The organism is Streptomyces sp. RB17 (assembly GCF_009604455.1).
Classification (GTDB): Bacteria; Actinomycetota; Actinomycetes; order Streptomycetales; family Streptomycetaceae; genus Streptomyces.
On record NZ_WEGL01000019.1, the window covers coordinates 1 to 51,595 of the forward strand.

Genomic DNA, 51,595 nt, shown 5'->3' on the forward strand with positions numbered 1-51,595 from the left:
AGATCGGCGACCCGATCCGCCTCATCCTCGTCCCCTGACGCCCGTCAGCAGGACGACAAGCCACCCTGGGCAGGGGTGAGTGGGTGCCGGTGCGTGAGGGAGCACCGGCGCCCACGGCTTTCCGGCAACCGTGGAGAGAAAGAACCATGCAGACGACCGACACCCCGGGCCGTACTGTGCAGCGCAAGGATGCTCACTCCAACCGCCGACGCATCCTCGCGACCGCCCGGCAGAAACTACGGGAGGACCCGGACGCGAGTCTCGACAGCATCGCTGTGGCGGCCGGCATCGCTCGACGCACCCTCTACGGACACTTCGCCAACCGCCGAGCACTGATCGCCGAGTTGACGCAGGAAGCAGCCCAGGCGCTGCAACAGGCGTTCGCCGCAACCCGTATCCCATGTACTGATCCGCTCGAGGCGATGGCGCGGATGGCCCTGGCTGCATGGGCGATCGGCGACCAGTACCGCATGCTCATCTCCTTGGGGCGCCGCCACCTGGGAGAGGAGACGATCCACGCCACCTTGGCACCGGCCCGCGAGGAAGCCATCGCGGCCATACGGGTGGGCAGCACGAAGGCGGGTTCGCGGACCATGTCCCAGCTCCTGTCCTCGCCCAGGCGTTGAGCACTGATGCTGGCTCTCGCCGCGGAGAACACCGCCTCCACCTGGGCGGACCCCACGGGTGAGGCTGCGGCGACCGCGTTCCTCGTCGCCGCCGCGGTAGCACCACAGATCGCATCGCGCCGGGTTCGAGCCTCGGCGGGCGAGCATGCCCGGCGATCCGGTCAACATCCCGCACAGCCGTTTCCGCACGGTGCACCGTACTGGTGGCCGCCCCGATCAGGACGGCCGTACCGACTCGTTGATTAGCGTCGATCGAGACGCTGCAGGCGGGAAGTGCCGTGCCACTCGGTCCCGTCCACGTCGGAAGCGCGTGCCTGCGGCACGACACTTCGGCGTCTTCACCCTCCCTGTGTCACTGTTTCGCATCTGTCCAGAAGTTTCACCCTTGTAGGAGTTCAGTCATGCCTGCCGTTCTCATCCACGGCGTACCCGACACCCACCATGTGTGGGACGGCGTCCGCGAGCACCTGACCCGCAGCGACGTGGAGGCTTGGGACCTGCCCGGTTTCGGTTCGCCACGACCCGAGGGCTTCAACTGCACCAAGGAGGAATACGTCTCCTGGCTCATCGAGCGGTTGGAGGTAATCGGCGAGCCGGTCGACCTCGTCGGCCATGACTGGGGCTGCCTCCTCACCGCCCGCGTGGCTTCCGTACGGCCGGATCTGATCCGCACGTGGGCCGGCAGCAACGGTCCGGTCAGCGCCGAGTACGACTGGCATCCGCTGGCCAAACTGTGGCAGGACCCGGTCACGGGCGACCGCTGGGCCAAGGAGTACGACGCCGCCGCGTTCGCCAAGGACCTGACCGACAACATCCAGATCCCGGCTGAGCTGGCCGAACAGACGGCCGGCCGCGTGGACGAGACCATGCGTGACAGCATTCTCAAGCTCTACCGTTCCGCATTGACGGTCGGTGCGGAGTGGGAACCGAATCTCGCGGACCTGGCCGGACCGTCCCTGGTGTTCTGGGGGACGTTCGACCCAGTCTGCCCCGTCGAGTTCGGCGAGAAGATGGCCGCGTCCGTACGCGCCACCCGTTTTCTGAGGCTGGACAGCAGCCACTGGACGCCGATCCAGAAGCCGGTTGAGGTCGCCACCGCCCTCGAGGAACACTGGAGCAGCTCCCGGGGGTGACCGGCGCGCCCCCCCGAGAGCGCCCGTGCATGCGCGTCGGGCGGCGCTGACGCCGTGCCGCCCGACGCGCGCCAACGGGGGCTTCGTTGTGGGCGGCGCTGACGTCCGGCTCACCGGCGCCTATGAAAAGGCTCACCGACAGAGAACTCGAGGATCGTGGCGGCCGTCACGAGCCCGTGGCCGATCTCGTGACAGATCCGATCAGGGATAGGGCCGTGGACATGGGCCGATGACACCGGAGGCGATCCATCTTTGCGGAGTTGCTTCAGTTCCTCGTCCTCCGCGGTGGTCAGCCGGTCGTCGCGTCCGCCTCGGCCTGGCGGACCCAGCCGCGCAGGGCCTCCTTGTGGACGCCCAGGTCCTTGGCGACGTGCGCGGCCGACGGCGAACGCGACCCCGAGATGCTGGCCAATCTGGCCCGCGGTGCCATGCGCCGCAAACACGCCGACCTGGTAGAGGCGCTGACGGGCAACTTCACCGACCACCACGGCTTCATGGTCCGCGTCCTGATCCGCGCGATCCGGGATGCCAGCGCGCGTATCGCCACGCTGGAGGAGGAGATCAAACAGCAGATCACCCCGTTTCACCGACAGGTCGAGCTGCTGATCACCATCCCCGGGATCAGCACCACCGTGGCCCACGTGATGATCGCGGAGATGGGAGCGGACATGAGCCGCTTCCCCATCGCCGTTCACCTGGCCGCCTGGGCCGGCCTGGCTCCCGGCAACCGGGAGTCCGCCGGCAAGCGCAAGCGCGCTCCTACCCGACACGGCAACGTGTGGCTGAAGGCCGGACTCGGTGTCGCCGCCCTTGCCGTCGGCCGCACCAAGAGCACCTATCTCGCCGCCCAGCACCACCGGCTGCGGCCCCGGCGCGGCGAGAAGCGCACCATCGTCGCGGTCGCGCACAGCATGCTCGTGTCCGCCTACCACATGCTCGCCAACGACGTCCCCTACCAGGACCTCGGCCCCGACTACTTCACCCGCCGCCTCGGCGAAGAACGCCACCGCCGACGCCTCCTCGCCCAACTCGGCGCCCTCGGCTACGACGTCACCCTGCCTGAAGGGGATTTTCAAGAGAGCCACTTTGGCGCGAGCCTCGAAGATCATGGCCCCAACGTCGTGCTTTACCGGGGAGGTCCACAGACTGCCCGACGCGCCGGAAGCTTACGGGGCCATGATCACTCGCGCCAAAGCAGCTCCCGGCCAAAGTCGCTACGTCGACCGCTCGGCACCGTGCACCACGAGGGACGGCGGGTCAGTCGTCACCCAGCGGCGGAGACTCGCCCTGATCAAGCCCGGCCGGCATCCACAATGCTTGTGACCTGCCGCACATGACCTTGCATGCCCATATATGTCCGTTTTAATTGATGGAACCATCAGAACCGAGGAAATGATCCTAGAGGGAGCAGCACATGGCATTCACGTTCCGCGACCCTGCGTGTACGGCTCCAGGTTGCGTGCAGGAGCCACACCTGATGCATCACCGAGCGAGGTCGTCACTCGTTCTCTCGCGCACCTTGCCGCAACCACGATCCGTGCTGACAGTCGCCTTGCTGTTCATTCTGGCGATCACACTCATCGATCTTCAGATGCCTGGCTCAGTTCATCTCGGCGACTTGCTGATCATGGTGCCTGTACTCACTTCCTGGTACGCGAGCTCCCGGGTGACCTCACTTCTCGCCATCGTGACCGTGTCGGCTTTGGTGGCCATCTTCCTGGTCCGCCAATGTGTGAACCCGCCACAGGCGGCTGCCCTCCTTGTGACCTCGGTGGCCGTCGTGATCGCCCGGTACCTGACGGAACACGGACAGCGAAAGCTGGTCCAGCTGCGCGCAGTCGCCGAGGCCGCGCAACGCGCCATACTGCCTCCCCTCCCCCACCGACTCGGCCCCCTTCGCCTGGCCTCGACGTACCTGGCGGCAGAGGACGAAGCACGCATCGGCGGAGATCTCTACGCCGCCGTGCGCACGCCCACGGGGACACGGTTGATCATCGGCGATGTTCGAGGCAAGGGCCTGCCGGCGGTCGGCACCGCTGCCCACACCATCAGCACGTTCCGCGACGCCGCCCGCCGGCTGACCACGCTGCCGGAACTCGCCGCCTACCTGGATTCAAGTGTCCGCAGCAACGCATCCGAAGCAGTGAGCCCCGAACAGACCGAAGAGGCGTTCGTCACCGCCACTCTCCTCGAAATCCCCGACGCCGAGCCCCTCGTGCGGAGCGTCACCTGCGGACACCCCCCACCGCTACTCCTACGAGCGCACGACGTCGTGACCCTGGAAGCCGGCCAACCCGCGCCCCCGCTGGGACTGGGCGCATTGGTGCAAACCACCTTTCACCTCGACACTTTCGCCCTACGCGCCGAAGACATCCTCCTCCTCTACACCGACGGTGCCATCGAAGCCCGCAACACCGACGGCGAGTTCTACCCGCTCGCCAAACGACTCACCCACCACAACCACCGCCATCCCACGGCACTCCTCAACCACCTCCGCGGCGACCTTCTCAACCACGTCGGCGGCCGACTCGACGACGACGCCGCCTTGATCGCAATCAAACGTCAACCCGCTGACGGCACAGCGCCATCGGTTGACCAATCGATCTGTGACGAGTGTGGCGTCTCGATGTCCTTCGATTGCGGTCACGCAGCACTTCTGACCTAGGGGAACGACCCAGTGCAGTACAGCAGTGAAGTACAGCAACCACCACGACCGCCACCGACCGCCAACGGTCCTTGACGACCAGTTGACCAGCCCACCTGACCTCAATGACCATCCTGCCCATAGTTCGCATCGAGGGGCGGTCCGACATTCACAGACGCCCCTATAACGCAGGGGTGCGGGAAACCGTCCTGACCAGGTTGAAGACCTCGCGGGCTGCGTATCGCTTGAGGCATCGGATGATCTCGCGTCGGGTCTTGCCTTCCTGGGTGCGGCGTTCGTAGTACGCCTGGGTGCGCGGGTCGTGGCGCAGGCGGGTGAACACGATTCGGTGCAGGGCGGCGTTGGCCTTGCGGTCGCCGCCGTAGTTGAGCCGGCGCGTGCTCCGCCGGCCCGACGAATACTCGACTGGGCTGACTCCGCAAAGGGCAGCAAAGGATGCTTCGGTGTTCAGCCGCTCGGGGTTGTCCCCCATGGTGATCAGCAGGGTGACGGCACTGTCCGGGCCGATGCCCACCGGTTCGAGTAGTTGTGGGGCGTGGTGTTCGATGAGCCGGGTCAGTCGCTGGTTCAGCTCATTGATCTGTCCGGTGAGCTGCTCGATGCGTCCGGCAAGCATGCGTAATGTCATGTGGGTGGCCTGGGCCACCGCGTCCTCGTCTCCCCCACCGTCGGGTGGGCTGAGGGTCGCGCAGGTGCGGAACAGCTCGGCATTGCCCAGGCTGGACAGCCGTTCCCGCAGGACGGGATCGGCGATCACTAGGACGGCCTTGAGCTGGTTGATCGCCTGGGTGCGGGCCTTGACCGCGGAGTCCTTGGCGAGTTTGTAGATCCGGGCGCTGTGCACCGGACCGCCGCCGGATTTCGCCCGGGCCCGGGCGCGACCGCTGAGCACGGCTCGCGCGGCGGCCTGCGCGTCGAGCGGGCCGACTTCCCCAGCAGCCGGCGGGCCGAGCGGTCGGGCCGGTTCACTTCGAACACCTGGATCTGCTGGGCCAGCAGGTAGCGGGACAGGGCCGCGCCGAAGGTGCCGGTGCCCTCCACACCGGCCCGGCGCACTTTCCCCAGCTTGCGGGCCCAGGTGAGCAGCCGACGGTAGCCGGCCGCCGTGGCCGGAAAGGACTCGGTGCCCAGGACCTTCCCCAGCGGGGAGACCACGGCGGCAACATGAACCTCGCCGTGCGTGTCCACGCCCAGGACGACCTCGCCCGGAGCGGGAGGATCCGTGCTGGAGGAGGTGCTGCGTTGTTCGGTTCTCATGGTGGTTCGCCTCCCGCGTGGTGGCGTGCTGGATGGATGGCACCGGCCTGCTCGGGCGGTCTGAACCGTGATGGCGCCTGATCGTCGGCAAGGCCCCTATGGGGACACGCCCTGTGGCTCGGTACCAGCAGGCACCATCCCGCAACGACAGTCGACACGCCTGTGACTGGACACTTCGGTCATAGATCTCATGAGTCAGACCCCCGTCCGGGACGGCACTGTGCAACCGTCCCACCGGCCCCGGCACACCGGCACGAACCGATCACAGCCCCATGGCTTCGAACGAATCGGCGCTCAACCTGGCCTGGACGGGCCGACAATGATTTGACTCTTCGTCCGCTCGTGACCGGCGTCGACGGACAGCCGTGTGGCCCGCCTTACCGGCTGTCCGTCGTCGACCATGGCGTGAACAGACTCGGACCCTCTTGTGGTAGGCCGCTGGCCACAACTCCTGTACCTGCCGCGCGAGGTCCTCACCGGCTCCCCCAGCTCCTCCACGTCGACTTCTGCCAAAGGCCGGACAGAGATGGTCTCCGCGGTTACGCCGGCCATGGAATCGGCCGGATGGTCCGCACCTGGCGCCCCATTGCGGCGCTGGGCCCATGTGGTCCCAGGTGATGGAGCAGTTCGTGGCCGAGGTGACGTCGGCGATCGAAGCCGAGCGGCGCCGTGGCGCCGCTCCCGAGGGGATTCCCGCCCGCGATCTCGCCACCTCGCTGAACTGGATGGTCGAACGCGCCCTGTTCAGCACCTTCAGCGGACAGACAGGCCGTTGACGAGGAACGCCTGCTGGACAGGCTCGTGTCGGTCTTCATGGGGGCGATCTACCGGCGTTCCGGCGGCTGAGTCGGCTCACTGGCTATGGCACAAAGGCCGGCTCCGGGAATCCGACGGGCTCCCTCTCGCTCAGCTCGGCCCAGACCGTCTTGCCGTGCCGCGCGTGGCGTGTCCCCCAGTGCGCGGCGAGCTGGGCGACCAGCAGCAGGCCGCGTCCGCCCTCCTCGAAGGCGCGGGCCCGGCGCAGATGGGGGGTGGTGCTGCCGGCGTCCGACACCTCGCACAGCAGGGCACGGTCGCGAATGAGGCGCAGCCGGATGGGGGGCCTGCCGTAGCGGATGGCGTTGGTGACCAGTTCGCTGACCACCAGTTCGGTGGTGAATTCGAGGTCTTCGAGTCCCCAGGCGGTCAGCTGCCGGGTGACGTTCGAACGGGCGCCGGCGACGGCTGCCGGATCGGCGTCCAGCTCCCAGGCGGCGACCTGGCCGTCCCCGAGGGCGCGGGTACGGGCCAGCAGCAGGGCGACGTCGTCATGGGACCGGTCGGCGGGCAGAAGGGCCTGGAGCACGGTGTCGCAGGCGGCCTCCAGGGAGGCGTAGGGCCGGCCGAGAGCATGGCGCAGCAGTACGAGGCCCGACTCGACATCATGGTCGCGGGCTTCGATCAGACCGTCGGTGTAGAGCGCAAGCAGGCTGCCTTCGGGCAGGTCGACCTCCGCCGCCTCGAACGGCAGACCGCCCAGGCCCAGCGGCGGGCCGGGCGGCAGATCGAGGAGGTCCACCTTTCCCTCGCGGGTCACCACAGCGGGCAGCACATGCCCCGCGCGGGCCAGTGAACAGCGGCCGGCGACGGGGTCGTAGACGGCATACAGGCAGGTGGCACCGAAGTCCCCGGCCGTCTCCGGGTGTGGGTCCGAGTCCGGACCCGGGTCAGGATCGGCCGAGGCTTCCGCGGACAGACGGATGACGACGTCGTCCAGGTGCGTCAGCAATTCGTCGGGCGGCAGGTCGAAGTCGGCGAGGGTACGGACCGCGGTGCGCAGCCGCCCCATCGTGGCGGCGGCATGGATGCCGTGGCCGACCACATCGCCCACCACCAGCGCGACCCGGGCACCGGACAGGGGAATCACGTCGTACCAGTCGCCGCCCACGCCGACCTGGGCACCCGAGGGCAGGTAGCGGCAGGCGACCTCGACCGCGGACTGCTCCGCCGTGCGCTGGGGAAGCAGGCTGCGCTGCAGCGTCAGGGCCGTGGCGCGGGCGTGCGTGTAACGGCGGGCGTTGTCGACAGCCAGCGCTGCCCTGGCCGCGATCTCCTGCGCGAGGAGGAGATCCTCGTCGTCGAAGGGCTCGGGGTTGCGGTGACGGGAGAACTGCGCGACGCCGAGGGTGTTGCCGCGGGCGCTCAGCGGCACCACCAGTGTGGAGCGGATCCGGTGGGCGCCGTTGGCTCCGGTCGGGCCCGGCGGTGCCGTGTGCCGCGAGGGCTGCCCGCTGGTCAGGGCACGAGCCGTGGGCGAACCGTCGGGGCAGGTGTGGAGCTGCCGCAACCGGATCGTCGGCTCCGGGCCGTTGTCCGCCCCCGACGCCTCGGCAACCCGGAGCAGCACGGGGGGATCCGCCGACGAAGCGTCGTCCCCATGGATGGCCGTGTCCAGCAGGTCGACGGTGGCGCGGTCGGCGAAGTGGTCGATGGCGAGGTCCGCCAGTTCCTGAGTGGTGCGGGCGATGTCCAGCGTGGTCCCGATGCGCAGCCCGGCCTCGTTCACCAGGGACAGCCGCCATCGCAGTCGGCGGTCCCGTTCCTCCTGGAAGGCCAATACGCCCTGCTCCGATGTGCGGTCGACGTACCCGGTGGCCATCGCGAGCATGCGGCGCGATGCCGCGCCGGCCAGCTCCAGGTCGTTCGTCAGCCGGGGCAGCTCCGCGAGCATTCTGTCGAGGACGATGCCCTCCCCGAGCCGGTGCGCCCGCAGCATCGCGGTGACGGGTCTGCCGTGCCGGGCCAGCCGACGCGCACGCTCCACGTCGGCCGGCGGCGGCTCGATGTCACTCGGCTCGATGCCCAGCTCCAGGCCGGCCAGCACGCCGACGACGTGGTCGGCGATGTTCTCGGCAGTCATACGCGCGAGGTCCGGGTCGTCCCAGAGCTCGGGAACCTCACTGCACAGGCACCGCTTCACTTCGGCGATGAGCTCATCCGCCTTCGAGGCGAGCTCATGCGCGGCACGGGACATGAGAGCGTCGGCCGTGAGGTCCACACAGACGACGTTACGCCGAACCGGAGGCCCGCGACCGCTGACGGGCCTCCGGGAGGCGGCACACATCCCGGCCCGTCAACCGGCGGCCATCGCCACCCCGGCGTATGCCACCGCTGCCAGGGCCAGCACGCTGGCGGGCAGGGCACGCGCGGGCGGATCGCCGTGGCGCAGGTGTACCACCGCCGCTGCGGCCATCAGCAGCGCCAGCCCCGCCGCGGCAGCCACACCGATCGGGGACGAGGCCGGTCCGAGCAGCAGGCCGACGGCTCCGGCCACCTCCAGGTCCCGACGATGCGGTAGAGCCCGGTCGTCATGCCCAGGTGCACCGCCGCCCGGCGCATGAACGGCACCGCAGCGATCTTCGCCAGATCCAGCGGGACGAAGACCAGGGCCAGGGCGACGGCGAGGGTGATGTGTGCCGTGATCATGCCGACCGGTCCCGGCGTTCGGCTCCCAGTCGAGCGTAGTGGTCGATCAGCTCGGGGGTATCGACGGCGGCGGGGTTGACGACCTGCTCGACCGGAGCCCCCTGGAGGAGGCGCTTGAGGGGGACTTCGAGTTTCTTGCCCGTGCGGGTGTGTGGGATGCCCGGGACTTCGAGGATCTCGTCGGGGACATGGCGGGGGGAGGCCCCGGTGCGGATCGCGTCCTTGATCTTCTCGCGGAGGGCGTCGTCCAGAGCCACCCCGGGGGCCGGGACCACGAACAGCGGCATCCAGTAGCCGCCGTCGGGTTCTTCCGCGCCGATGACCAGGGCCTCGGTGATCTCGGGGAGGCGTTCAACGACGTCGTGGATGTCGGCGCTGCCCAGCCGTATGCCGTTGCGGTTCAGGGTGCTGTCCGAGCGGCCGTGGACGATCACCGAGCCGTGACCGGTGACCGTGATCCAGTCGCCGTGCCGCCAGACGCCGGGGTAGGAGGAGAAGTAGGCGTCGCGGTAGCGGGTGCCGTCGGGGTCGTTCCAGAAGTACAGCGGCATCGACGGCATGGGCCGGGTGACCACCAGCTCGCCGACCTGGTCGGTGACTGGGGCGCCCTCGGTGTCGTACGCGGACAGCGCCACGCCGAGGTGGGGTGCGGACAACTCGCCGGCCCAGACGGGCGTGTTGGGTGCGCTCCCGGCGAAGCCGGACACCACGTCGGTGCCGCCGCTGATGGAGGCGAGCAGGGCGTGGTCGCCGACGTGATCGCGGACCCACGGGTAGGCGGAGGCCGGCAGGGTCGAGCCGGTGCAGCCGACCACGCGGATCGACGACAGGTCGTGCGCGGACGGGTCGATGCCGTACTTGGCCATGCCCAGCAGGTACTGGGGACTGGTGCCGAAGACGGCCACCCGGTGGCGTGCGGCCAGCTCCCACAGGACGTCGAGCCTGGCGAAGGGCGCCGGGCTGCCGTCGTAGGTACAGGTCGTGGCACCGGTCAGCAGGGTGGAGGCGAGCAGGTTCCACATCATCCAGTGGGTGGTGGTGTACCACAGGAGGCGGTCGCCGGGGCCGAGGTCGGAGTGCAGGGCGAGGGTCTTGAGGTGCTCCAGCAGGACGCCGCCGTGGCCGTGGACGATGCCCTTGGGCAGGCCGGTGGTGCCGGAGGAGAACACGACCCACAGGGGGTGGTCGAACGGCACCGGCGCGAAGGTGAGTTCCTCGGTTCGAGTGGAGGCGTCCTCCCAGGGGATCACGAGTGAAGGGTGGTTCTGCGACGGCCACGGCAGGCCCACATGGTCCACCAGCAGCGTCGCCTTCAACGTCGGCAGGGCGCGAGCGAGTTCGAGGGCGGCCTCGCGGCGGTTGTGGGTGGTGCCGTTGAAGAGGTAGCCGTCGGCGGTGATCAGAACAGTGGGTTCGAGCTGGGCGAACCGGTCGGCGGCGGCCTTGGGCGCATAGTCCTGCCCGCACACCGACCACACAGCCCCGAGACTCGCGGTGGCCAGGAACGCGACGATCGCGTGCGGGGTGTTGGGCAGGTAGCCGACCACCCGGTCGCCCTGGCCCACCCCCAGGTCGCGCAGGGTCGCGGCCACCGAGGCGACCTGGGCGCGCAGCCGCTGTCCGGTGACCTCGTACGCGGCGCCGGTCTCGTCCAGGGCCAGGATCGCCACGCCGTCGTCCGGCACATGGCGCAGGGCGTGGTGGGCGTAGTTGAGAGTGGCGCCGGGGAACCATCGGGCGCCCGGCATGGTCTCCTCGGCCAGGACCCGCTCGTACGGCGTGTCCGCGTCGATGTCGAAGTACTCCCACACCGCTCCCCAGAAGCCCTCCAGGTCGGTGACCGACCAGCGGTGCAGGGCGGCGTAGTCGGAGCCGTCGACCCCGGCGTGACGGGCGAAGTCCGCGATGCGGCTGGCGGCCGTGTCCTTCGGGTCGGGGGTGAAGAACGGTTCCGGGTACGGCGTGTTCATCGCGTCGTGCTCCTCAACAGGCTTTTCTCGACGGTCCGTGGGGAAGGGTGGGGGCTGCGTGTGGTGTGCAGCAGGGACGCCCAGGCGGCGGCGTCCGTGAAGTCGCGGCCGCCGGCCGGGACGACGTCCATGACGACGCGGTCGGGGCGCAGCAGTACGGCGTCCGCCCGGCCGGCGTGCAGCCAGGCAGCGAGCGTGCCGTCGTCGCGCAAGTCGGCCGCGGGAATCGCTCTCACGCCGAGCCCGTGGGCGAGCGCGGTCAGCGAGGGCCACGGGTCGGTGGCGGTCAGGACGGTGAAGGAGTCACCGAGCACCTCGTCGAGACGGGCGCGCCGACCGTCGGCGTTCACCCAGGGCTGCGGGCAGTGGGTGCCCGCAAGACCCCGGCGGGCACGACGCCGTACCAGAGGTCCTGCGGTCAGGGGCGGGCTGAGGTCGCGGCCGGCCAGTTCGGCCAGGCCGGGGATGCGGCAGGCGGCGGCCAGGAGGTTGCGGCGCAGTGCGGCGGTGCCGTCCTGGCCGCCGGTCATGGCCCAGCCCATGGCGACCGCGAGCCGGATCACATGCCGTGCGTGCGGCTTGCGCTCGCTCTCGTACGTGTCCAGCAGCCTTTCGTCCGCCCCCTGTCGGAGGACACGGGCGAGCTTCCACGTGAGGTTGTAGGCGTCCCGCAGGCCCGAGCACAGCCCCTGCCCGATGAACGGCGGGGTGAGGTGGGCGGCGTCGCCGAGGAGGAAGACGCGTCCCTTGTGCCACCGGTCGGCGACGCGTGCCCGGAAGGTGTACTGCGTCTTGCGGACGACCTCGAAGTCCCCGTCGTACGACGGCGGCACCCAGGGGGCGACCAGCTCGCGGACCGGCGCGTCCCCGTCCCGCAGGCGGAACTCCCAGCGGTAGCGGTCCTCGCCGACGCGCATGAACGTCGCCGGCCGCTCCGGGTCGCAGACCTGGTCGACCCCCTCCCAGCAGCGGACGTCGGCGTTCGTCCGGACGTCAATGACCGTCCAGTGTTCCTCGAAGCGCAGGTCCTCCCAGACGGCGCCGATGGCGTCGCGGGTGATGCTGTTGGCGCCGTCGCAGCCGAGGACCGCCTGCGCCCACACGAGATGCTCGCCGTCGTCGTCGCGGTAGGTCACGCGCACGGGACCCCCGGTGTCGGGGCCGACGGCGGTGACCTCCGCGCCGCCCCGCAGTTCGCACTCCGGGCGCCGGGCCAGGGCGTCGCGCAGCAGGCGCTCCAGCTCGGGCTGGTCGAACATGCTGGTCTGCGGGTAGCCGTGATGGCCGTGTCGGGAGCGCCGGAACTCGGCCATCACCCGGTGCCGGGCGTCCAGCAGCCGCAGGCCCTTGGCGGGACGGGAGATGGCGGCGAACTCCTGTTCCACGCCGGCGGCCTGGAGGATCCTGCACACCTCGTCGTCGGTAGCGACGGCGCGTGGCAGCGGGTAGATGTCCCGGTGGCGTTCCAGGACGACGCTGCGGACTCCCCGCCGGGCGAGGAGGAGGGCGGCGGTCACGCCCACCGGCCCCGCGCCGATGATCACGACGGGTGCGTGCTGTTCGGAGTGCGGGGGTGGGGGCTGGTCGGCGGTCATGTGCGGCTCACCTCGGGTCCTACTTCGCGTCCGTGACGGGCGTGCGCTGCTCGCCGAGGTCAATGCGGCCGTCCGGGGTCGAGATCGTCGCCGTGATCACGTCACCCGTGCGCAGGTAGTGCGGGTTGCGGGCCTGGCTCTTGAAGAACGCCTTCCATTTCGCGGCGGGCGGCAGCAGGGAACCGATCTTCTCCACCGCCTTGGGCGGAGCCTTGAGGGCCGTGCCGCCGGGGGTACCGGTGAGCAGCAGGTCGCCGGGTTCCAGGGTCTGGAAGCGGGCCAACAGGGTCAGGGCCTGCGCCGGGCGGACGATCATGTCGGCGAGGGTGCGGTCCTGGCGCAGCTCGCCGTTGACGGACAACTTCAGCCGCAGGTCGAGGAGATGGGCGAAGTCCTCCGGCTCCAGCAGGGTCAGGTACGGGCCGGTCGGGGTGAAGGTCGGGTAGGACTTGCTCTCGTAGAACTGTGTCTTGGTGAGCTGTACGTCACGGGCGCTGACGTCATTGGTGATCACCAGGCCGGCGACGTACGACGGCAGGTCCCGCTCCTCGACCACGGTACCGACGGGCAGCGGCGCCCCCATGACCAGGCCCAGCTCGACCTCGTAGTCGAGGAACTTCACATGCGGCGGCCGGACGATGCTCTCCTGTGGTCCGCTGACCGAGCCGGACGCCTTGCGGAAGAAGGCGGGCGGGATGTCACCCGTGAAGCCCGAATCACGCGCGTGACTGCGGTAGTTGACCATCTGGGCGACCACCCGGCAGGGGGTGGTGACCGGCGAGAGGGCGGCCAGCTCGGCGACGGGCGTGCCCGCGTCGTCCGAGAGAGCCGCCTCGCTTACGGCTGCTCGGTCGGCGATCAGTTCGGCGGTGGTCGCGGCTTTGGTGTCGACGGGTACGGCGCGGTGGCCGCGGACGGCCCACCAGCCGTCGACGGTGCGCAGGACGTTGGTGCTCATGGCATTGCCTTCTTGTGAGGGGGATCAGGAGTTCGCGGCCTTCAGCAGGCCGAACAGGCGCGCGCGGTCCATCTCGTTGTCGCCGCGCAGGGCCTCGATCACGTCGCGGACCCGCTGCGGGGAGGGGCTCGCGCCGAGGAAGTCGCGGGTGGCCGGTGGGCCCCACTGGGCGAGCCCGCTCGTGGACATCGGCGCCCAGCCGGGTTCGACGTCGCAGGAGAACAGGTCGCCGTCGGCGAAGTGCTCCAGCATGAAGTGGTCGGGGTCGCGCCAGTAGTCGAAGAGCTGGCTGCCCTGGATGTGCCGACCGATACCCCAACTCCGCTTGTAGCCACGCTCGCCCAGGTACTCGCCGCCGGCCGCGATCGAGTCCAGGTCGGTCACCTGGTAGGCGGAGTGGACATAGCCGATGCCCGGCCCCAGATGCATGGCGAGGGTGTGGTGGTCGGCCGGCACGCTGCCCAGATCACAGCGGATGAACGCCATCGTCGGACCCCGGTCGCGCTGGCCGTCCAGGAAGAGGAAGTCGGACACGATCATGCCCAGGGTGTCCAGGTACCAGTCCAGGGCCCGGGCGAACACCCGGGTCTCCAGGACGACGTGGCCGAGGCGCTGGATGCGGGACGGCTCGCGCGGCGGCCGCTGGGTGGCGTTCGTACGGCGGTGTTCCGTTCCGAAGTTGAGCAGCAGCGGCCGCTGCTCGGGCAGCGCCGGCAACTCCTCGCCGCAGTGCACCACCCGCACCGGGAAGCCTGAGGGGTCGAGCAGGTCGACCGCCTTGCCGCCGCCGGGCACGTCGGCGTCCTGCACGGACGTGCCGGTGGCGCGGGCCAGCCGGTCGAGGTCGGCTCGCTCGGCGGCACGGAACGCCGGGCCGATGAAACGGGACGTACGGCCGCGGCGGATCACCATGCAGGGCGAGCCCGCGAAGGTGCCGCGCAGCCACAGCTCCCGCTCGGTGCGTGCGGCGATCTGGAAGCCGAAGTCGCGGGCGAAGATCTCGGCCCGGTCGAGGTCGGGCTTCTCGAACTCCAGCCAGGCCAGGTCGGCGACCTTGATCAGCGGGTTCCGGGACCTGCCCGGATGCTCGCCGCGCAGGGCGCCCTGTTCGCTGTGGAGGTCCTGGTGGGCCGTCTTGACGTCAGCCCCATGGACCCGGGTTTCAGACATGGTGCCCTCCGAGCAACATTGCCGTAATGAGAAAATCATCAACTGTGATAGTCCTGACGTCAAGGCGTACCAGGCAGGAAATGATGAATTCATCAGGACTGCGATCGCGATCGCCCTGCCGATAGAATCTGCGCATGCCTACGTCAGCCCCGCCCAGCAACCGATTCGAGCGACGCCGCGCCGAGACCCGTCGCGCGCTCGTCCGCGCGGCCCGGCAGATCCTCGCCGAGACCGGGGACACGAGCGCCAGCATCCAGGCGATCGCCGAACGCGCCGACGTCGGATTCGGCTCCTTCTACAACCACTTCGAGTCGAAGACCGAGCTGTTCGAGGCGGCCGTGGTGGACGTTCTGGAGGAGTTCGGCCAGACCTTCGACGAGCACTTGGCGGGGATCGACGACCCGGCCGAGCTGCTGGCGGCGGGTTTCCGGCTCAGTGCGCGGATGGCCGAATCCCACCCGGAACTGATGCAGGTCCTGCGCCGCCACGGCCTCGGTCACATCCACTCGGACAACGGCCTGTCGCCCCGGGCCCTGCGCGACCTCCAGGTCGGCATGGCCTCCGGCCGCTTCACCGCCGTCGAGCCGACGGTCGCCCTGTCGGCACTGGGCGGAACGCTGCTGTCCCTGGTGGAGCTGCGGTTCGCCCGCCCCGACCTGGACGGCGACGAGGCCGCGGTCAACCTCGCCGAGTTGGTCCTGCGCATGCTGGGTCTCCCGGCGGACGACGCGCACGAGGTCGCCCGGCGACCCCTCCCCGACCTCGCCTGACACTTCACGCGACTGACGACGAACTCGGGCGGAAAGTAACGGACCTGCCGGTGAAGCGGGCATCCATCCCGCTCTTCGTGGGGGTCACCGAACGCAGGCGCAGGCCCTCGGGGACGTTCTGGAGCGGGATGGGCTTCGACAGGGCCTTGTCGAGCAGCGCATTGGCCGGAGGGATCAGTTCGCCTTGCGTGACACGGATGTCCGAGAAGGCGATGCGGTTGCCGCTGGCCGCCGAGACGGCCGCGCTCACGGTCACGTCCCCGGCGAGCGGCAGACCGGCCGTCGCGTCGACCCGTCCTGGCTTGTCGCCCTGTGAGATCTGCACGCCGAGGGCGCTCGACAGGTCGTCGTACGACAGGAAGGCGGTCGCCTCGACGCTGCGCGCATGAGCCTTCTTGGCGTTTCCTGAGGTCTTGAGCCCGTCCAGGCCGACGGTCAGCTTCGTCACCGGCAGCGGCCGGGTCGCCCCCCGGGCCGGTATGTCGTTCGCTGTGATGTCGACGTGCCGCAGGCTGCCCTGGGCCAGCTGAGTCAGCACGGGAAAGCCGCCGACGTGCACCGAAGGCCGGTCGGGCGCGCCCATACCCTCCTGGAACGCCTCGGCCGTACGGCCCTCCGCATGGGCTGCGGCGACGCGGTCGGCCACGACGGCGCCGACCAGCAGCGCCGCCAGGGACGCGGCGATGATGATCCTGCGCCGCCTTCTGGGAGGGGGCGGGCTGGCGTATACGGCGGCGTCGCCGTAGTACGACTCGCCGACGAACTCGCCATCTGGCTGCGACTGGTACATGTTGCCCTCTCCATCTCTGTGATGTGCTCGGGAACCTCTTGGGACAGGTGTCCCGGGACCTAGGTGCCGACCGGCTCCGGCCGGCCGAGGCTTCGGACGCGGGTGACGGCGAGGTCGCCGTCCACACCCATGGCGATCAGTGCGGCAGCCGCCGTGTGCGTGCCGTCGTCGCTCCAGGTGCCGGCGTTGACGCACTCCAGGAGCCCGAGCAGATGGCCCTCCAGTGCCCGGCTCAGCGGCCCGGCGGGAACGCTGGTCTGGAAGACCCCCTGCCGCTGCCCTCGGGCGATGATCGCCGCCGCCGTCTCGCGCGCGGGGGCCAGGACCTCGGTGACCCGCTCGGCCCCGAGGTCGTGTGGGGCCAGGCGGAGGAGCATGCGGTACCGGTCGCCGACGGGCCATACGGCGAGGACGAAGCGTGCCAGCGCCGTGACCGCGTCCGCGTCCGGAACTCCCGGATCCGCGAGCGCCTGCCGCAGTGCCTGCGCGGCGTCCTCCACCAGACCGTCCACGAGCGCGGCCCGGCCGTTGAAGTGGCCGTAGACCGTACGGCGCACCACCCCCGCGGCTTCGGCGATGTCACCGAGGCTGCTGTCGGGGTCCCGGCCGAGTTGCTGCCTGGCCGCTTCGAGGATGCGGGCCCGGGTGAGGCGGGTGCGGCTGCGTCCCGGGGCGTCTGTCACAGGTGCGCTGGTCATGCCGGAACCTCCGGTCGACGGTGGGAGGGCTCCTCGATAGTTGCACATCGACGGGCAATAAACTAGCCTGCACATCGATGGGCAATTAACTGCTCGGTGCTTCGCAGGCTCATGGCCGCGTCCGCACCACTCACACCGATCCGCGAATCCCGAAGCCTCCGCTTCCCCTCCTGCCGAGGAGCTTTCGATGCCGCTCTTTGCCAACACACCCGCCGAGAAGATGGCCGGGCCCTATCCCCGGCGCTGGTGGGCCCTGCTGGTGCTCTGCCTGAGCCTGCTGATCGTCGTCATGGCGAACACCTCGCTGATCGTGGCGGCGCCGGACATGACGAAGGACCTGGGCCTGTCCAGCAGTGACCTGCAGTGGGTCATCGACGGCTACACCGTCCCGTACGCCGCGCTGATGCTGGTGCTGGGTGCGATCGGCGACAAGTACAGCCGCCGCGGCGCCCTGGTCCTGGGTCTGCTGATCTTCGCGGGCGGCTCGGTGATGGGCAGCCAGGTCCACCACACGGACCTGGTCATCACAGCACGGGCGATCATGGGCGTGGGCGCCGCCGTCGTCATGCCGGCCACGCTGTCCCTGCTCGTCGCGATCTTCCCGAGGGCCGAGCGGGCCAAGGCCATTACCGCCTGGTCCGCCACCTCCGGGCTCGCGATCGCCGCGGGCCCGCTCGCCGCGGGCTGGCTGCTGCAGCACCACGCCTGGGGCTCCACTTTCCTGATGAACGTCCCCATCGCCGTCCTCGGCATCGTCGGCGCGCTGCTGCTCGTGCCGCCGTCCAGGGCCGAGGGCATGGGCCGCATCGACTACGTCGGTGGTCTGCTGTCGATCGTCTCCATCGGCTCCTTGGTGTACGCGACCATCGAGGGCCCGCACTTCGGCTGGGGCACCGGCCCGATCACCGCGGCCGTGGTCGCCGGCGTGGGCCTGCTGGCCTTCGTCGCCTGGGAGCTGCGCCACCCGAACCCGATGCTGAACGTGCGCAAGTTCACCGAGCGCCCGTTCTCCGGCTCGATGATGGCGGTGCTGTTCTTCTTCTTCGGCACCTTCGGGTCGATCTACTACTCCACCCAGTTCCTGCAGTTCGTCCTCGGCTACGACGCACTGGAGACCGGCGTACGACTGCTGCCGCTGGCCGGAGCGGTGTTCGTCGGCGCCGCGGTGACCGCGAGGCTGACGCCGAAGCTGGGTGTGAAGGCTGTCGTGGGCGTCGGCATGGTGCTCGGGACTGCGGGCGTCATCCTGCTCACTCGCATCGAGGCGGGGTCGACGTACACCGACTTCCTGCCGTCCCTGCTCGTGCTGGGCTTCGCGATCGGCCTGAGCCTGTCCCCGGCCACCGACACCATCATGGCTTCCTTCCCCGAGTCGGAACTGGGCGTCGGCGGCGGCGCCAACGACACCGCACTGGAACTCGGCTGCTCCCTCGGCATCGCGATCCTCGGCTCGCTCCTCGCCACGACCTACAAGCACAAGCTGACCGACCTGGTCGGCGGCCACCTCCCGGCCGCCGCGATGGACACCGCCAAGGACTCGGTCGGCGGCGGCCTCGCGGTCGCCGAACAGGTCGCCAAGAATCCCCAGGGCGGACCCCAGCAGGCCCAGACCCTGGTCGCGGCGGTACACGAGTCCTTCGCCCACGCCATCGCCCACACCAGCCTCATCGGCGGCATCATCATGGCCGTCGGAGCCGTGATCGTCATCGCGGTCCTGCCCGGCCGGGGGCACACCGGCAAGCACCGTCAGCAGGACACGCCGGTGCCGGCGCAGGAAACCGAGTCCGTGGGCGCCGCCTGAGCCCCACGAGGTAGCGGGCCGGACACCTGTTCCGGCCCTCACCACCCCAGGACGGACCGTGCCTGAGCGGCGCACGGTCCCGGACGGTGCCGGGAGGGGACGCCCGGCACCGTCCCCTTTTGCTGTCCGCGCCAGGGAGCCGACCACCGGACGCGCCCATGCTGCGCAGCAGCCCGGAGGACGACAGCCAAGAGCCCTCGACCGCACTCGTCGGTCGAGGACTCGGTGTTGACCGGCGCGAACGAGGTCCTACTGACCACCGGTCGTCGAGGCCGGCGTGGTGGGCAGCGCCTTCACGCCGGGGTCTGTCCTGACCACTGCCTCAACGGGGCGCACCGGGGCTCAGCCGTCGGCAACATGCTCCGCCGCTGCCGTGGCAGCCGCGTCGTCGACCACGGTGAGCGCCTGCTCCTCCGGGACGCCGGCCGCGATGAGCGTGGCGACGGCCACTCGGGTGCCGTCGTCCTCGAACGTGCCGGTGTTGACCTCTTCCAGCAGGGCGACCGTCATCGCCTCCAGACCGGCGCTGAGCACGGCGGGCGGCAGATGGGAGTGGAAGACGCCGTCGCGCTGGCCCTGCTCCAGGATGCCGGTGACCCTGACACGGGCGGGCTTGAGGATCTCGTCGACACGTTCCACGCCAAGATCCCGACGGGCCAGCGCCAGGAGCATCCGGTAGCGGTCACCCACGGGCCACATCGACAGGGTGAAGTGCGCGAGCGCCCGGTCCGCCGGCTCCGCCACCGGCGCTTCGACCGCCACGGCTGTCTGCAGAGCCTCGGCGGCCTCCTCGGCCAGCGCCTCGAGGAGCGCCGCCCGCCCGGGAAAGTGCCCGAACAGAGTGCGCCGGACGACACCAGAGGCGCGAGCCAGCTCCTCCAGGGTGATGTCGGGGTTGCGTCCGAGTTCCTGACGTGCGGTGGCCAGGATGCGCGCCCGGTTGGACCGCGCGTTGCGTCGCTGTGGCACGCGGCCGACGGACTGGGACACGGAAGAACCTCGCTGCAGGCGGGCGGAAGAACAGGCGCCTTCATTCTGACACGCGAGCTTCGGCCCGATCCGTGGCCGCATCCACGGATCGGGCGGTCCTGATCAGGCGGGGAGTTCCTTGATGTCGGACGGCTCCTGCGGCTCGATCCCGTTGAAGCGGTGGCGGAAGTCGCTGGAGGCGGGGTAGGCGGCCCGGCGCGAGCGCATGATGGAACCCAGCGGGCGGTGGGCCTCCAGGGCGTGCCAGGGGCTGAACGAGAGGACGTCGTCGGCGTACCGGCGGCGGGCGTCGCTGTAGGCGTCCTGGGCGGGGAGGTGCAGCACCGCCACGACCTCGTGCGGTGACAGTTCCTCGGGCCACAAGACGGAGGCGTCCTCCACAGGCATGCGCTCGATGTCCGTGCAGAGCTGGGCGCGGATGTCGTACTCGGCGCTGTTGTGGGCGAAGAAGTCGACGACGAGGTCGCGCAGCGCCGATCCGCCTGCCTTCTTCTCGACGGGGCGGCCCGTGAGGGCCTTCACGTTCGCCGAGCGCGGGGCGGCTGACACCTTGGCGACGTGGTCGCCGTAGCGCAGGGCGGCCATGGAGTAGAAGGTCTCGCCGAGGATGTGGTGGTTGGCGGCGGCCAGAGTCTCGACGGCCGGTGGGAGTGGGCGTCCGACGCGGGTGAGGGCCTTGGCGGCGGCTCGGGCGGCCAGGCCGGTGAGCTGAAGCTGCTGATCGCTCTGGCGGGGCTGTTTTTCCAGCAGGTCCTGGAGTTTGGCGTACTCGGCGATATGGCCGAAGGGCAGGGTGGGGTGGTTGACCAGCAGGAAGTCCTGGGTGGTGAAGCCGTCGTCGAGGGCGCGGGGCCCGGGTACGCCGATCACCTTGATCGCGATGCCACGTTGGACGGCTACCTGGTCGGAGCGCAGGTCGCCGGGGGCGGAGGAGAAGCGGACGATCACCGGGTAGGTGGCCGGTTCCGCGAAGAGGCCCTGGGCGAGGTGGGCGGGAAGGTTCGGCTGGATGCGCAGTTCGCCGGCGAGGACGCCGTGGCTCTTGGCGTGGGCGTCGCGCATGCCGTGCCGGTGTTTGTCGGCGACCTGCTGGTTGGCCTTGCCCATGGCCTCGACAACCTGGCGGACGAGTTCCTGCTCGTTCGGGAAGGGCTGTTCGAGGTCGGGCCGGTAGCGGACGTACGAGGTCATTGATGCCTCCGCGCGGGGTGGGGGTCAGATGGTGCTCAGCCAGCGGATGGCGGACAGGCTGGGCATGAAGAAGTACTCGCCGCCGAGCAGGGTGTTGAAGGACTGGATGTTCTGCACCCGGCGGGGCGGGGTGCCGGGCACGGTGAAGTAGGCACCCTTGTCCTGGAGCGAGATCATCGGGTCCTTCTCCTTGCCCAGGCCCATGAAGTTGCCGGAGCCGACCCACTCGCTCTGCAGGAACTCGACGTTGTCGATCGCACGAGCGCCGAGGGCGATGAAGTCCAGGCCGCGCGGCTTGCCGTCGTCCTTGAGGCGGTCCGGGGGCAGCGGGGTGCCGTAGGAGGTGCCGCGCCGGATGATCCGGCGGATGTTGACGTCGGTGAGGACCGTCAGCTTCGTGTCGCGCGGGTTCATGCGGCGGATGTGGGAGCCAAGGGGGGTGCACAGCCCACGCGGGTCGGCGGCGTAGTCGAAGTCGTTGATCCGGTTCGGGTCCTCACCGATCGCGGGGTTGTCGCGCTCCGGGGCCAGGGCGAGTGGTGCGCCGCTGCGCCAGCGGCCGACGAGTTTGGCGGCCAGCAGTTCGCGTTCTGCCTCGGTGCGGGCGTTGTCGTGCAGCCACTTGTTGAAGGCGGCTACATGGGAGTGGTACTTGCGGAAGACGACGTACGTGCCGTTGCGGCCGAGGACGTCCGGAGCCGGTACGGGCAGCGCGTGGCCGGTCTCGCTCGGGTAGCCGAGCACGAACTCGCCTGCCTTGATCGGTCGGCCGTCGCCCGGCAGGGGTTCGGCGCCGCTGCCCTCGACCACCGGCTGGCTGAAGCCGTCCCGGTAGCCGAACACATTGAAGCCGTCGGCCGCGAAGTCCTGGTGCGACAGCAGCCGCACGCCGGGGACATCCCGCAACTCCTTCTCATAGGCGGCGACTTCGGCACGCCAGTCGCCCTCACTCGCGGCGTAGACCGTGACGGCGACGTGCACGCGCGGCGTGCCGAAGGGAAACTCCCAGTTCGCCGGCGCGTTCACGCCGGTGTCACGCAGCCGTTCGGCACGGGCGGCCATGCCGGCACGGAAGTTGGCAGGAAAGGAGGCCAGCGACTCCTGCGGCACGCCCAGGGCGACCAGTCCCTGGTAGCTGAGGGAGACGGCCAGCCAGGACGGCCGCGGTTCGTCCCAGCGCGCCGCCGAGGTCACCCTCGGGGCCAGCCGACGCAGCAGTTCCTTGCCCGCCGATGGTTCGGTGATCTCCAGGATCGCGTGGGTGCCGAAGTAGGGTTCGGGCCGGGCACGCAGCAGGGTTGCCTGGATATCGTCGAGATCCAGCGTGGGCGGGCGACGCAGGCGTCGGAAGACGGACATGGTGGGCCTGCCCTCAGTTGAGGTCGGACAGGAACCGCTGTACGGCGGACTCCTGCCGCTTGAGGCGGGCGCCTTCCGCGACAGTGAGGCCCGGGTGGGCGACGAACCACGCCTCCGCCGGGATCTGGTACTTCACGATGAAGTCCTTCACATCGGGCGAGGTGATGCCGGGCCAGCCCTCGACGTTGCTGAACAGGTAGTCCATGAAGTCGGGGATCTTGGTGGCGAAGTCGTCGATGTAGGGGTCCCACTCGCCGTCGAATGCGGTTGCGAACAGCAGCTTGGTGTCGTTGTCCAGGAACACGAACCGCATGTTGTGCAGCGTGCCGACCTGACCGGCGCCCGCCAGGTTCCCGCCGACCAGCTTGAAGAACTTCCGCAGCCGCTCGGCACCGTTCGGCTTCAGCGGCAGGATCGTCGTGAGCTCCGACACCTCACCGCTCTTGGCGCCGATCCGGCCGGCGGTGGTGACGGCATGCTCGGCCACTTCCTCCTTGTCAGCCAGTATCTCGGCGACCTTCAGCTTGAGCGCGATCTTCGCGTCCGCCAACGTCGCGTCGACCTTCTCACGTACGGCGTCGGGCAGCGTCTGGAACTTCGCGTGCAGGTCCTTCTCGCTCATGGCACCTCTCCTCGGGGTGGGGGCGCCCGCCCTGTCGGCGACGCCGTTGATCAAAGCTGCATAACTGATTACATCATCACTTCATCCCGTCGGCCCTGTCAACGCGACACACGCAATCGATCGCATGACCCACGTCGCTGTGAGACAAGGAGCGAGCCAACCCGCGCCAGGTGCGCAGTCGTGAGGCCATGCTGGCCGCGGCCACCGAACTGCTCACCGAGGGCGGGCTGGAGGCCGTCACGCACCAGGCGGTGGCCGTCCGTGCCGGGGTCGGCCGGGCAACGGTCTACCGCCCCTGGCCCGACCTGCTCGGACTCCGCCTGGCCGCGCTGGAGGCCGGAATGCCGCCGATTCCGCCGGCACCGGCGGAGATGCGTGCCGAGCCGCGCGCCGAGCTGATGCACTACCTGCTCCGGCTCGGCGAATGGCTCGACGACACCCAGGCCGGAGCGGTCCTCGCCGCCGTCCTGGGCGGGGCGCAGCACGACGACGGTATGCAGCATCTGCGGCAGACGCTCTTGAACCAGATCGTCGACGCGTTGCGCCCCGCCGTCGCCGCGGCCGTCGAGCACGGCCGGCTCCGCGCCGACGTTACGGCTGAGATGTTCGCGATGACCACCGTCGGGCCCCTGGTCTACCAGCGTTTCCTTGTGGGCTCAACGCTCGGCTCAGAGACCGTGGACATAGTGGTGGACGCCGCGCTGCGGGCGTGGGCGCCATAGAAGCGTCGTCCCCTCGATCCCGCCCCGCCGTCCCGGAGACGCGCAGGTCGCGCAGGGTGAGGCTGCCGCTTCCCGAGAGGGCCGCGGCGATGCGGTTGTTGCCCGCCGACAGCTACGGCCTCATGGGCTTGCCGGTGACCCCGCCCCTGCTGGACGCGACGGTGTCGGCGCGGAGTGCGTCGGGAAGGGCTGCCCGCTTCGTCAGGAGTCTTGCGGGAGGAGGCTCTTTGGGCGGGCGGTCAGCCGGACCCGTGGCTGTGGTCGAAACGGCGAGTCGATGCCGGAAAGGACCGCCCGTGCATGCCACTTCGGCCACCGGACGGACCATGGACGAGATACCGACGGCTCAGCGCACGGCGACCTCGTGCTGCTTCTGCTCTGCCTCGTCCTCCCCACGCCCGGGAAGCCTCGCCCCCTCGATGTCGACGTCGGGCGTGATCCGTTCGAGCCAACGGGGCGGGCCCCAGGCGCGGCGGCCGAGCAGGGCCATGACCGCCGGGACGAGGGTCATGCGGACGACGAAGGCGTCGACGAGGACACCGAACGCCAGGGCGAAGCCGATGGACTTGATGATCGGGTCGTGGTTGAGGACGAAACCGCCGAAGACCGCTGCCATGATCAGCGCGGCGGCGCTGACGACCCGGCCGCTGCGGGCGACGCCGTGGGTGATGGCCTCGGCGGCGTCACCGGTGTGCTCGTAGTGCTCGCGCATCCGGCTGACGAGGAAGACCTCGTAGTCCATGGCGAGGCCGAAGAGGACACCGATCAGCAGGACCGGCAGGAAGCTCGTGACCGGGCCGGGGCTGAAGCGGGCCCACCACTGACCGGGCGCAGCTGCGGAGGCGGCTCGCGCAACGAGGCATGCCGGCCGACGCGGAGTCGCGTGAGGTCCCGGCCGACGACGATCCTGTCTGCGGAATCCGCGCTGGGCGCGCCGCCCTGGGACTCCGCAACGCGGTTCCGCGTTCCCATTCACCTCGCCGGAAGATGTGGCCACTGACGATGGACTGGAGTGGTCACTCAAGGAGCGCTGGTTGCGCGGCCCATCCTGACGGTACGAGGAGGCACTGACAGCGCACTCCAGGAATACATGGACTCCTCCGGGCGAGTGCAATCGCAAAGTCAGCGCGCCGGGAAGCGTGACAGGAACACGGAGCGTATGAGGCGCCGACTTCATCGTGGCGCCAGCGCAGCCGATCTCACGGCGAAGCCGCACCGGAGCGCTCCAGTGCGGCTTCGCCGTCTCACGCCTCCGCGCAGATACCCCGTCAGGACGGACCTCGAAGGGGCCTCCCCGTATCACCCGCCTATCACACTGCCCCTATGACGAGGGTTGCGGCTGCACAGGTCTGACCAGGTAGCAGAACGAACGCCAGCCGCTGGGCCTGACCCGGTCCGTCCAAGGACGCGCCCTCCGACTCATCCAGGCACTGATCACCGCCGCCGAGGCCGAAGGACACACCTGTTCGGCCGGCCGAACCGGCTTCGCACCCCCGTCTCATCGCCGCCGCAGGGCAAATCCTCACTTCACCATCACCGCGCAGGGCCAGCCAGTGGGGTTTCTCGTCCTCCAGGAACAGGACCGGACCGAGCACGTCGCCACCGAGAAGGCACTCGCCGAGGCCGAGAAGCACTCCTGGGTCAGAATCCCCCGCTACGACTGCACCCCGTCCGAACGCCTCCGCATCATCCTCAGCGGCGGCCAGCCACACCGGGCGAGCGAATGGGCCGACGCTCCCGGCCGCGCCCTCGAAGAGCGGCTCGCCGAGATCGCACAGGAGGTCACGCTTCGCGGCCAAGCCGCCGAACGCAGACGCCAGGACGAGGCCGAAGCGGCACGCCAGAAGCGCATCCGCTGGGAAGCCGCCATGGAACAAGCCCTCATCCGGTACGCGGAGGCGTACCGGATGAGGCACCTGGAAGCTCAGGAAGCGGCATGGCGCCAGGCCACCCGACTGACCCAATACGTGAGCGCCGTACGCACGCGAGTCGAGGCCATGCCTCCGGGCCAGGCCAGAACCGAAGCCGAGGAATGGATCAGCTGTGCAGCGACCACCGTTGAGCGCCTCGACCCATTGAACACACCAGCCCGGCTGCCCGACATTCCCAACCCACGGGCCGACGACCTGAAACCCCTCCTCGGGCACTGGAGCCCTTACGGCCCCACCTGAACGCCCGCACCGCACGTGGTGCGCACACACAACCGCAGTCCAGGAGCTCTTCGCGGCCGGTTCAAGGATCGCGGCACACCGACGTGGTGGGTCATAGGAAACATGTCGGCCTGCGCCCGCCACGAGAAAGAGCAGGTCAGACGTGATTTTTCGACTCGCTGCGCGGTGCGCGGGCATCCGGAGCGTCACGGCCGACAGCCCTTTCCTCATACGGGGGGCTGAACCAGCAACACCGATTCGCCTGGCAGGCGGCAGCCCGCTCACTCGAGACGCCGAGCTCGGGGCGTGATCAATGAGCGCGCGATATGGACTGTTCGGACCAGATGGTCTTGTGGTTCTGGCCATGGCGGCAGCCCCAGCGCTCGGCGAGTCGGGCGACGAGGAACAGGCCGCGTCCGCCCTCGTCGGTGATGCGGGCGCGGCGCAGGCGGGGCTGGGTGCTGCTGGAGTCGGTGACCTCGCAGATCAGGACGTTGTGGCGGATCAGCCGCAGCTCCGCCGGCGGACGGCCGTAGCGGATCGCGTTGGTGACCAGCTCGCTGACGATGAGTTCGGTGGTGAAGAGCAGGTCGTCCAGTCCCCACAGGGTGAGTTGCCGGGTCGTCCATTCCCGGGCCCGGGAGACGGCTGCCGGATCGGCCGGGATCTGCCAATGAGCGGTGTGCTCCGCGGGTACGGCGCGGGTGTGAGCCAGTAGCAGGGTCGCGTCGTCACGCGCTTCTTCGTCCACCAGGTCGGCGACGATTGCCCGGCCGGTCTCGTCCAGAGTGCGGTTCGAGCGGTGGGAAGTGGTGAGCGCATGGGTCAGCCGTCGGAGCCCGCCATCGGTGTCGTCGTCCGCCCCTCGATCGACCAGGCCGTCGGTGTAGAGGGCGAGAACGCTGCCTGGCTCGAGGTCGATCGTGGTGGTCTCGTACGGCATGCCGCTGACGGCGAGTGGTGGTCCGGGGACGATGTCGACTGTTTCGGCGGTCCCGTCGGGCCGGACCAGGACGGGCGGCGGGTGTCCGGCACTGGCCATGGCGCAGCGTCGGGTGACCGGGTCGTAGACCGCGTACAGGCAGGTGGCGCCGACGGTGTCGTGTTCGTCGGACGGTGCTTCGGCCGCAAGGCGCTGGACCAGGTCCGCGATACGGGTGAGCACCTCGTCCGGTTCCAGTTCGAGGTCTGCGAGTGTCTGGATGGCGGCGCGCAGGCGGCCCATGGTGGCGCTTGCGCGTATGCCGTGGCCGACCACGTCTCCGGCGACGAGGGCCAGCCGGAGGGAGGGCAGGGCGATGGCGTCGTACCAGTCGCCGCTGGTGCCCGCTCCCCCGCTTGCGGGCCGGTAGACGCCGGCGGTCTCGGCTGCAGGAGTGTCGGTCGTGGCCGGAGGAAGCAGGCTCTGTTGCAGGGCCATGGCCGCCCGGTGCTCGCGCGTGTAGCGGCGGGCGTTGTCGATGGCGAGTGCTCCCCGGGAAGCGATCTGACGCATGAGATCCGTCTCGTCCTCGGTGAAGGGTTCGGACAGGCCGGTGCGCCAGATCACGATCGCGCCGAGGGCGAGGCCGCGGGCGTAAAGGGGGGCCGCCATCACCGCATGGGCGTCGTGCGGGATGAGGTGTTCGGCCAGGTGCGGGCCGCCGAGCAGGGCGGCGAAGTCGTCCCGACTGCAGACGACTGTCTCGCCATGCTGGAAGCTGCGCAGGAGGGGGTGGTCGGACAGCGGGGGGGCTAGGGTGCCGTGCTCGATGCCGGCGGGCCATGCTGCGGTGGCGGGCGCCAGGCCCGCGTTGCGCAGATGCAGATCTCCGCCGCCCAGCAGCTCGGCGGGCTCGTCACCGTAGAAGACGGACTGCGCGAGGTCGACTGCGGCGAGTTCACCGAAAGCGGGTACGAGTACGTCCGCAAGGTCCTGCGCGGTGCGCACGACGTCCAGGGAGCCCCCCACCCGCTCGGCGACCTCGCGGGCGAGATCCAGCTGCCGGCGGGCGCGCAGCTCAGTGTCGTCGATGTAGAGCGCTGCGACCCCGGTGGGACGTCCGCGCGCGTCCTCCAGGCGGAAGGCGGACAGTGACAGCGCGTGCCGCCGCGCCGGACGGTGCCGCAGGCTCACTTGCCAGCTCGTGCGGACCACTGGGACGCCCGTCTCGAGCACCTGACGCAGTACCGCCTCGAGGTTCGCTGCGTCTTCGGCGCACAGCACGTCGCACAGTCGGGTGCCGGGCTGCACTGGACGGCCGTCGAGAGCGTCCTGCGTGACATTCGTCTGCACGGTGGTGAGGTCCGTGTCGTGCAGAGCGATGGTGATCCGGTGCTGTGCGGACAGGGCCCGCAGAAGCGCCGCGCCGTGCTGATGGTCGGCGACGTGATGAGTGGCCGCCGCCAGCACGAGGAACTCCGCCGAGGTGCCCAGCCTTGTGGTCCGGAAAGTGACGTCGACGGTGTGGCCGCACCGGTGCCACAGCCGTACCTGGCCGAACGCCGGCACGTGTGGGGCCCTGCTCAGGTCGTCCGGGAGGTCGGCCACCAGTTCCCGCACGGGGCGGCCGTGGACATCGTCGGCGGGGAACCCCGTCAGATCCTCTGCTGTCCCGGTCCACCCCACCACCACGCCTCGATCGTCGAGCACCGCGGCTGCCAGGCCGTCCAAGGCGGCCACCCTGCCGCCGGGATCGGCACCGGAGTCGCTCATCGCTTCTTGGGGGGCGCCTGCCGAGTCGGCGTTTTCACCGTTCACTGCGTGGTCCATGTCTCTGGCTTCCTTGTGAGAGCCTGCTGCTACGGGATACCGGCATGCGCGGACGTTCGCTGTCGGCCGCCCGGCTCGCCGACGGGTCACCGGGCGCCGGCCGTGGTGGGCAGGTCCTGTTCGGCCCAGACGACCTTTCCGTCCGTTGCGGAGCGGGAGCCCCACCGGCGCGAGAGCTGTGCGACCAGGTGGAGGCCGCGGCCGTGCTCGTCGAGCGTGTGGGGATGGCGGGGGCGTGGCTGGCCGGTGTTGCTGTCGGAGACCTCGCACGTCAGCACCCGGTGCTGGATGAGCCGTAGGCGGCTCGGGCCGTCGCCGTGGCGGATGGCATTGGTGACCAGTTCGCTGACGATCGACTCCACGGGCGTCACGAGTGGCTCCAGGCCCCATTCCCTGAGCTGACGGGCGGCCAGGTGCCGGGCTGCCGGGACGGTGACCGGTTCGTTCGGCAGGTCCCAGGAGGCGACTTGGGTGGGCTCGAGCGCGCGGGTCCGGGCAAGGAGCAAGGTGACGTCGTCGGCCGGTGTGCGGCCCCGCAGGGTCTGCATCACTCGCGAGCACATGTCCTCCAGGGACGCGCCCGGCTGCGCCAGGGCGGTGCACAGGCGGCGCAGGCCGACGTCGATGTCCTCGTCGCGGGACTCCACCAGCCCGTCGGAGTAGAGGGCGAGCACACTTCCCTCGGGCAGTTCCAGTTCCACGGACTGGAAGGGAACCAGGCCGAGACCAAGGCCGAGCGGGGCTCCGGCGGGCAGGTCGGGGACGGTGACCCCGCCCTGTTCGCCGACGATCAGGGCCGGCGGATGCCCGGCCCGCGCCATCGTGCACCGCCGGGTGACAGGGTCGTAGACGGCGTACAGACAGGTGGCGCCCACCACCGCGGGGGCCTGGCCGGAGTCATCGCTGTCCTCGTCGTTCAGCCGCCGGACCGTGTCGTCGAGGCGCGCGAGTAGTTCGTCCGGCGGCAGGTCGAGGTCCGCGAGCGTGCGCACGGCGGTGCGTAGTCTGCCCATGGTCGCCGCGGCGTTGATGCCGTGGCCGACCACGTCGCCGACGACGAGGGCCACCCGGGCGCCGGACAGCTCGATCACGTCGAACCAGTCACCCCCCACGCCGTGGTCCATGTCGGCCGGCACATAGCGCGAGGCGACCTCGACGGCAGCACCGCCCTGCACCCGATGGGGCAGCAGGTCTCGTTGCAGGGTGAGGGCGGCGGTGCGTTCACGGGCGTACTGGAGCGCGTTGTCCAGACAGAGCGCCGCCCGGGTGACCAGCTCTTCGGCGAGGAGCAGGTCGTCCTCCTGGAACGGATTCTGCTCCTCGGAGCGGCCGAACAGCGCCAGTCCCAGCACGCAGCGCCGCGCGCGGATGGGTACCACCATCAAGGAGTGGACGCCGCTGTCGCGTACCTTCTGCGCCCGCACCGGGTCGTGGTCGACCCAGGGACCGGCATGGGTGTTCAGCACGGGTTCCAGGTAGGACCGGCCCGTGCGCATGGCGGCGGCGAACGGAGAGTCCGGGTGGGCGTGGACCACCTCTTCGCGCACCCACGGCAACTCGAGGGCACCGAGGTCGACGGAGGCCAGACCGGCACGGCGCAGCAGCGGTGGGCGGCCGCTGGTCGTGGCGATCCGTGTCGAGGGCTCGACGCCGAACGGAACCGATTCCACCAGGTCGACGAGGGCGTGGTCGGCCAGCAACGGTACGGCCAGCTCGGCCAGTTCCTGCCCGGTCCGCATCACGTCGAGGGTGCTGCCGATGTGCGTGCTGGCCTCGCTGAGGATGGCGAGGCGCTCGCGTGCCCGCCGGTTTCCGGTGACGTCCACGGTCATGGAGCACACGCCCAGGGGCGTGCCGTCCGCGCCCTGGAGGCAGAAGAACGAGGCCGAGAACGCATGCTCACGGCGCCGGTCGGTCGGCGGCCACGCCCGGTACTCGTGCACCATCGTGGTGCCGCTCTTCAGCACCTGCCGCATCACCACTTCGAGGGCTTCGGCCTCGATGGCGGGCAGCGAGTCCTTCAGGCCGCGCCCGAAGCGTCGGTGACGAGCCACGCCGTCGTGCCGCTCCATGGCGTCGTTCACCCAGACACAGCGCAGGCGCGGGTCATAGACGACGATGCCGATCGGTGCTCGGGCAAGGAGTGACTCCCGCACCGGCCCTCCGGTCGCCCCCGAGGACAGGGAACCTATGTCGGTGACGGACACCAGCCACCGGGTGCCGGCGTCCTGGCCCCACAGCAACGAGACCCGCAGCGTCATCCTGAGCGTGTGGCCGTCGCGGTGGCGGATCGCTGCGGTCCCCGACCAGCCGCCCCGCGCACGGCACTGCTCGGCGAACGCCGACGCCCTATGGGCCTCCTCTGGTGGTGGCAGCACGTGTGCGGCGCACCGGCCCACCACCTCCCCGGCCGAATGACCGACAAGCTGCTGCGCGGCCTGCGTCCACCCCACCACGGTGCCCTCTGCATCGAGGACTGCTATGGCGGCGTCGGGTATCTCACGGTGGCTCACCGGCTCGGGGAGGGGGGTGTGGTCGGTGTACGTCATCGCGGTTCATCCCAATCGGTGCGGAGGTGCGGAGAGCGTCGGCATGTGGCGCGGCGGCTCTGTGTGCAGCGGTGGTGAACGGCGTTGTCCGGTTGAGCGGCACACGTGGGGCATGTGTCCGTATGCGACATTCTGCCCACTTATGATGAAATAGTCAGATGTAATCCTTTCATCGTCAAGCCCCTCGTCGGTATTGATTGAACGATCAGGAGTGTGGGACGAACATCTGCAAGCCCTGGATGATCGGGCTCAGCGCCTAGCTGCAGCGCAGGCAAGCCTGGGACGGCACGGACGGGAAGCTCCCGCACATGCCTGGCTTCTCCGCGGGCGAAGCCCGCGGCAGCGTACGGCGCCCCTTTCCCGGCGTAGCCTGACGAGGACGCCGTGCCCCCTCGGGTTCACAGGTGGATGGGCAGGTGGCGGGGGCCGCGGAGCATGGCGTTCTGCCGGTACGGGGGCGGGTCTTCCACCAGGCGGGCGCTGCCGAGATGGGGAAGCAGGGCGCCGAGCGCGGCATACGCCTCGACGCGGGCCAGGGGTCCGCCGTAGCAGGCGTGGATGCCGCTGCCGAAGCCGAGGTGCTGGTTGTCCGGGCGGGCGGGGTCGAACCGGTCGGGATCGCGGAACCGCATCGGGTCGCGGTTGCCCGAGGCCAGCACCAGAACGACGGACGCGCCTGCGGGGACGAGGGTGGTGAGGGCGCCGTTGGTGATGAGGTTGACCGTGGTCTCGTGTCCGGCGATGAGGAGCAGTACGGCGGTTTCCGCGAGTTCCTCGTCGGTGAGCCGCAGGGCCGGGTCCGGCTCGTTGACGAAGGCGGAGAGCATGTCGTCGCCCGGCTTGCCACGGCGCTGCTCGGCCAGGTTCAACAGGTACCCGCCCATCTCCATCCGTGCCTGGTCGCCGGCCTTGTCCGGCTCGGTGGAGTCGTCGTCGGGCCTGACGTCGGCGGCTGCGACGATCGCGTCTGACCAGGCCCGGAACAGCGGCTCGTCCTCGCGCGGCACGCCGAGCAGCCGGCAGATCACGGTGACGGGCAGCGGGTAGGCGAAGTCGTCGACGATGTCGACCTGGCGGCCCGCCTCGAAAGGCTCCAGCAGTTCCTTGGTGATCCGGTCGATCTCGCCGCGCATGCCGTCGACCCGGCCAGGGCTGTGCGGAGGCCCGAACGGTCGCATGGCCAGGGTGCGCAGCCTGTGGTGCTCGGGGTCGTCGAGCCGCAGGAACGGCGGCTTGCGGGTCACCTCGCCACGGGTGCGGGGATCGGCACTCATCCGTGGGTCGTGGAGCAGAGCGGCGATCTGGTGGTAGCCGCCGATCAGGTAGCTGCCGTCTGCCTGCGGCACCACAGGACCGGCCGCGCGGAGTTCCGCGTACAGCGGATAGGGGTTGGGACGGCTGGCGTAGTCGGTGATCGTGCCAGCAAGGTCGCGGAGTCCATGACGGCTCCTCGTAGGGGCGGGATGGGGGCTACACCACCGTCAGCCGGCGGTCGGGCAGATGACCGGTGAGCGCGACGGTCGGACCGTGGGACAGCACCGACGGATCGGGCACTTCGGAGGGGATCGTGATGTCGGCCGCGATCGCACGGTCCTGCGCGCCGGGCGGGGGCGGGAAGGGAGCAGCCGTCTCGATCAGGTGCCGGTAGTAGTCGAGCACCTTGGCCATGTCGACGGTGACGGCGGCGGTGACCCGGCCCTGGTAGCCGTAGACCATCGCCAGACGGCGCGCCTCCAGGGAACCCTGGGCGATGACCACGTGGTCGGAGTAGGTGGGCACGCCCACCGACTTGATGTTGAGCCCGAACTGAGTCGACCAGAACACCGGGATGGCCAAGTGCGGGCGCTGCAGCGGCCCGGGGTTGACCATGTTGTGGGCCGCCACCTGGGCCTGCTCGACCGCGTTGCCCCAGTGCTCCAGCGACAGCATCTGGTAGCCGAACAGCGGGTGCGGGAAGCGGGAGACGTCACCGGCCACGAAGACGTCGTCGGTGACGATCCCGTACATGTTGAAGGCCCGGCAGCCTGCGTCACAGGCGATGCCGCGCGGGCCCGCCGCCAGCCCCGACTCCGCCAGCCACTCCACATTGCGGATCGCCCCCAGGGCCACGACGCACACGTCCGCCTCGACGCGGCTGCCGTCGGACAGCTGCGCGCCGGTAAAGCTGCCGTTGCCGTTCAGGGCGGTGACCGTCACCCCGGTGCGCAGGTCCACGCCGTGATTGCGCTGCATGACGGCGGCGAGCTTGGACAGGGTGCCGCCGAGCGCGCCCACCAGGGGGGCGGGGCCGCGTTCGGCGACGGTCACCTCAAGGCCCAGTTCCCGGCAGGCCGAGGCGATCTCCGAGCCGGTGAAGCCGCCGCCGATCACCAGCACCCGCTCCGGCCGCGCGGCCAGCCGCTCGGCCAGCCCCGCGCCGTCCTCGCGCGTGCGCAGGGTGAACACCCCGTCCAAGGTGCCTTCGTCCGGGTTGGGCCAGGGCCGCGCGCGGGTACCGGTGGCGATCAGCAGCCTGTCGTACGGCAGCGACTCCCGTCGGCCAGCAGCACCCGCTTCGCCAGCAGGTCCACACCGGTGGCGCGCACACCCAGCCGCCACTCAGCGTCCGGCCCGCCGCATCGGCAGCTCGAGAGTGTCTGCCGTCGCCTGTCGGCCGGTCGTAGGGCGCATGGGGTTCGTCCCCCACCACCGTCAGCGAGCCCGTGAACCCTTCCTCGCGCAGCGCCTCGGCTGCTCTCAGCCCGGCCAGCGACGCGCCGACGATGACGATGCGGCCGTCCTTCAGATCACCGGGCACCGGTGCTCACCTCTTCCCCGAGGAGGATCGCCTGCACCGGGCACTCAGCCGCGGCCTGGCGCACGCGCTCGCCCTGGTTCTCGGGCACGGCTGTGGCGTACAGCAGTCCCTCCTCGCCGTGCAGCTCGAACACCTCCGGCGCGAGGAACACGCACTGCGCGTAGCCCTGGCAGCGTGTGAGGTCGACAACGGTCCGCATCTCCACCACTTCTTCCTCCGTTGTCACACCCCCCTCCTCTCCAGCGTGGGGCCTGGTATTCGGGCCAGCAGAGTGAGGGGGAAGGAGACGAACTCCCGGGAACAGCCTTCCAGTTGCCGAGAATCGTTCAGGTACGCGCCCTTCGGCCAGGTGGTCCGGGTGACCCGAGTCACTGTCACCGCCTCCCCATTTCCATACGTCGTATGGTTATCCTGGCAGGGCGATTCCATACAACGTATGGAACTGCTTGGCGGACAACGCCGCACGACGCCAGGCGCCTCACATCGCCTGCAAAAGCAGCCGTTGGTGCAGATCGCACCAGCCGGAAGGAAAGATCATGAAGAAGCTCACGAAGCGGATTGCTGTCGCCGTTTCCTCCGTGGCGGTCGCGGGTGTCGCCGTTGTCGGTGCCGGGGGCACCGCTTCGGCCGCGACTCCCACAGCTGTGCATGTCCAGCGGTCGGCCGAGGTCAACCCCGCCGACTACCGCTGGGACCACAGCGTGGGTTACCTGACCGAGCAGGGCTACTGCTGGGACGGAAAGCGTGGCTGGCACCACGACGACCATGTCGCCGGCTCCCTCTGGCACAGCCGCGACGGTCGCTGCTACCGCTGGGACGATGAGGGGCGCGGGTGGAAGTCCGACAGGTCCTACCGGCACGACTGGAACCGCTACGAGAGCGACGGCTGGGCCTGGGACCACCACGACTGGAACCGCGGTGACCGGGACTACTTCGGCTGGGACCACCACGACCGGAACCACCGTGGCTGGGACTACTTCGGCTGGGACCACTACGGCCGGAACAACGGTGACCGGTAGGACAGGTCCCGTCTGTACCCCTGAGCGGAGGCCGTACCCCTCGCCTTGATGCCTGTCGGCGGCAGGGATGCGACCGCTGGTCACGGATCAGCGGTCCCCTGACCGCCGCCCGGGCGGGCTGTCGAGCGAGGGCCTGCTCCCCCTCTGAATCTGCCTGCGGCACCACCTCGTGCCTCAGGCGCGCGTCGCCCAACTGCCGCGACGCCACGACCCGCGTGGTCCGCCGATGCTGTCCGGCGGTGAATGCAACCAGAACTGCAACCACGGCACAGCGCATTCGGCCTGGGTAGATGCTTGCCCCTTTGGGCTCGGCCTCTGTTGGGCCATGGTCCACGACAACGGCCTCGTGCGCATTAATGCGATTGAGTGTGCTCCGTGTGCCCCTCCGCCGGCACGCCCACGTTCGAGAAGATGTCCGACGCCTGCTGCCTCATGAGTTCTGCGGCAGCGCTGTCGGTCTTGTGCAGTGCGTGGGCGAGTGCAAGGAGGGCGCGGGCCTCCCCCAGTCGGTGGCCGGTCTCGCGGTGGATGGACAGGGCATCGTGGCCGAGGGCGACGGCTGTGGAGTGCGCAGCCTCGGACGCCGTGGCCCGGCACAGCGCCGTGAGCGCTTGACCCTCCACCACCCGGAAGCCGTACTCACGGGCCAGGCGCAACGCCTCCTCGGCTCGGCGGCGGGCGTCTTTGTGGCGGCCGAAGTGCTGGTGAGTGAGGGCGAGCCCCAGGAGACTGTCCGCCGCGGCGCGCCGGAAGCGTGCCTCGTGGGCCAGGGCGAGAGCCTGGCGGTCGGTCTGAAGTGCCTGGTCTTCGTGGGCCAGTTGGCGGTGGGCGGCGGCGATCGTGTTGAGGATGGCCGCCTGGATCCAGCGCCGTCCCGGGGCCTGAACCATGGCCAGGGCGCGCTCGGCCCGTTTCAGGGCCTCGTCCGGGTGGCCGCACTCGATGTCGATCTTCGCGAGGGCGTCGAGCATCATCGCGTGGCCGTCGCGGTAACCGGCCCTCTTCTCATCGGCCAGCTCGGGACCGAGGAGGTCACGCGCGTCGGTGAAGCGGCCGAGTTCCCAGTACACCCAGCCCAGAATCTGCAGCGCCAGGCCGTCGTCCCACCCGCTGCTCCCCTCTACGCGGCCGAGGGTCCCCTCGATATGACCGGCGGCTTCGTGCAGTCGGCCCAGATCCCGGCAGGCCATACCGAGACCGATCGCCCCATACCCTACGAAGTAACGGTTCCCGGTCTCGCGGAAGCGGCGCAGGCCGGCGGTGAAATGCTCGTACGCGCTGTCGAGGCGCGCCATGCTCCAGTCCACGAAAGCCCGGACCCCGTATGCCGCCGCCTCGCCGGTCGCCCAGCCGAGTTTCCGGCTGATGTCCAGCACGCGCACGTGGTGATCCATCGCCTGCCTGGCATCCGCTCGTTCCCACAGGATGATGCCGAGGACGAAATGCATGGCGGCCTGACCGTACCGGTCGCCCTCGGCCGTGGCCGCTTCCAGTGCCGTCTGCGTGGTGGACTGCCAGGTTGCCCGGGGCAGATAGAGCCAGAAGTGGCCGAACAGAGAGTTGGCGAGGTGCCAGGCGACGGGGCGCGGGCCGTGCTGGCCGGCGTAGGTGATGACGGCGAGAAGGTTCGTCCGCTCGGCCTCCAGCCACTCGGCGCCGTCGGACGGAAGCTTCGGAAGGTCGTAGGCGGCGAGGGCGGCGGGCAGGTCCGGGAAGATCCAGGTTCCCGCGGCGGCACGGGCGGCGTTGACGTACCAGATCAGGATCCGTTTCAGCGCGGCGTCACGATCCGCGGCCGCCTCTTCCACCTGCACCCGCTCCCGCGCGTACTCATGAAGGAGATCATGGAAGCGGTAACGGCCCACCGCCACGGGCTCGATCAGGTGCGCGGCGGCCAAGGCGCTGAGCAGACGGCGCGCCTGTGGCAGCGGTGCGTCCAGGAGGGCGGCGGCGATTTCGGCGGTGAACTCCGGTCCGGGGAACAGACCGAGTAGGCAGAACAGCCGGCGCGCGGGTGGAACCAGCACTCGGTACGACGCCGAAAAAGCTGTCTTCAAAGGAGAGTTGGGCTCACCGTCCGGCACCAGGGCCGCCAGTCGACCGCCCTCGGACATCTCGCCCACCAGATCGGCCAGCCGTAGACCGGGATCGCCCGCCAGCCGGGCCGCGGCCACGCGCAGCGCCAGCGGAAGGCTGCCGCACAGTCGGATCAGTTCGTCGACGGCGTGGGGTTCGGCGGACAGGCGGTCCGGGCCGAGTGCCTCGCCGAGCAGCGCGCGGGCGTCGGCCGGCTGGAGGAGGTCCAGCGGCAGAGCGTGTGCTCCGTCGCGGGCCACGAGGTCGCCGAGCCGGTTGCGGCTGGTGACGACGACACAGCAGGACGGGGTGCCGGGGAGCAGTGGACGGACCTGCTCCGCCGAGGCCGCGTTGTCCAGCAGGACCAGCAGGCGTCGGCCGGCCAGCAGGGTCCGGTACGTGCGTGCCTGCGTTTCTTCGTCTGCGGGGATCTCCGACGCCGCCAGCCCCAGGCTCCGCAGCAAGAGCTCAAGTGCTTCGCCGGCCTTGAGCGGTGGCCGGTCGTGGTCGAACCCGTGCAGGTTGACGTACAACTGGCCGTCCGGGAAACGATTCCGCACCTGATGTGCCCAGTGCACCGCCAGCGCGGTCTTGCCGATGCCGGCGGCGCCGCCGATGGCCGAGATGACCACCGTGTTCGCCGACCCCTGACCCTGCTCCGTCGGAAGCAACGCATGCAGTCTGGCGAGTTCGCCGGTACGGCCGGCGAATCCCGCCGCATCGTGCGGCAACTCGGCCGGCGCCAGCGGAGCGTTGTCGCGCGGTGGGTGAGTGCTCCGACCTGGTGACCCCGATGGCGCCGGCGCGTCTGCTGCCGGACCATCACGGAGCAGGAGTTCTGAGCGTGTCTGCCGGGGCGGGGCCGTTCGGCCGAGGAGACTTGCGTCATCCTGGCGCAGCACCGCCTCGTGTACCCGGCGGAGTTCCTCACCGGGATCGACGCCGAGCTCGTCGCGGAGGCGTACGCGCATGTCCTCGTAGGCGTTCAGCGCGTCCGCCTGACGTTCGCAGCCGTACAGAGCCCGCATGCGCAACGCCACCAGTGACTCGTCGTACCGCTCCGGCGCGGACTGTGCGGCGAGGTCGTCCATGGCATCGCCGAACCGGCCGAGCAGAACAAGGCATTCGAGCCGGGCCAGCCGGAGCGTCCGCCGGCGTTCCCGCAGCCGCTCCCGCTCGGCCTGTGCAAACGGCCCCGGCAGGTTGGCCAAGGGCTCGCCCTGGAACAGCAGGAGTGCCGCGGACAACTGGTCCGTTGCGGTGGCCAGGTCGCCGGACGCTTTGGTGCGAAGTGCCTCATCGCCCCGCTCGGTCAGGTCCGCCACATCAAGCCGGGCGTCGTCAGCGACGAAGCGGTACCAGCCCTTGCCGCTGCGGATCACCGACTCCGTGTGGCGGGTGCCTTCGGCATCCAGTGCCCTGCGCAGCGGGTTGACGTGACTGGCCAGCACCTTGTGGCCGGAGGCAGGTGGCTCCGAAGCCCACACCGAATCGAGCAGTTGCTCATGGCTCACCACAGCTCCCTGACGGAGCAGCAACGCGGCCAGAACAGCCTGTCGCTTTACGGGCCCCAGATCCAGAAGCGTTCCGCCCCGCCAGGCACGCAACCGTCCGAGCACCTCGATCCGAAGCAGATGAGGAGTTCCCCCGTTCACCGCGAAGCCTCCGCTCCCGTACATCACCGGAATTTCATCAGCATTGCAGCACCCCAGGCCATGGTGGCGGACACGACATCGCACAACTCGCACAACTGAAGGGGAACCAGTGACCGAAGTGGAGTCGGTGGCCACAGCGTTGGCTATAGGGGTGGCAGACGGACTCACGGACTTCGCGCGCGGAGCCGTCCACGATCTGCACGCCGTGCTCAAGGAGTCGGTCCGCCGACGGTTGGCCGAGGGCGGTGGCAACAGGAGGGAGGGCGACTACGGCGTACGGGTACTTGCCGCATACGAGACGGACCCCGACGTGTGGTGGACCCGGCTGCTGCAGGTCCTGACGGGCTCCGGGGTGGACACGGACGAGGAGATCCTTGCGGCGGCCCGCGCCGTGCTGCGCGCGGAGCGCCGGACGAGCCACATCACCGTGGACGTTCCCGGCGCCCCAGGGGCCCTGGTCAGGGAAAGCACCTGCCAGGGGCCGATGTCCTGATCACGGCGGTGGTGATCCCTTGGTGCGCCCACGCCGCCCTGACCACGCTCGGTACCACTGGACGTGCGTCGATCCGGACATGCAGTTCCGACCGGCGGGGACGTCGGGTGCGTCCGCGACCGGCGTGCCCGCCGACCGAACGGTCGGGGCTGAGGTCGGCGGCCGAAGCGTTCGGGGTGCGCCGCATACGCCTGGGCGAGGGTGAGCGCACTGCAACCGCCGCCTCAGCTGCCTACAGTGACGTCCGGCCGCGCCCCGAACGCCCGCCTGCAGCGCGGGTGGGAGATCGGCCACGCTGCGGCGTCCTCCACACTGCGCAACGTGCCATTCGGCTTGTCGGTGTCCTGGTGACTCGCCCAGCCACAGTCGGCGCCATCGCACACCTCCATCCACTGCACACCCGCCTCGCGAGCCCGGTTGAGGGTGCCCGCGTTGCAGGCGACCGCGCTTTTGGCGAGGGTTGCCGACTCCGCCCACGCCTGCACCGGCATCCGCGCCCCGTTGCGGTAGATGACGTACGTGAGCTGGTGTTCGGCGGCCAGCCGGTCAGCGAGGGCCTTCGCCACCTGCAGGGCGGTGGTGTGGTCGGCGGCCAGCAACGGCACCGCACGGCGTGCGGCCTCCCGCACGGCGCGGCCGAACGCGGCGGCCATGCGCTGCTCCTCCTCGGAGCGGCGCAGGAAGTCGGCGTAGGAGTCGGAGGCCAACGCCTGCAGGGCCTCGCGGTGGATCAGCGTCCACGAGAAGTGCCCGCCCAGCGCCTCGGCCGCCGCCCTGGCGCCCTCCTCGTACAGGTGGGGCAGCTGCCGGGCCACGAACGCCCGCGCCTCGGTGTCGACGCGCTGCCGGAAGTCGACGATGGCGGCCTGGAACTGGGCGAGACGGTCGGCGACCTTCCGGGAGCGCCCGTTGTCGCCGATCGCGGCGATCACGGCCGCCTACTGGTCGGCGAGGCGCTGCCACGCGTCCTCCAGCACCGCGGCGACCCTGGCCGCCACAACGGCCGGGTCGCCGGGCGTCAGCGGCCCGAACTCGTGGGCCACTACCGCCACCAGTGGTGGCGTCGGCGGCGGGCGGACTCCCGCGGGGCGATGCCCAGGGTGTCTCCGCCGGCCGCATCGTCGGGGGCGGTCGAGAGAAGAACCGGGTCGAGCTGTGCTTCACCCCGACCTACGCGTCCTGAGCCAACCCGATCGAGGCCCACTTCGGACCACTGCGGCAGTTCACCATCGCCAACTCCAACCACCGCAACCACACCGCGCAGACCCGAGCCCTCCACGCCTGCCTCCGCTGGCGCAACGCGAACACCCGCCACCCCGACGTGCCGGCCGCCCAACGTCGCGAACGCGCCCGTATCCGCAGGGAGAAGGGCATTCGCTGGGGCGGCCGAAGTCAGGCAGCCGCTGCCTGAAACTGCCCGCACTCCCCGGCGGCCACGCACTACGGTGGGATACATGTCCGAGCCCTCCGTGCGGGATTTCTACGACGAGTTGGCCCACGACTACCACCTGATGTTCCGGGACTGGGACGCGAGCATGGCCTACCAGGCCGAGGTATTGGGCGGGCTCGTCCGCCAATCTCTCGGCGCGGGACCGCACACCGTCCTGGACTGCTCGTGCGGGATCGGCACCCAGGCCATCGGGCTGGCCCTGGCCGGGCACCAGGTCGTCGGCAGCGACCTGAGCCCGGTCGCCGCCGCGCGCGCCGCCGCCGAGGCGGCGGCCCGGGGCAGCCGGCTTCCGGCCGCTGCGGCTGACATGCGCCAACTGCCGTTCAAAGAGGCGTCATTCGACGTCGTCCTCTGCGCGGACAATTCGCTCCCGCACCTACTCTCCGGGCGAGATCTCCAGGCGGCACTCCTCGGCATGAGACGGGTGCTCCGAGACGACGGACTGTTGATGATCACTGTCCGGGCCTATGCCGAGACGCGTCAGACCAGACCCACGGCGACACCTCCCCAGGTCTCGGAAACACGCGACGGCCAAGTGATCACCTTCCAGCTGTGGCACTGGCATGAAGACGGCGAGCGCTACGACCTGGAGCACTTCCAGCTCATCCCCGCGGAGAACACCTGGCAGGTCCGAGTGCGCCGGAGCACCTACTGGGCGCTGACGCCCTCGCAGCTGACAGAGTTCGTGACTGAAGCCGGCTTCACCAACATCGCCTGGCACAGTCCGGCCTCCAGCGGGTACTACCAGCCCGTGCTCACCGCACAGCCCGCTCTCTCAGCGCAGTAGCCCAGACATCGGTTCCGCCCTGCCCAACTTTCCGTTCATCCATGGCAAACCGGTGGAGGTTGCCGGTCACAGCACTAGCCAGTCGATGCCGTCCGCCTTGCCCCGACGGGCGCGTCAGTGGCGGCGCGGCCGGAACTCGACCGTCCGCTCGCGCGAGGCGTGTCCGGTCAGGACGACGTCGGGGATCGCCGGCGGGACCCTTGGGTCCGGGAACTCGCCCGGCATCGGTTTCGTGTCGGCGGGCTGGTCCAGGCCCGCCGGTGGAGGCGAGAATGGCCCTGATTACTCGATCAGCTTCCCGTAGTACTCCAGCCATTTGCCGTGATCGAAGGTGACGGAGGCGGCGATGCGGCCCCGGTGACCGTAGGCCGCAGCGAAACGGCGCTCCTCGACCGATCGATAGTGGGGCTGCAGGTTCACCATGTTGTGCGCCGCTGCCTCCGCACCGAAAACAGCGTTGCCCCAGTGCTCCATCGCCAGGAACTGGTACTCGTAGAGCACATGCGGCGCACGCGCCACGTCCCCTGCCACGTAGATGCTGTCGGTGACCACACCGTTGATGTCGAAGGCGCGGCCACCGGCATCGCACCCGACACCCCAGAAACCGGCGCCAGCCCCGAGCCCCCCAGCCACTCCACGTTCCGGATCGACCCCAGCAAGGCCACCACCACATCGGCGTCGACAGTGGTTCCGTCGGACAGGTGCGCCCGCCGCACATTGATCCGCATGGGCAGACTCCTTCCGCTCTGCCTCCGCCCCACGGCGACCCGGTCATGCAGCCTCGATCATGAAGCCCTGGGCCGGTTTCTCAAGCCTCCCGTCAGGCGACGGGGCCGGATGCCCCTCCCCTCGCCCCGGCCAGGCCATCGAATGAGCAGGTTCGATCCTGTTCGCTGCGCCGCTTCCTTCACGGTGACGCTTGTCAGCTGTGAGCGTGGGCGTAACCAGAAGGGGGTGCTGCATCGACGGTGTCGGCATCAGGGTGTGCCCTGGTCGTCACGCCTCAAAAAATACTCGTCCCGCCTTCCGGCGATCGCAAACCCGCCTCTGCGGCGAACTGGATGCATCCGTGGCTTCGAGCCCTCACTCCCGAGGCTGGGGCGATCTCCGGGCCGGTGAAGCCACCGATCACCAGGTCCCGCTCCGGCCGGCGTGCAGAGGGAGCCGGCGGCGGGCAGCTCGCCCTGAGGAGCGACATCTGTTGGCGCTTGTGCCAGCCGGTCAACGGTTACCTTCGTCACTTCGACATTTCCATACGACGTATGGTAACAATGAAAGCGCGCTTCCATACGACGTATGGAACTGCTCGCTCGGACCACACCGGGCGTCTTACATCGCCTGGCAGAACCGCCGTTGGCACAGATCACCCCCTCGGGAAGGAAAGATCATGAACAAGCTCGCGAAGCGCATCGCCCTCACTGCCTCCTCCGTCGCGGTCGCCGGTGCCGCGGTCCTCGGTGCCGGTAGCACCGCTTCGGCTGCGCCCCTTGCGTCCGCGCACGCCCAGCACCCCACCGACGGGGCCGTGGCCGCTGACTACAGCTGGGACCACGGTGTCGGCTACCTGCTCGAGCGGGGCTACTCCTGCGACGAGACCCGCGGCTGGCACCAGGACCGCCACGGCAGCGATTCGACCCGGCACGACTGCGACGGGCTGTACTACCGCGGTGGTCACTTCTACCGCTGGGAGGGCGAGGGACACGGCTGGGCGTCCGACAGGTCCTACCGCCACGACGGGAACCGCTGCGAGCACGACGGCGGGGGCAGGCACCACCATGACCTGAGCCGCGACGACCGGTGAGACGGGTATCGGCCATGTGCGCAAGCGGTTCCCCTCGGCCCCGTCCTTGCCGGCGGCGGGGATCCGTCTGCCGGCCGGGTGAGTGCAGCGTCACTCCTCAAGCGGTGCGCCCGTGCCGTCCGGCGCCCGCGCCCTGTTGTACCGCCTCCGCCCGCGCTGCCTCTTCGCCACAGGTCGGTGTGAGGCACCGCCGAGCCCTACCCAGGAGCGGAAGCCGATGAAGAAGTCCTTGAAGGGCGTAGAACGGCGGGTTGCCGTGCAGCTGGTCGTCTCGCACGTCTCCTCGTTGCCCCTCTGCGTACGTCTGCGCTACGAGCCCGCTGATCCTTATGTCGTCCGTGCCGCCTTCTTCGTCGACTGCGACGAGCCGGTCGAATGGGTCCTGGGGCGGGATCTTCTGGCTGACGGTCTGGACGGTTCCGCAGGTTACGCGGACGTCCGGATCTGGCCGGCCGCGGGGCGGGGTGACGAGTCGATCTACATCGCCCTCGGTTCTTCCGGAGGCACCGCCTTGCTCGAGGTCCCCGTGCAGGACATCTCGTCCTTCCTTCAGGACACCCAGGCTCTGGTGCCACGGGGTACCGAGTCCGGACTCATCGACTGGGATGCCGAACTGGCACACCTCCTCCCCCGAGACTGACCGCCGACCATCCATGCTCAGAAGTAAAGGAACCACTGGCATGTCCCAGTACCAGCTTCGCGTCTACACCCTGCGCAGCTCCGACGCGCTCTCCACCTACGAGAAAATCTGGGCCCAGCACATTCCCGGTATGGCCAAGCACCGGATCACCACCCACGGCGTCTGGACGGTGCCCGCAGCGCCCGGAAACGAAACCCCCCAGCTCTACGCCCTCGTTTCCTACAGGGACACCGACGACGTGCGGGAACGACTGGAGGCATACCTGTCGAGTCCTGAGTTCCGCGCGGACATGGAAGGCTTCGACATCAGCCAGATCGTCGGCCTCGACGAGACCCTCCTGACGCCCACCGTGGACTCTCCCTTGCGCTGACGGTCGGCCTGCGACGAGTGACGCGGCCAGAAGGGCCGGTATCCGACGGCCCTGCGATTCTCCTCGGACTCGGACAGCGTGCCGTTCCGGTCCAAGGACGGCTCTGCCCTGCGTGACCGGGCCCCGGCAACCGCGGCCGGCGTCGAGGTGGGGACCGTGACGAGTCGGTTCACTACAACCACGACCGGTACGGCGTCGATCGCTGAGACCAGGGGCGCCCTTTGTCCGGCAGCCACCGTTGGTCACGTCTCCGTCTGTGCAGCCTCTTGAATCCGACGACAGCTCTTCCGATGGCCCTCCCCGGATGACTCGAAGCACCAGGAGTAAGACCAATGAAGTCATTGAGAACTTTGATCCAGGGGCTACCTGTGAAGCTTGTCGGCGTGCATGCGACGTCCTTGCCCGTGATCATGAATCTGCGGTATGCGCCGAGTGATCCCTATGTGGTCCATGCCGCATTCACCACCGATGTCGACAGCGACGAGCCGGTGGAATGGATCATCGGGCGCGATTTGCTGATCGACGGCCTGGAGGGCCCCGCCGGCGAGGGAGACGTTCGCATATGGCCCGCCGGCGAGGAGGGCTGCCGCGACTTGTACATCCTTCTCAACCCGCCGTCCGGTACGGCCCTGCTCAAGGCCCCAGCGCAGGAATTCAAGGCGTTCCTGCAGGAAACGGAGGCAGTGGTGCCTCGAGGGGCCGAGCTCGGCCACAGCGACTTCGACCGCTTGCTGGCGCACTTCCTCGCCGAAGGGTGAGTCCTGGCAGGGTGCGACTGAGGCAGGCACACGGATGTCTGCGCCTCAGTGTTCACCGCCATGGTGAGTGATTGTCTGCAGTCGTGGCGTCGAGGGCGGCCAGGCCGAAGCCAGCCTCGGTCAGGATGTTCGCCGCGACTCCGCGGCCGACCCGCCCCGAGACCAGCCGCCACGCGGCAACCCGCTACCTGCGTCGCATCGCCCACCTTCCCGCGCTCCGTAGCTCGCCGCTCATCGGCACGCCCCGCAAGCCCGCTGGTGGACGACGGCCGAGTTGCGGTCAGCCGGAGTGCTGGCCGAGCCTGCTGGACTGCTCGACTCCTGGACTCCTACTGGGACGGGCGGCCGCCCGATGAACAGTTCTCGCTTGGGTGAGCGGCATCAACGCCGACCGTGCGCTCGTTGGGCCCCGCTCCCCGAACCCTGACGGGCTGTACACGGGGGGGAGGCGCTGCTGGTCGAGCGGCTGTCAGCGCGTGATGCGAGTCCCGTGCGCTACCGCGTGGGGGGCCGTCTTCCTCTGCCGTCCACCGGCGTAGGGCTGGTGCTTCTCGCCTTCGCGCCGCCGGCCGTCCAGGAGCAGGCCATCGCCGCCTACGCGCCGGAGCACGGCGACGACGACATCCGCACCCCCGCCGACCTGCGCCGTGTGCTGGCGGAGGTACGGCGCGGCGATCACGCTGTCGGCCACCAGAGCCGTCCTTGGCAGGTGAGCACCGTGGCCGCGCCGGTGCGTGACGGCGGCGAGGTGGTCGCGGCGTTGTCGGTCGTGGCGTCCGGCACCGGTTCGCCGAACCCGGGGTACGGCCCGGCCGTGCGCGCGACGGCCCGTGCGATTTCCCGCTGTCTCATCGAGGACAGTGGTCGGACCGTGTCCGTGGAAACCGAGGACGGGCACCGGTAGCGTGCCGACCCCGGCCGCGCCGGCTGTCGTTGTGCCGAGTCCTCTCCGCCACATCTCCCCTGGGGAAAGTCAGTTGCTGCAGGTGTCGAGCCACCGGCGGCGTTGGGATCGCGCAGCGGCCGCAGGGGGGCGTCGGCGCGGACAGCACGTCGAGGTTGCAGTGATGAGCGGGAACAGCCGCGCAACGTCCTCGTCGCGGATCTCCTGACCTTCGGCGTGTACCGGCCGACGGCTGCGTCGATGTACTTGGTGGTCCCCAGCACCACGGCTTTGGGAGCCTGACGGCAGCCCGCACCTGCGGGGCGGAGACCCTGTCGGACGGATGGCCCGGCTTGCTTCGTGGCCGCAAGCCGATACACCTAGGACCAACCTCGCAAAGCGGCGTCCACGACGGCGTTCACGGTGTCGCGCCCCAGGTGGTTCCCGACGAAGAAGCGCTCGAAGAACAGCGGCCCAGCGGTGGCCATGGCGAATGTCTCGGGGGTGACGTCGGGCCGGAGCTGGCCGCGCTCGACGGCTGTGGTAACCGCAGGGCGCAGGGCGTCGGCGATCCGGTTCAGCAGTGACTCCCGGAGGCGGCGCATACCTTCGTCGTGCCGTGAGCCCCCGAGGACCGCGGCAAGGACGGCCCCCGATGACTCGTCGTCCCAACGCTCGGCGAGCACGTTCAGACGGTAAATGAGCTCCGCTCGCGGATCGTTGCCGGAAGCGGCCCGAAGCTCCTCGGGTACCGGAGGGAGAGGAGGCATGCCGGCCTCCAGGGCGGCCAGGCGGAGGTCGAGAAGGCTCGGCCAGTGCCGGTAGACGGTTGCCCTGCCGACGCCGGCACGAGTCGCAACCGTTTGATGTGTCACGGCCTCCAGCCCACCTTCCGTGAGCAACGCGGTGGCCGCCGCGACCATGGCCTCACGACTGCGCAAGAGACGCGGATCTGTTCGATCCTCCACCTGGTACACCTTCCGTTGATAAAACCCGAGCCGCAGCCCACTATTGGGACATCCATGAGCAGGAGAGGGGAGCCGCAAAGAGCCCGTACGACGCCCCTCGAAGGTGGGTCCTCAGGGGCACTGCCTGTCCCGCTACATGTGCACGACAGGTGCAGCGTTCTCATCCTGCTGGGGCACACCCCGGCGGTAGAGCAGGGCGGTGATGACCAGGCCGGTGACGAAGACGGCCGCCGACCACCAGTAGGCCGTGGAGTAGCCTTCGAGGCCGGCCTGGGCCAGGACGCCAGGGTCCTTGGGATCGCGGCCGGAGAGGTAGCCGGTGGCGGCGTCGGAGGCCATCGTGCTGAGCAAGGCGATGCCAATGGAGCCGCCCACCTGCTGAAGCGTGTTGACAGCGGCCGCCGCGACGCCGGCATCGGTGGCCTCCACTCCGGAGGTCGCCAAGCTCATGGCGGGTGCGATGACCGTGCCCAGCCCGATGCCGACGAGTATCAGCTGGGGCAGTACCTGCGTCACGTATCCGCTGTTCAGGTCCAGCGTGGTCATCCAGATCAGCCCGGCGGCCGCAATGGCCATGCCCAGCGGGACCACCGGCTTCGGCCCTATGCGCGCCACCAGGACGTTGTTCGCCACCGCGGAGGCGGACGACGAGGCCACGATCAGGGGCAGGAAGGCGAAGCCGGTGTTCAGAGCGCTGTAGCCGAGGCTCTGCTGCAGGTAGTAGGTCAGGAACAGGAACACGCCGAACATGCCCGCGCCGGTGACGAAGAGGGCGGCGAAGGAGGCGCCGCGGTTACGGTCCAGCAGGACCCGCAGGGGCAGCAACGGATACGCCGCCCTGCCCTGCCACCAGGCGAAAAGGGTCACCAGCACGGCGCCGGCCGCCAGCATGCCCCAAGTCGCGGGCGAACCCCAGCCATGCGTCTCGGCGTTCGAGAACCCGTAGACCAGGCAGAACAGTCCGATGGAGGCCAGCAGGGTGCCGGGGACGTCGAGCTTGGAGGTCGTGTCACGCGGGGTGCGGTGCAGCAGGGCTGCCCCACCGACGAACGCCACCCCCGCGAAGACCACGTTGACGTACATGGTCCAGCGCCAGTCCAGGTACTGGGTCAGCACGCCGCCGAGGATCAGGCCGATGGCTCCGCCGGCACCGGCGACCGACCCTGCGACGGTGAAAGCTTTCGCTCGTTCGCGCGGATCGGTGAAGGTGGTCATCAGGACCGACAGGGCGGACGGGGCCAGCAGGGCGGCGAACAATCCCTGGACGGCCCGCGCGATGACGAGCATGGCGAAACCGTTCGCCACGCCTCCCACCATGGAGGCGGCCGCGAAGCCGGCCAGCCCCACCAGGAAGGTCACCTTCTGACCGACCAGGTCCGCGACCCGGCCGCCGAGCAGCAGCAGGCTGCCGAAGGCCAGTGCGTAGGCGGTGACCACCCACTGCCGGTCGGCGTCCGAGAAGCCCAGGTCGTGCTGGGCGGACGGCAGGGCGATGTTCACGATGGTGCCGTCGAGGACGCCCATCAGCATCGACAGGGAAATGACCAGCAGGATCCACCAGCGGCGCTGGTGCGACAGGGCGGGCACATTCTCAGGTGCGGTCTCGGCGCCGCGAGCAGCGGCGGTGGCGTTCTGGTACATGGGGGAAGCCCTCCGGACAGCGGATGGGGGATGGCGAGAGACAAGAACGTAAGAGAGATCAGGTGCTGCTCATCCGGTACGGGGCGCCCCTTCGCGCTCAGGGGCGGGAGCACTCGGCGGCATGGCCGCCTCGGTGAACGGATGGCGCGGTTGATTCAGCTCGACGAGGCCGACGGTCTCCCACTTCAGGAGGGAGACCAGGAAGAAGCCAACGACCGTGGTCATTTCACGGTTCAGCGTCGGCATACGGCTGCCGTGCAGAGGCTGTGGAACCACCCCGCCGGGCGGTGTTCCCCGATGTGACGGGGGTGGCTCGCACATGGCGCTGATATCGCCCGACTGTGGGGCGGCTCAGGGGCCAGTTTCTGGGGCTCAGCGCCTCAGGAGGATTGACTCAAAGGCTGGCGTCCCGGCCGTCACGATCGCCGGTGAGCCGGCTTTCCAGGCCCGTGATCAGTGTGTCCAGCACGAGGCGGAACATGTGGTCCTGGTCAGGGCCTTCAGGGTCTGCATCCCCGGCCCCGTTTTCGTCGGCGTCAGGGCCGGGGGGTTTGAGGTTCGACCACTGGTGGAGCGAGCCGTTGAGTTCGGCGGTGAGCACACCGATGACGACGGCGACGATCAGCGCGGCGATCTCCGAGACCTCTGAGTGCGGCACCCCGGCAGCCGCCACGATCGCGGTAAGCGCAGTCCAGAACGGGTCGTCGGGCTGGATGAAGTCCGGCTGGTGGCTGAACGAGTAGGCCAACAGCCTCGGGTGACGGTGTGCCAGCGTCCGGAAATCCGTGGCGAGCAGACGGATGCGCTCCTGCCAGGGGGCTTCCTCCAGCGTCACGGTGCGGAACTGCGCGCCGACCATTCTCGTCACGCCGCGCAGCACGGCTTCCTTGTTCGGCACGTGGTGGTACAGCGACATCGGGTTCGCATCGAGCACGGTGGCGAGTTTGCGCATGGTGAGCGCCTCGGCCCCGTCCTCGTCGATGAGCCGCAGGGCTGCGGCATAGATCCCGGCCTCGGTCAGAGGCACGTCTCTCTTCCTTGTGCCCCGCGGGGGACGCCTCGCTTTTTCCATACCACGTACGATATCAGTTCCGTACGGCGTATGGAAATGAGCCTCCTCACAGCGGTCACCTGGTCGCTCGGGGTTGCGCTCCGCTTTCCGTACCGTGTATGGTTTCAATTCCATACGACGTATGGTTCTGTCGTGCAGCGCGGCATCGACCGGCGCCCTTGCCCTTCCCCCTCTTCTCCACACAAAGGAGCAAGCCATGACCACGCACGCGAACGACCTTCGCCCCATCCGGTCCCCGCGCGGGATCCCCCTCCTCGGCAACACGCCGCAGATCCCCGACACCAATCCGGTGGAGTACTTCGGTGAGCTGTCCAAGCAGTTCCCCGAGGGCATCTACGGCATGGACATCGCCGGCATCGAGCAGGTCTTCGTCTACGACCCGGACCTGGTGGCCGAGGTCTGCGACGAGACCCGGTTCTTCAAGCAGATCGACAAGACGCCGCTGCACCACGTCCGGGATTTCGCGGGGGCGGGCCTGTTCACGGCCCACCAGTACGAAGAGGAATGGGGCATGGCACACCGTGTCCTACTGCCGGCGTTCAGCCAGCGGGCCATGAAGGCGTACTTCGGGCAGATGCTGGAGATCGCCCAGAACCTGGCGGGCAAGTGGGAGGGCCGGGAGGGTCAGTCGGTCAACATCACCGACGACTACACCCGCCTGACGCTGGACACCATCGCCCTGTCGGGGTTCGGCTACCGGTTCAAGTCCTTCGACAAGGAGGAGCTGCACCCCTTCCTCAACGCTCTGCTGGAGGCGCTGATCGAGTCGCTGCGGCGCTCGCAGGAGCTGCCGATGATGACCAAGCTGCGCAAGACGGACGACCGGAAGTACCGCGACAACATCCGGCTGATGCAGGACCTGGTCGAGAGCGTGATCAAGGAGCGCCGCGAGGGGAAGGGCACCGGTGAGGAGGACCTGTTGGGTCTGATGCTTCAGGCCACCGACCCGGAGACCGGCAAGCTGCTGGCCGACGACAACGTCCGCGACCAGGTGCTGACGTTCCTGATCGCCGGTCACGAGACCACCAGTGGTCTGCTGTCGTTCGCCACGTACTCGCTGATGCGCAACCCGCACGTCCTGGCCCAGGCGTATGCAGAGGTGGACCGCTTGATGCCCGGCGACACCGTCCCGGACTACGACACGATCATGCAGCTGGACGTCATCCCGCGGATCCTGGACGAGACCCTGCGCCTGTGGGCTCCGATTCCGGCGTTCGGCAAGGCCCCGCTGGAGGACACCGTCATCGGTGGCCGCTACCTTCTCAAGAAGGGCACGCGGGTCAACATCCTCGAGGGTCCCCTGCACACCCACCCCAAGGCGTGGGACCGTCCCGATGAGTTCGACATCGACCGGTGGCTGCCGGAGAACCGGGCCCAGCAGCACCCGCACGCCTACAAGCCGTTCGGCAACGGTGTGCGTGCCTGCATCGGCCGGCAGTTCGCGCTGACCGAGGCCCGCCTGGCCCTGGCGCTGGTGCTGCAGAAGTTCAAGCTCTCGGACACCAGCGACTACAAGATGGACGTGCGGGAGGCGTTGACGCGCAAGCCCGGCAACTTCGAGCTCATCGTCCGTCGCCGTCAGGAGCACGAGCGGACCGTTTTCGGCGCCGCGGACCTGCAGACCGGCGACACACAGGCGCAGGCAGCGGTCAGCGGTGTCGGTGTGAACCTGACCGTCGCCTACGGCTCCAGCCTGGGTTCGTGCGAGGACCTGGCCCGCACCATCGCCGACCGCGGCGAGCGTTCCGGCTTCGGCACCACGCTGGTGAGCCTGGACGAGCTGGGTGACAACCTGCCCTCCGAGGGCCTGCTCGCCGTCGTGGCCGCCAGCTACAACGGCAAGGCTCCCGACAACGCCCAGCGCTTCGACGACCTGCTCGCCGCCGGGCTGCCCGAGGGCTCGCTGTCGAATGTGCGGTACGCGCTGCTGGGCGCCGGCAACACCCAGTGGG

45 protein-coding genes and 3 pseudogenes are annotated in these 51,595 nt (G+C 69.5%); 19 read left to right on the forward strand and 29 right to left on the reverse strand.

Features of this window, described 5'->3' with window-relative positions; all coding sequences use genetic code 11:
* The first annotated feature begins 146 nt into the window (after nucleotides 1-146).
* Together SRB17_RS42665 and SRB17_RS42670 are read left to right on the forward strand one after the other, a co-directional pair.
* Complete coding sequence (locus tag SRB17_RS42665) at nucleotides 147-626, forward strand: TetR/AcrR family transcriptional regulator (protein ID WP_228396633.1); 480 nt, start codon at nucleotides 147-149, stop codon at nucleotides 624-626.
* A gap of 401 nt (nucleotides 627-1,027) precedes the next feature.
* On the forward strand, nucleotides 1,028-1,759 hold the full coding sequence (locus SRB17_RS42670) for an alpha/beta fold hydrolase (protein ID WP_153547242.1): 732 nt from the start codon (nucleotides 1,028-1,030) through the stop codon (nucleotides 1,757-1,759).
* A 289-nt stretch (nucleotides 1,760-2,048) separates the two neighbouring features.
* Here the strand turns inward: SRB17_RS42670 and SRB17_RS47835 are convergent, their stop codons facing one another.
* Entirely contained in the window at nucleotides 2,049-2,171 is a 123-nt protein-coding gene (locus tag SRB17_RS47835) for a transposase (RefSeq protein ID WP_194294335.1), read from the reverse strand.
* Here SRB17_RS47835 and SRB17_RS42680 point away from each other — a divergent pair.
* Together SRB17_RS42680 and SRB17_RS42685 are read left to right on the forward strand one after the other, a co-directional pair.
* The gene (locus tag SRB17_RS42680) at nucleotides 2,161-3,096 is read left to right on the forward strand and encodes a transposase (RefSeq protein ID WP_153547246.1); all 936 of its coding nucleotides are present in this window, start codon (nucleotides 2,161-2,163) and stop codon (nucleotides 3,094-3,096) included. The two genes, SRB17_RS47835 and SRB17_RS42680, sit on opposite strands and share 11 nt — an antisense overlap.
* A 200-nt stretch (nucleotides 3,097-3,296) precedes the next feature.
* On the forward strand, nucleotides 3,297-4,424 hold the full coding sequence (locus tag SRB17_RS42685; protein WP_194294336.1) for a PP2C family protein-serine/threonine phosphatase: 1,128 nt from the start codon (nucleotides 3,297-3,299) through the stop codon (nucleotides 4,422-4,424).
* Between the two features lie 160 nt (nucleotides 4,425-4,584).
* Here the strand turns inward: SRB17_RS42685 and SRB17_RS48340 are convergent, their stop codons facing one another.
* Complete coding sequence (locus SRB17_RS48340; RefSeq protein WP_323377530.1) at nucleotides 4,585-5,268, reverse strand: transposase; 684 nt, start codon at nucleotides 5,266-5,268, stop codon at nucleotides 4,585-4,587.
* Complete coding sequence (locus tag SRB17_RS48345) at nucleotides 5,181-5,681, reverse strand: IS110 family transposase (protein WP_323377531.1); 501 nt, start codon at nucleotides 5,679-5,681, stop codon at nucleotides 5,181-5,183. The genes SRB17_RS48340 and SRB17_RS48345 overlap by 88 nt, the downstream gene beginning before the upstream one ends.
* Nucleotides 5,682-6,283: 602 nt before the next feature.
* Between SRB17_RS48345 and SRB17_RS42695 the strand changes: the two genes are divergently transcribed.
* A complete protein-coding gene (locus SRB17_RS42695; protein WP_323377532.1) occupies nucleotides 6,284-6,457 on the forward strand; it encodes a hypothetical protein in 174 nt (57 codons plus the stop codon).
* Nucleotides 6,458-6,540: 83 nt separating this feature from the next.
* Here SRB17_RS42695 and SRB17_RS42700 read toward each other — a convergent pair whose 3' ends face one another.
* The 7 genes from SRB17_RS42700 to SRB17_RS42725 form a co-directional block, all read right to left on the reverse strand.
* Nucleotides 6,541-8,694, reverse strand: coding sequence for an ATP-binding SpoIIE family protein phosphatase (locus SRB17_RS42700; RefSeq protein ID WP_153547306.1), 2,154 nt, complete (start codon nucleotides 8,692-8,694; stop codon nucleotides 6,541-6,543).
* 99 nt (nucleotides 8,695-8,793) lie between these two features.
* Nucleotides 8,794-8,994 carry a DoxX family protein gene (locus tag SRB17_RS47200; protein ID WP_323377533.1) on the reverse strand — a complete coding sequence of 67 codons (201 nt, stop codon included), beginning with the start codon at nucleotides 8,992-8,994 and terminating at the stop codon, nucleotides 8,794-8,796.
* Nucleotides 8,913-9,146, reverse strand: coding sequence for a hypothetical protein (locus tag SRB17_RS42705; RefSeq protein ID WP_228396634.1), 234 nt, complete (start codon nucleotides 9,144-9,146; stop codon nucleotides 8,913-8,915). Before SRB17_RS42705 ends, SRB17_RS47200 begins: the two co-directional genes overlap by 82 nt.
* Nucleotides 9,143-11,116 (reverse strand): acetoacetate--CoA ligase, encoded by a 1,974-nt coding sequence (locus SRB17_RS42710; protein WP_153547252.1) that lies wholly within the window; start codon nucleotides 11,114-11,116, stop codon nucleotides 9,143-9,145. The genes SRB17_RS42705 and SRB17_RS42710 overlap by 4 nt, the downstream gene beginning before the upstream one ends.
* Nucleotides 11,113-12,711 carry a bifunctional 3-(3-hydroxy-phenyl)propionate/3-hydroxycinnamic acid hydroxylase gene (locus SRB17_RS42715; RefSeq protein ID WP_153547254.1) on the reverse strand — a complete coding sequence of 533 codons (1,599 nt, stop codon included), beginning with the start codon at nucleotides 12,709-12,711 and terminating at the stop codon, nucleotides 11,113-11,115. The genes SRB17_RS42710 and SRB17_RS42715 overlap by 4 nt, the downstream gene beginning before the upstream one ends.
* 19 nt (nucleotides 12,712-12,730) lie before the next feature.
* Nucleotides 12,731-13,669: a fumarylacetoacetate hydrolase family protein gene (locus tag SRB17_RS42720; RefSeq protein WP_153547256.1), complete on the reverse strand. Its 939-nt coding sequence runs from the start codon at nucleotides 13,667-13,669 to the stop codon at nucleotides 12,731-12,733.
* A 24-nt stretch (nucleotides 13,670-13,693) separates the two neighbouring features.
* Nucleotides 13,694-14,839, reverse strand: coding sequence for a VOC family protein (locus tag SRB17_RS42725; RefSeq protein ID WP_153547258.1), 1,146 nt, complete (start codon nucleotides 14,837-14,839; stop codon nucleotides 13,694-13,696).
* A 134-nt stretch (nucleotides 14,840-14,973) separates the two neighbouring features.
* Between SRB17_RS42725 and SRB17_RS42730 the strand changes: the two genes are divergently transcribed.
* Nucleotides 14,974-15,609 carry a TetR/AcrR family transcriptional regulator gene (locus SRB17_RS42730; protein WP_153547260.1) on the forward strand — a complete coding sequence of 212 codons (636 nt, stop codon included), beginning with the start codon at nucleotides 14,974-14,976 and terminating at the stop codon, nucleotides 15,607-15,609.
* Nucleotides 15,610-15,613: 4 nt separating this feature from the next.
* Here SRB17_RS42730 and SRB17_RS42735 read toward each other — a convergent pair whose 3' ends face one another.
* Nucleotides 15,614-16,399: a DUF2993 domain-containing protein gene (locus SRB17_RS42735; protein ID WP_153547262.1), complete on the reverse strand. Its 786-nt coding sequence runs from the start codon at nucleotides 16,397-16,399 to the stop codon at nucleotides 15,614-15,616.
* 59 nt (nucleotides 16,400-16,458) lie between these two features.
* Entirely contained in the window at nucleotides 16,459-17,097 is a 639-nt protein-coding gene (locus SRB17_RS42740) for a TetR/AcrR family transcriptional regulator (RefSeq protein WP_153547264.1), read from the reverse strand.
* A gap of 187 nt (nucleotides 17,098-17,284) precedes the next feature.
* Between SRB17_RS42740 and SRB17_RS42745 the strand changes: the two genes are divergently transcribed.
* Nucleotides 17,285-18,898 carry an MFS transporter gene (locus SRB17_RS42745; RefSeq protein ID WP_153547266.1) on the forward strand — a complete coding sequence of 538 codons (1,614 nt, stop codon included), beginning with the start codon at nucleotides 17,285-17,287 and terminating at the stop codon, nucleotides 18,896-18,898.
* A gap of 342 nt (nucleotides 18,899-19,240) precedes the next feature.
* Here SRB17_RS42745 and SRB17_RS42750 read toward each other — a convergent pair whose 3' ends face one another.
* The 4 genes from SRB17_RS42750 to SRB17_RS42765 all read right to left on the reverse strand — a co-directional run bounded on the left by SRB17_RS42750 (nucleotide 19,241) and on the right by SRB17_RS42765 (nucleotide 23,060).
* Entirely contained in the window at nucleotides 19,241-19,888 is a 648-nt protein-coding gene (locus SRB17_RS42750; RefSeq protein WP_323377534.1) for a TetR/AcrR family transcriptional regulator, read from the reverse strand.
* A 102-nt stretch (nucleotides 19,889-19,990) separates the two neighbouring features.
* Nucleotides 19,991-21,079 carry a catalase family protein gene (locus SRB17_RS42755; RefSeq protein WP_153547270.1) on the reverse strand — a complete coding sequence of 363 codons (1,089 nt, stop codon included), beginning with the start codon at nucleotides 21,077-21,079 and terminating at the stop codon, nucleotides 19,991-19,993.
* Between the two features lie 24 nt (nucleotides 21,080-21,103).
* Nucleotides 21,104-22,438: a Dyp-type peroxidase gene (locus SRB17_RS42760; protein WP_153547272.1), complete on the reverse strand. Its 1,335-nt coding sequence runs from the start codon at nucleotides 22,436-22,438 to the stop codon at nucleotides 21,104-21,106.
* Nucleotides 22,439-22,451: 13 nt separating this feature from the next.
* A complete protein-coding gene (locus tag SRB17_RS42765; RefSeq protein ID WP_153547274.1) occupies nucleotides 22,452-23,060 on the reverse strand; it encodes a hypothetical protein in 609 nt (202 codons plus the stop codon).
* A gap of 170 nt (nucleotides 23,061-23,230) precedes the next feature.
* Here SRB17_RS42765 and SRB17_RS42770 point away from each other — a divergent pair, with 170 nt between their 5' ends.
* A complete protein-coding gene (locus tag SRB17_RS42770) occupies nucleotides 23,231-23,782 on the forward strand; it encodes a TetR/AcrR family transcriptional regulator (RefSeq protein WP_323377535.1) in 552 nt (183 codons plus the stop codon).
* Nucleotides 23,783-24,128: 346 nt separating this feature from the next.
* On the opposite strand, the pseudogene SRB17_RS48755 reads toward SRB17_RS42770, so the two are convergent.
* Nucleotides 24,129-24,602: pseudogene (locus SRB17_RS48755) on the reverse strand (MMPL family transporter); the annotation flags it as partial.
* A gap of 733 nt (nucleotides 24,603-25,335) precedes the next feature.
* Between SRB17_RS48755 and SRB17_RS45760 the strand changes: the two are divergent.
* Nucleotides 25,336-25,953 (forward strand): hypothetical protein, encoded by a 618-nt coding sequence (locus SRB17_RS45760; RefSeq protein ID WP_323377536.1) that lies wholly within the window; start codon nucleotides 25,336-25,338, stop codon nucleotides 25,951-25,953.
* A 289-nt stretch (nucleotides 25,954-26,242) separates the two neighbouring features.
* Here SRB17_RS45760 and SRB17_RS42785 read toward each other — a convergent pair whose 3' ends face one another.
* The 5 genes and pseudogenes from SRB17_RS42785 to SRB17_RS42805 form a co-directional block, all read right to left on the reverse strand.
* A complete protein-coding gene (locus SRB17_RS42785) occupies nucleotides 26,243-28,684 on the reverse strand; it encodes a SpoIIE family protein phosphatase (protein ID WP_153547276.1) in 2,442 nt (813 codons plus the stop codon).
* Between the two features lie 86 nt (nucleotides 28,685-28,770).
* On the reverse strand, nucleotides 28,771-31,233 hold the full coding sequence (locus SRB17_RS42790) for a SpoIIE family protein phosphatase (protein ID WP_153547278.1): 2,463 nt from the start codon (nucleotides 31,231-31,233) through the stop codon (nucleotides 28,771-28,773).
* A gap of 398 nt (nucleotides 31,234-31,631) precedes the next feature.
* Nucleotides 31,632-32,648 carry a cytochrome P450 gene (locus SRB17_RS42795; RefSeq protein ID WP_323377541.1) on the reverse strand — a complete coding sequence of 339 codons (1,017 nt, stop codon included), beginning with the start codon at nucleotides 32,646-32,648 and terminating at the stop codon, nucleotides 31,632-31,634.
* Nucleotides 32,649-32,703: 55 nt separating this feature from the next.
* Nucleotides 32,704-34,030, reverse strand: a pseudogene (locus tag SRB17_RS42800) (NAD(P)/FAD-dependent oxidoreductase).
* Nucleotides 34,020-34,229 carry a ferredoxin gene (locus tag SRB17_RS42805; protein ID WP_153547314.1) on the reverse strand — a complete coding sequence of 70 codons (210 nt, stop codon included), beginning with the start codon at nucleotides 34,227-34,229 and terminating at the stop codon, nucleotides 34,020-34,022. Before SRB17_RS42805 ends, SRB17_RS42800 begins: the two are co-directional and overlap by 11 nt.
* 337 nt (nucleotides 34,230-34,566) lie before the next feature.
* On the opposite strand from SRB17_RS42805, the gene SRB17_RS42810 reads away from it, so the two are divergent.
* Nucleotides 34,567-35,049, forward strand: coding sequence for a hypothetical protein (locus tag SRB17_RS42810; RefSeq protein WP_153547282.1), 483 nt, complete (start codon nucleotides 34,567-34,569; stop codon nucleotides 35,047-35,049).
* 353 nt (nucleotides 35,050-35,402) lie between these two features.
* On the opposite strand, the gene SRB17_RS42815 is transcribed toward SRB17_RS42810, so the two are convergent.
* The gene (locus SRB17_RS42815) at nucleotides 35,403-38,804 is read right to left on the reverse strand and encodes an AfsR/SARP family transcriptional regulator (RefSeq protein WP_228396635.1); all 3,402 of its coding nucleotides are present in this window, start codon (nucleotides 38,802-38,804) and stop codon (nucleotides 35,403-35,405) included.
* A gap of 127 nt (nucleotides 38,805-38,931) precedes the next feature.
* On the opposite strand from SRB17_RS42815, the gene SRB17_RS42820 reads away from it, so the two are divergent.
* Nucleotides 38,932-39,273, forward strand: a complete 342-nt coding sequence (locus SRB17_RS42820) for a hypothetical protein (RefSeq protein WP_153547284.1) — start codon at nucleotides 38,932-38,934, stop codon at nucleotides 39,271-39,273.
* A gap of 224 nt (nucleotides 39,274-39,497) precedes the next feature.
* Here the strand turns inward: SRB17_RS42820 and SRB17_RS42825 are convergent, their stop codons facing one another.
* Entirely contained in the window at nucleotides 39,498-40,205 is a 708-nt protein-coding gene (locus SRB17_RS42825) for a hypothetical protein (protein WP_228396636.1), read from the reverse strand.
* 206 nt (nucleotides 40,206-40,411) lie between these two features.
* On the opposite strand from SRB17_RS42825, the pseudogene SRB17_RS47205 reads away from it, so the two are divergent.
* Nucleotides 40,412-40,684 (forward strand): annotated as a pseudogene (locus tag SRB17_RS47205) (IS630 family transposase); the annotation flags it as partial.
* A 43-nt stretch (nucleotides 40,685-40,727) separates the two neighbouring features.
* Nucleotides 40,728-41,510, forward strand: a complete 783-nt coding sequence (locus SRB17_RS42830) for a class I SAM-dependent methyltransferase (RefSeq protein ID WP_153547286.1) — start codon at nucleotides 40,728-40,730, stop codon at nucleotides 41,508-41,510.
* Between the two features lie 282 nt (nucleotides 41,511-41,792).
* Here SRB17_RS42830 and SRB17_RS47210 read toward each other — a convergent pair whose 3' ends face one another.
* Nucleotides 41,793-42,143 carry a hypothetical protein gene (locus SRB17_RS47210; protein WP_228396637.1) on the reverse strand — a complete coding sequence of 117 codons (351 nt, stop codon included), beginning with the start codon at nucleotides 42,141-42,143 and terminating at the stop codon, nucleotides 41,793-41,795.
* A 754-nt stretch (nucleotides 42,144-42,897) separates the two neighbouring features.
* Here SRB17_RS47210 and SRB17_RS42840 point away from each other — a divergent pair.
* From SRB17_RS42840 to SRB17_RS42860, 5 genes are all read left to right on the forward strand, one after another.
* Nucleotides 42,898-43,311 (forward strand): hypothetical protein, encoded by a 414-nt coding sequence (locus tag SRB17_RS42840; protein ID WP_153547288.1) that lies wholly within the window; start codon nucleotides 42,898-42,900, stop codon nucleotides 43,309-43,311.
* Between the two features lie 217 nt (nucleotides 43,312-43,528).
* A complete protein-coding gene (locus SRB17_RS42845; RefSeq protein WP_153547290.1) occupies nucleotides 43,529-43,951 on the forward strand; it encodes an SsgA family sporulation/cell division regulator in 423 nt (140 codons plus the stop codon).
* Nucleotides 43,952-43,991: 40 nt separating this feature from the next.
* Nucleotides 43,992-44,321 carry an NIPSNAP family protein gene (locus tag SRB17_RS42850; RefSeq protein WP_194294337.1) on the forward strand — a complete coding sequence of 110 codons (330 nt, stop codon included), beginning with the start codon at nucleotides 43,992-43,994 and terminating at the stop codon, nucleotides 44,319-44,321.
* 368 nt (nucleotides 44,322-44,689) lie between these two features.
* Entirely contained in the window at nucleotides 44,690-45,079 is a 390-nt protein-coding gene (locus SRB17_RS42855; RefSeq protein ID WP_323377537.1) for an SsgA family sporulation/cell division regulator, read from the forward strand.
* Nucleotides 45,080-45,569: 490 nt separating this feature from the next.
* A complete protein-coding gene (locus SRB17_RS42860; protein ID WP_323377538.1) occupies nucleotides 45,570-45,983 on the forward strand; it encodes an IclR family transcriptional regulator domain-containing protein in 414 nt (137 codons plus the stop codon).
* Nucleotides 45,984-46,342: 359 nt separating this feature from the next.
* Here the strand turns inward: SRB17_RS42860 and SRB17_RS42865 are convergent, their stop codons facing one another.
* From SRB17_RS42865 to SRB17_RS42880, 4 genes are all read right to left on the reverse strand, one after another.
* Nucleotides 46,343-46,939 (reverse strand): TetR/AcrR family transcriptional regulator, encoded by a 597-nt coding sequence (locus tag SRB17_RS42865; protein ID WP_323377539.1) that lies wholly within the window; start codon nucleotides 46,937-46,939, stop codon nucleotides 46,343-46,345.
* Between the two features lie 123 nt (nucleotides 46,940-47,062).
* Nucleotides 47,063-48,571 carry an MFS transporter gene (locus SRB17_RS42870; RefSeq protein WP_153547298.1) on the reverse strand — a complete coding sequence of 503 codons (1,509 nt, stop codon included), beginning with the start codon at nucleotides 48,569-48,571 and terminating at the stop codon, nucleotides 47,063-47,065.
* A 69-nt stretch (nucleotides 48,572-48,640) separates the two neighbouring features.
* Nucleotides 48,641-48,796 (reverse strand): hypothetical protein, encoded by a 156-nt coding sequence (locus SRB17_RS42875; RefSeq protein WP_153547300.1) that lies wholly within the window; start codon nucleotides 48,794-48,796, stop codon nucleotides 48,641-48,643.
* A 169-nt stretch (nucleotides 48,797-48,965) separates the two neighbouring features.
* Complete coding sequence (locus SRB17_RS42880; RefSeq protein WP_323377540.1) at nucleotides 48,966-49,598, reverse strand: TetR/AcrR family transcriptional regulator; 633 nt, start codon at nucleotides 49,596-49,598, stop codon at nucleotides 48,966-48,968.
* A 241-nt stretch (nucleotides 49,599-49,839) separates the two neighbouring features.
* Here SRB17_RS42880 and SRB17_RS42885 point away from each other — a divergent pair.
* Nucleotides 49,840-51,595 (forward strand): cytochrome P450 (locus SRB17_RS42885; protein ID WP_153547304.1); only part of this gene is annotated, 1,756 nt, incomplete at its 3' end.

Excerpts from the sequence above, each read along its gene's own strand:
- SRB17_RS42665 (WP_228396633.1), top strand. The coding sequence starts at position 147 with ATGCAGACGACCGACACCCCGGGCCGTACTGTGCAGCGCAAGGATGCT.
- SRB17_RS42670 (WP_153547242.1), top strand. The coding sequence starts at position 1,028 with ATGCCTGCCGTTCTCATCCACGGCGTACCCGACACCCACCATGTGTGG.
- SRB17_RS42680 (WP_153547246.1), top strand. The coding sequence starts at position 2,161 with ATGCTGGCCAATCTGGCCCGCGGTGCCATGCGCCGCAAACACGCCGAC.
- SRB17_RS48345 (WP_323377531.1), bottom strand. The coding sequence starts at position 5,681 with ATGAGAACCGAACAACGCAGCACCTCCTCCAGCACGGATCCTCCCGCT.
- SRB17_RS42695 (WP_323377532.1), top strand. The coding sequence starts at position 6,284 with ATGTGGTCCCAGGTGATGGAGCAGTTCGTGGCCGAGGTGACGTCGGCG.
- SRB17_RS42700 (WP_153547306.1), bottom strand. The coding sequence starts at position 8,694 with ATGTCCCGTGCCGCGCATGAGCTCGCCTCGAAGGCGGATGAGCTCATC.
- SRB17_RS42705 (WP_228396634.1), bottom strand. The coding sequence starts at position 9,146 with ATGATCACGGCACACATCACCCTCGCCGTCGCCCTGGCCCTGGTCTTC.
- SRB17_RS42710 (WP_153547252.1), bottom strand. The coding sequence starts at position 11,116 with ATGAACACGCCGTACCCGGAACCGTTCTTCACCCCCGACCCGAAGGAC.
- SRB17_RS42715 (WP_153547254.1), bottom strand. The coding sequence starts at position 12,711 with ATGACCGCCGACCAGCCCCCACCCCCGCACTCCGAACAGCACGCACCC.
- SRB17_RS42720 (WP_153547256.1), bottom strand. The coding sequence starts at position 13,669 with ATGAGCACCAACGTCCTGCGCACCGTCGACGGCTGGTGGGCCGTCCGC.
- SRB17_RS42725 (WP_153547258.1), bottom strand. The coding sequence starts at position 14,839 with ATGTCTGAAACCCGGGTCCATGGGGCTGACGTCAAGACGGCCCACCAG.
- SRB17_RS42730 (WP_153547260.1), top strand. The coding sequence starts at position 14,974 with ATGCCTACGTCAGCCCCGCCCAGCAACCGATTCGAGCGACGCCGCGCC.
- SRB17_RS42735 (WP_153547262.1), bottom strand. The coding sequence starts at position 16,399 with ATGTACCAGTCGCAGCCAGATGGCGAGTTCGTCGGCGAGTCGTACTAC.
- SRB17_RS42740 (WP_153547264.1), bottom strand. The coding sequence starts at position 17,097 with ATGACCAGCGCACCTGTGACAGACGCCCCGGGACGCAGCCGCACCCGC.
- SRB17_RS42745 (WP_153547266.1), top strand. The coding sequence starts at position 17,285 with ATGCCGCTCTTTGCCAACACACCCGCCGAGAAGATGGCCGGGCCCTAT.
- SRB17_RS42755 (WP_153547270.1), bottom strand. The coding sequence starts at position 21,079 with ATGACCTCGTACGTCCGCTACCGGCCCGACCTCGAACAGCCCTTCCCG.
- SRB17_RS42760 (WP_153547272.1), bottom strand. The coding sequence starts at position 22,438 with ATGTCCGTCTTCCGACGCCTGCGTCGCCCGCCCACGCTGGATCTCGAC.
- SRB17_RS42765 (WP_153547274.1), bottom strand. The coding sequence starts at position 23,060 with ATGAGCGAGAAGGACCTGCACGCGAAGTTCCAGACGCTGCCCGACGCC.
- SRB17_RS42785 (WP_153547276.1), bottom strand. The coding sequence starts at position 28,684 with ATGGACCACGCAGTGAACGGTGAAAACGCCGACTCGGCAGGCGCCCCC.
- SRB17_RS42790 (WP_153547278.1), bottom strand. The coding sequence starts at position 31,233 with ATGACGTACACCGACCACACCCCCCTCCCCGAGCCGGTGAGCCACCGT.
- SRB17_RS42805 (WP_153547314.1), bottom strand. The coding sequence starts at position 34,229 with ATGCGGACCGTTGTCGACCTCACACGCTGCCAGGGCTACGCGCAGTGC.
- SRB17_RS42810 (WP_153547282.1), top strand. The coding sequence starts at position 34,567 with ATGAAGAAGCTCACGAAGCGGATTGCTGTCGCCGTTTCCTCCGTGGCG.
- SRB17_RS42815 (WP_228396635.1), bottom strand. The coding sequence starts at position 38,804 with ATGTACGGGAGCGGAGGCTTCGCGGTGAACGGGGGAACTCCTCATCTG.
- SRB17_RS42830 (WP_153547286.1), top strand. The coding sequence starts at position 40,728 with ATGTCCGAGCCCTCCGTGCGGGATTTCTACGACGAGTTGGCCCACGAC.
- SRB17_RS42840 (WP_153547288.1), top strand. The coding sequence starts at position 42,898 with ATGAACAAGCTCGCGAAGCGCATCGCCCTCACTGCCTCCTCCGTCGCG.
- SRB17_RS42845 (WP_153547290.1), top strand. The coding sequence starts at position 43,529 with ATGAAGAAGTCCTTGAAGGGCGTAGAACGGCGGGTTGCCGTGCAGCTG.
- SRB17_RS42850 (WP_194294337.1), top strand. The coding sequence starts at position 43,992 with ATGTCCCAGTACCAGCTTCGCGTCTACACCCTGCGCAGCTCCGACGCG.
- SRB17_RS42870 (WP_153547298.1), bottom strand. The coding sequence starts at position 48,571 with ATGTACCAGAACGCCACCGCCGCTGCTCGCGGCGCCGAGACCGCACCT.
- SRB17_RS42875 (WP_153547300.1), bottom strand. The coding sequence starts at position 48,796 with ATGACCACGGTCGTTGGCTTCTTCCTGGTCTCCCTCCTGAAGTGGGAG.